The following is a 57671-nucleotide window of genomic DNA, read 5'->3' as shown; positions in this document are numbered from 1 at the left end:
CGGCGGCAACGGGCCCTACTCGCCCGCCGTCTCCCCCTACTACGGGGTTTACGGCCGCAGCACGCCGCCTGGCTTCGGCGCGCCCAGCCCGTACCCCCGCCCCTGAGGCCGGCCCGATAGGGCTCGCTCGCGCCAAGGCGCCTGGCGAGGGGGACGTGCGCGTCGCCGCCCCACGCTCGAAAGGAGCGGGAAGCAGCCGGTGGGTTTCTGACGGGCCTACGAGGAAGGGCGCGGCGCGCTACAGGCGTCGCCGTGCCCGGCCGCGATCCGGGATGACCGCGTGGATCTCCGCCTCGCTGAAGCCAGCGGCCCTGTAGAGGCGCTTCAGGTGCACCAGCTCGATGTGCGCGCTCTTCGCCACCGAGGCACGGATGCGGTCGAGCACGCTCAGCCGCTCGAGCGGCAGCCGGGTCGCCTCGACCGTCGAGCGCACCGCCGCCGCCGCCGACTTCACCTCGGCCGCCGCGGCCTGCGCCTTGTCCAGGCTGAGCTTCGGGTGGATCCCGGAGCCGAGGAGCTGCGCGAGCACCTCCAGCCGATCCGGCTGCCCCGTGAGGTCGCCGTCCTCGTTGTCGGCGAAGTAGGCGACGCCGCCCGGGAACAGGATCGACAGCGCGGGATCCGCGGAGGGGCGGCCCACGGCGTTCCAGACGTCGTCGGCGACCTTGCCGAGCGCGTCGTCGGCGCGCGCGGACTCGGCCTCGACCTTGGCGAGCAGCGGCTCCGCCTCGGAGCGCGCGGCGTTGCGCTGGGCCTCCACCCCGTCGAAGAGCGTCAGCACGGGCACGAGCCGCTGCTCGGCGAGCTCCCGGAGGGGCCCGCCCTTCGCGGAAGCGCTCTGGAGCGTCGCGCGCACGTCACCGATGATGTCGTCCGCTGGCGCATCCTTGCGAATCACCTCGCCCATGATGTCGATCCTCCTCAGGCTCCAAGGCTGCGGAGTCCAGCGATACACGACCCGCGAACGCCCCCCGTCGACGCTGTCACCTCGGGCACCATAACGGACCGACGCCCACCCGATCAACCGGATCGCAGCCCGGCGCCGTCGGCCCCGGCGTGAGCCTCCAGTGCGCCTCCCTGGTACACTCTCGCCGTGCACCTCGGCCCGCTGCTGCTCACGGCCCTGCTCGTCCTCCCGCTCGCCGCGCACGCCGGACAGGCCGGCGATCTGGTCGCCGCCGCGGCGGCGGCGGGGCGTCCGCCCGAGTGCTCGGCGCGGTCCGGCCGGGCCATCGCCCGGGGGCCCACCGTCTGGGAGCGCGCGCGGGCGCCCGAGCTCCCGCGCTACTGCGACCTGCTCGCGCGCGGCCAGGCGCAGCTCGGCGGCGACGCCGAGGCGGCGCGCGAGTCGGCGCGCCTCGCCGACCAGCTCCTCCCGGGGCACGCCGCGCCCCAGGTCCTGCTCGCCCGCGCCGCCCTCGCGCTCGGCTCGCCCGAGGACGCCGCGCGGGCCTTCGAGCGGGCGCGGAGCGTCGATCCCCGCAGCGTCGAGGATCCGCAGACGATGCACGACCTCGCGCGCTCGCTCGCCCGCACCGGCAAGCGCGGCGAGGCGATCGCGATCTACCGCGCGCTCGTCCCGCGGATCGATCTGCTCGGGACCGCGGACCAGCGCGCGCTCGTGCTGCTCGAGGCGGCGCACCTGTCGATGGCCACGGCGGGCGCGGCGTCCGTCGCCGACGCGAGCGCGAGGCCGCCCGCCGGCGCGCACGGAGAGGCGGCCGCCCGCGGGGCCCTCGACGAGGCGATCGCCTACCTGCGCGAGGCCCGCCTGCGCGCGCAGACGCAGCTCGCCCGCGACGTCACGCTGTCGCTCGCGCTCGCGCTGGACCGCGGCGGCGACAAGGCCCAGGCGGACGCCGCGCTCGAAGGCGAGGCGGCCACGCTGGAGGCCCCGCGCGGGCGCGCGGCAGAAGATCGGAGCGCCGGGGCGGCCGCGCGCGAGCGGGCCGCGGACGACCTCGCCAGCGCGGCGGCGCGGCTGCGCACCGTCGAGTACCTCGCGGTCCCGGAGGACAGGCTCGCCCTCGAGGCGCTCGCGCTCGAGCGGACCATGACGGCGGCCGCGATCGCGCGCTGGGAGGCGTACCTGTCGGGCGCCGGCGGCCAGGGGCCGTGGGCCCCGGCGGCGCGCGCGCGCCTCGACGCGCTCCGGCGAGGTGGCGGCGGGGGCCACCGGCCCGCGCGCGCGGCGACGGGCGCGGCCGCGCGCGGCCCGCAGGAGCGGAGCGCGGCGCCGCCGCCGCGGCTGAACCCAGGAGGAGCGCGGTGACGCGGCGCTCGCCCCTGCCCCGGCGCTCGCTCCTGCCCTGGCGCTCGCTCCTGCCGGGCGCCGCGGCGCTCCTTGCGTTCTCGCTCGCGGCGGGATCCCTCCGCGCAGCGCCGACCGTCTGGTCCCGCGCGCTCGATCCGGCGGCCGACGAGCGCGAGGAGCTCATCTCCCAGGCGGACGCGCTCCTCGCGCGGTACGACCAGCTCCGGCGCTCGCCGCTCCTGGAGCGGGTCGAGGAGATCGGACCGCTCTGGCTGCGCGAGGCGCGCGCCCTGTACGAGCGCGCCGGCGCGGCGACCTCGCGCACCCCTTCGGTGCGGCTGCGCTACGCCGACATCCTGGAGCACCTCGGCGACGTGCAGGGCGCCGTCGCGGCGCTCGAGGGGCTCCTGCGGCTCCATCCTCCGGCGCCTTTCCGGGCCGACGCGTGGCACGCGCTGGCGGTCTGCTACGCGCGGCTCGGCAGGTACACGGACGAGATCGAGGCGTACGACGAGGCGCTGGTGCTCGAGCCGCACGCGGCCTCGCGCGCGCTGCTGCTGGCCAACCAGGCCGAGGCTTACATGGCGCTCGGCGACATCACGTCGGCGGTCGAGGGGTACCGCGCCTCGCTCTCGACCCTCGGGTCGCTCGACATGGTCCGTTACGGCGTGACCACGCTCTGGGGGCTCGCGGTGGCGCTCGACAGGTCCGGCGACCTGGAGGGAGGCATCGAGAGCATCCGGCTCGCGAGGACCTACGATCGGGCCGACCAGCAGATCAACGGCGCTGGCTGGTTCTACGTGCCTTCCTACGACGAGGCCTGGTACGCGGCGCTCGGCCACTGGGCCGCGGCGCGGAGCGCCGAGCTCGGCGCCGCGCGCGCGGAGGCCTACCTGCAGGCCGTGACCGCGTGGGAGTCCTACATCGCCCGCGCTCCCGGGAACGATCACTGGCTGCCGCTGGCGAAGGCGCGGCGAGCGCAGTGCGAGAGGGAATGGGAACAGATGTTGAAGCGCCTGCGCAAGCTCGCGGCGCCGCAGCGGCGCTGAGCCGGGGCGGCGACCGCTGCAGCGTCTGGACGGCCGAGCGGCGCTTCCGCCCGCGCGCGGCGTACGGCGCGTCCGGCGAAGGACGGCCGCGCGTGCGCGTGGTGCGCGTGATCACCGATGGTGCTCTGGTCGTACAGCGGCGCGATGGCGAGAGCCCCTTTACGACCCCGGCCGGCGGGTTCACCTTAAGGTGGTCGCCCTCGCGCGCGGGGGCGGCGCCGGCCAGCTCACCCCGAACGGAGGCTCCATCGAGATGCGTGACTCGGTGTTCGATGAGGTCGTGCTCTGGTCCGGACGTCCCAAGGTCGTCGCGACGCCGCTGCTCTACCTCGTGGGCGCGGCGGTGTGCGGCGTGACCTCCGCGATCAGCACCGCGTCCGCCGTGGTCGTGAGCAAGGCCCTCGACGCGTCGCCGAACCAGCTGCTCGCCTTCGCGGCCTGGATGGCGAGCCTCGCGGTGGCGTTCAGCTACCTGCCGCGCTGGTGGCGCTCGGAGCTGGAGTACATGCTCACCGATCGGCACATCGTCGTGCAGCGCGGGAAGCTCCGGCGCTCCATCGAGCGGCGGTCGATCAGCTACGCGCGCATCCACTGGAACCCGAAGCACCCCGGCGTCGGCGACCTCGAGCTCGTCAGGGCGGTGCCGACCGGCGCCCTCCGGCGGCGGCTGTCGATCGTGCTGACGGGCGTCGTGGCCCCGGATCGCGTCTGGGCGATCCTCCGGGGCGTCGTCCCGTCGGCGCCCGCGGGCGACGGTCACCGCCTGCTCTCGCAGCGCCTCGACGAGGGCGAGCGGGTGCTCTGGTCGGCGCACCCGGCCGACGGCTGGCACAAGTGGCTCCCGAACGGCCTGCGCGGCGTCGGCTCGGTGCTGCTCGGCGTGCTCCTCGGCGGCTTCGCGGTGGTCACGGCGGTGCACGCCGTGCGCAGCATCCGCATCGTGACCGCGGCGGGCATGGATCCGGAGAGCGTCTCCTTCGTGGCGCTCGTCGCGTCCCTCTCGCTCACGATCGTGCTGCTCGTCGCCGCGGGCGCGGCGATGCTCTACATGTCGGTGGTGCGCCCGGCGCGGCTCGCGGCGCGGACGCGGTACCTCATCACCGACCGGCGCGTGCTCATCCAGCGCGGCGACGAGGAGCTGCACCTCGATCGCTCGCGCATCGTCGACGTGATCGACGCGCCGGGCGCCGGGGGCCTGCGGGACGTGTTCCTCGTGCTCGACGGCCCGCGCGCCCGCGCCGTCGCCGCGAGCGGCGCCTTCGGCGAGGCCCCGGGCGCCGGGCTCCAGCCGGTGCTGCACCGGGTCGCGGACGTGGACTCGGTGCGGCAGATCCTGCGGCCGGCGTAGTCCACCGTCGCCTGCGCGCGCCGCGCGCCCTGCTCATCGCACGAGCCCGTCCGCGGAGGCATCGTCGCTGCTCCCCGGAGGAGGATCGGCCACGGCGAGGTGCCGTTCAGACTGGATCTCGAGCGCTGCCTCACACCCGAGCCTCGGATCCTGCGCTTCCGAGCTCGGCAGTGTACCCCGCGCACGTTGGATCAGGGTAAGGAGCCCCATGCCGATCGTTCAGATCAACGACCCGCAGCAGTCGGCGCCGACGAGCTGCGGCGTCATCATCTTCCGCGTCGATCTCCAGACGGGTAATGTCGACGGCACCTTCGCCCTCGCCCTCTACGAGGGGGAGCTCGCGCGCGAGATCGGAACCAGAATCAGCCCCCCGACGGGAGATTTCGCGGGCGCGTACTCGGTCACCACCCTGCGCCCCGACGGGACCACCTTCGCCGTGGGCGACATGATCGCCAGGCCGCTCGGCCAGGAGGGCGTCTACCTGGTCCGCTGGGTTCTACGGCCGGTCGAGCTGGCGCTCGAGGAGCTCGGCTATGTCCCGGGAACGCAGCTCATCTACGAGGCGATAGGGATGAAGCTCAACGGCGGCGCGGCGGTCGCTGTCGCCTGGGACAACAATGTCTTCGCGCGGCGCTGGCCCCAGGGAACCGCGCCGCAGCAATAGAGAGCCGCGGCCTCAGCCAGGCAACGCGACGATGAACGTCGCGCCCTCGCCCTCCTGGCCATCGACCCTGATCGTGCCCCGGTGGGCCTGGACGATGTCGTAGCTCAGCGACAGCCCGAGGCCCGTGCCCTGGCCCGTGGGCTTCGTCGTGAAGAACGGGTGGAAGATCTTGGCCCGAAGCGCCTCGGGGACGCCGACCCCGTTGTCGCGCACCCGGATCTCGACCTCGCGCCCGAGCCGCCGCGTGCTCACCACCAGCGTCGGCACGTACGGTCCGGCCGCCGAGCGCTGCTTCTCTCGCAGCGCGTGGAAGGCGTTCGTCAGGAGGTTCACGAACACCCGCCCGATCTCCTGCGGCACCAGCTCGATCGCGCCCACCGCCTCGTCGTAATCGCGCTCGATGATCACGTTCAGATCGAGCTTCTGCGCGCGCATCCCGTGGTAGGCGAGGCTCACGTATTGATCGAGCAGCCCGTTCAGCCCGACGCGCTGGCGCTCCCCCGTGCCGCCGCTCGCGTGCTGCATCATCCCCCGCACGATCCCGTCGGTGCGCCGCCCGTTCTCGGCGATCTTCTCGGCGCTCTGCTTCAGGCTCACCACCAGATCCTCGATCTCGGCGACCTTGAGATCCCGGTTCGACGCGAGCCCGTCCAGGATCTCGGCGGTGATATCGACGTTCGCCTCGGCGAAGTTGTTGATGAAGTTGAGCGGGTTCTTGATCTCGTGCGCGATGCCCGCGGTGAGCTGCCCGAGCGAGGCCATCTTCTCCGATTGCACGAGCTGGAACTGCGTCGCCTTGAGGTGATGCAGCGCCTCCTCGAGGTCGGCGTTCTTCTTCTGCAGCTCCGCCGTCCGCTCGCCGACCCGCTGCTCGAGCTGCCCGTAGAGCACCGCGTTCTCGATGGACACGGCCACCTGGGCCGAGAGCAGCCGCAAGACCTCCAGCCGCTCCTGCGTGAACGCGCCCGTGGCCAGGTTGTTCTCGAGATAGAGCACGCCGATGAGCTTGCCGTGGTTGAGGAGCGGCATGCACAGGACCGACCGCGTCTGGTTCCGCGTGATGTAGGGGCTCTGGGTGAAATCGCCCTCGTGCGCCGCGTCGGCGAGCACCACGCTCTCGCGGGTCCGCTCCACGTACACGGCGATGCTCTCCGCGAACTGCCCCCCCTCCACGGACGACACGAGATCCAGCTCCGTGACCGCGGGGGCGGCCCGCGGGTCGGCCGGATCCACGCGCGCCTCCACGCTGGGGATGAGCTCCTCGCCCTGCGCGAGCAGCAGGACGCCGCGCTCGGCCCCCGCGTTCTCGATGACGATGGTCATCAGCTTGGTGAGCAGCCGCTCCAGCACGAGCTCGCTGGCGATCGCCTGCGACGCCTTGAGCACGCTGCCCAGATCGAGCACCCGCGACGTCTGCTGCCGGGTGCTCGTGGTGGTGAGCGTCGTCCGGTCGAGGGGCGCCTCGGCCAGCGGCTGCGGCGGGTTGAGCTCCGCGTCGAGCAGCGCCACCTTGCGCCGCGCGCCCCAGAGCTCGAAGCCATAGCGGGCGTCGGCAAGGTAATCCCTGCCGAGCCGCTCCTTTCCGCGCCGGAGCCAGAACCTGCCGTAGAGCTCGCTCGCGAGCGCCTCGTCCTGGAGGAACCCGTGGGCCCTCGCCGAGGTGATGGCGCGCTCGTACAGCTCGATGGCCTCCCCGATCTCGCCCGCGAGCCGCGCGAGCTCGGCCCCGACCAGCGCGTGCATGTGCGAGAACGTCTCGGGGCAGACCTCCGCCCACCGCCCCAGCTGATCCCGCCTCGCCGCGGCGGCCTCCTGGAAGTCCCTCCGCTCGTCCGCCCCGGCGCCGTCGGCCAGCGCCGCGAGGCAGAGCGCGTGATGAAACTGGTGCTCCGCCGACGCCACGTTGCCGGTGACCGCCGAGACGAGCGCCTCGGCCCTCGTCGCCGCGGCGCGCGCCCCCGCCAGATCGCCGTGCAGGTACAGCGTCTGCGTCTTCAGGATGTGATGGTAACAGAGCGCCATCACGCTCTGGTTCGCCTCGCACGCGGCCAGGTAGTCGGCCTCGGCGGCGGGATCCGGCGCGGCGCCCCCGGCCCTGCCCGAGAGGTCCGCGAGCGCGAGCTCCAGCCCGCGGATGATGTCGATCGCGATCTGGTTCTTGCTCTTCTGGTTGAAGTGCAGAAACTCCGGCAGATCCGCGAGCACCTGCGCGAGGGGCCTGCCCTCATAGAGCTGGTTGAACAGCTTGTAGATGAGGATATAGCCCGCGTACCGCAGCTCCCCGGCCTCGAGCCCCGCCTTGTATCCAGCGTCGTTGACCGCCTGGGCCGCCGGCAGGTGCTTCACCCATGGTAAAAGGAAGTTGCCGAGGGCGAAGCAGCTGTTGCAGACGTCGCCGGGGCTGTTGAACCGCTCGCCGAGCCGCACCGCGAGCACCCCCATCTCGTAGCCCGCGACCGGCTGGCCACGGAACCCCGAGAGCACGATCCCGAAGAACGCGAAGATCGAGCAGGCGCCGGGGGCGAGCCCGTACTGGAGGCTCAGGCCGACCGACTTCGTGACGGTGAGCCCGTAGAGCTGCCGGTCCACGTAGAACGTCGCCGAGAGCACGTTCGAGAGCAGCTTGAGCGCGGCCTTGCCGGCGGGGTCCTCCACGGCGGGCGCCTCCAGCAGCGACTCGAGCGGGCGATCGCCGAGCCGGCGGTCGACGTCCGCGAGCTCCGCCTCGAGCGCCGCGCCGAGATCCCGCTCGGGCAGGTCGATGCCGAGCAGGGCGAGCCCGCGCCGGGCCTCGTCGATGGCCTCCGCGTACCGCCCGACCATGGTGCAATGGCTGACCAGCGCGTCGTACACGCCGGCCTGCTCGAGCGGCGTCCGCGCCTGATCGAGAAGCACCCGGGCGAGCGCCTCGGCGCGCGCATGGTTGCCGTTGAGCCCCTCGGCCTCCGCGAGCTCGCGGTGGAGATCCGCGGTGAGATCGTGGTGCTCTCCCCAGGAGCCCTCGGGCAGGAGCGCGAGCCCCGCGGCGAGGTACTCCCGCGCCGCGGCGTAGGCGGTGGAGCTCTTCGCCCGCTTCCCGGCCTCCAGGTTCAGCCGGGCGATCTCGAGCCGCTCGACCGGATCCGTGACGAGGCCCCGCCCCTGGTTCAGGTGCGTCGCGAGCTGGAAGATCCGCTCGGCCCGCTCCGGCCCGCTGATCTTCGAGAGGAGCAGCCGCCCGATCCTGAGGTGCACCGCGGGCCGCTCCGCCTCCTCGACGAGCGCATACGCCGCCTGCTGCACCCGGTCGTGCAGGAACCGGTAATGCCGCACGAGCAGCGAGGGATTCGTCGAGTCCTGGACCACCTCGAGCTCGGAGGCCGGCAGCAGGAGCCCCTCCAGCGCCGCCGCGAACAGCGGCTGGGACAGCGCCTCCTCGGATCTGCCCGCCACCAGCGAGAGCGCGCGCAGATCGATCTCGCTGCCCATGCAGGCGCCGAGGCTGAGCGCCTGCTGGGTCGCGGCCGGCAAGCTGCGGATCTTGCCGATCATGAGATCGATGATGCCGTCGGTGACGCCCTTCGCCTCGATCCGGCCGAGATCCCATTGCCACCGCCCCCGCTGCCGGTCGAAGGCGATGAAGCCTTCCTTGTGCACCGCCTTCAGGAGCTCGCTCACGAACAGCGGGTTGCCCTCGGTCTTGCGCAGGATGAGCTCCGCCAGCGGGCGGACCCGCTCCGGCTCCGCGTGCATGGCCTGGCCGAGCAGCTCCTCCACGTGCTCGCGGCCGAGGGGCCCGAGGTGGATCTCGTGCACCGCCGTCCCGTACGCCCGGATGGCCGCGAGCGTCATCGTGAGCGGGTGAGCCGGCCCCACCTCGTTGTCCCGGTAGGCCCCGATCAGGAAGAGGTGCGCCGGTCGATCCTCCCCGAGCACCCGCTCGAGCAGCCGCAGGCTGGCCGCGTCGGCCCACTGCAGGTCGTCGAGGAAGATCACGAGCGGGTGCTCCCGCTTCGCGAAGACCCGCAGGAAGCGCTCCAGCACCAGGTTGAAGCGGTTCTGCGTCTCCGTCGGCCCGAGCTCGGGCGCGGGCGGCTGCGGCCCGAGGATCGCCTCCACCTCGGGGATCACGTCGAGGATGACCTGCCCGTTCTGGCCGAGCGCGCCGCGCAGCGCCTCCTGCCACCCCGCGAGCCGCGCCTGGCTCTCCCCGAGGATCTGCCGCACCAGCGACCGGAACGCCGCCACCACGGCCGCGTAGGGCGTCGCCCGCTGGAGCTGGTCGTATTTCCCGCCGATGAAGTACCCCCGCCGCCGCGTGATCGGCTCGTACAGCTCGCGCACGAGCGCGCTCTTGCCGATGCCCGAGGAGCCCGTGACGAGCAGCAGCTCGGCCGCGCCTCGCGCCCCCTCGACGGCGCTCTTCGCGCCCTGCGCGACCCGCTCGAAGGTCGAGAGCAGCGCCTCCACCTCGCGCTCCCTGCCGTAGAGCCGCTGGGGGATCTGGAACCGCTCCGGCACGTCGCGCGCCCCGAGGTCGATCGCCCCCACCGCGCCCGTGTCGCGGAGCGCCGCGATGCACGCGGCGAGGTCCGCCCTGATGCCGTACGTGCTCTGGTATCTCGCCTCGGGCGCCTTCTCCAGGAGCCGCATCACCACGTCCGACACCGCCCTCGGCACGCCTTTCGTCCGCGCGTGAGGCGGCGCCGGGAGCCTCGCCAGGTGGCAATGCACGAGCTCCATCGCGTCCTGCGCCGGGAAGGGGAGCGCCCCGGTGAAGAGCTCGTAGAGGGTGACGCCGAGCGAGTAAAAGTCGGTGCGGTAATCGATCGCCCGGTTGGTCCGGCCGGTCTGCTCGGGGGCGATGTACATGAGCGTCCCGTCGAGCACGTCCGGGCTCTTGAGGACGGGGTTCTCCCGCGACAGCACGGTGGAGATGCCAAAGTCGATGATGGCGAGCCGCTCCCGCTCCGCGCTCCAGACGATGTTCGAGGGGTTGATGTCCTTGTGGATGATGCGCTGCTCGTGGAGCTGCCCGAGCGCGTCCACGATGCGGACGGCGATGTCCAGCGCCTCGGCGAGCGGCGGCGTCCCCCGGCGCAGCAGCCTGTCCAGCGACTCCCCGCCGAAGTCCTCGATAGCCATGGTCCAGCCCTGCAGCTCGAGCCCGAGGCCATAGGCCCGCGGGACGCAGGGCAGCTCGAGCCCGCGCTGCATATCGTATTCGCGCTGGAACCAGGCGAGCCGCTCGGGAGACGGGCGGAGGGGCTTCAGGATCTTGAGGATGAGGGGCTCCCCGTCCGCCTTGCGCAGGGCGCGGCAGACGCGGGTGTTGGTGCTGTCGTAGACCTGAGCCTGTATCTCGTACCCGGGCAGGACCATGCTGGATCTAGCCTCGATGCGCCGCGGGGCTGCGGGGCGAGTGGCGGAGGGCGGCGCTCATGGGAGCGGATTGGACCACGGTCCGCGGGACAAAGCCATGTCCCCGCCGGGCCGGCGCTCCTTCGACCGAGCACGCACCGAGCACGCACCGAGCACGCACCGAACACGCACCGAACATGCGCGCGCTGCGCCACCTCGCGCCGGAGGTGGCCGCGAGGCGGCCCACGTTGACGCCCGCATTCCGGTGCTGATAACAAGGACCCTCATGCTCCGTTCAATGGGGGGAAAGGTCCTCGTGCCGTGGCTCCTGCTGCTGGGCCTCGGAGGTTGTCCCAAGCCGCCCCCGTGCGCCCCCGTCCAGATCCAGGAGCGGAAGCACCCGTTCATCGCCTTCGATCGCCACGACATCCCCGCCCTGAGGCAGCGGGTCACCCAGGACCCTTACAAGACCTGGATGGACGATGTCCGCCGGGGCCCGCCGGGGCAGGGCCACCCGTGCGCGGCCCCCTCCACGAATACGGACGTAAAAGAATACCAGCTCTCCAACTGCGCGCTGTACGGGGCCCTCTCCTGGGTGGTCGAGCAGCGCAGCGACGCGCTGAAGACGGCGCGCGATACGCTGCTGAAGGCGGGCGACACCAGCACCGGCTGGAACCAGACGCCTGGCGCCTGGTACTGGGGCGGAGCCCTGCTCAACTATGCGTACGCCTACGACCTCGTGCAGCCGGCGCTGAGCGCGGACGACGACGCGGCCATCCGCGACAAGCTGGAGGACGCGCTCGGAAAGACGATGGGGGTGTACGGCGAGTTCAACACAACGTACGTCACCAACTTCCGCTATCGCGTGGGCAGCGGCGCGGCCACGCTGAGCTACGCCCTCGGCGAGCACGACCACGCCTGCACCGTCGAGCGCGATCTCTTCGGCGACGAGCCGCTGGACTCGCTCGTCGCCCTCCGCTCCTACGGCCCCTACATGCAAGCCTGCCTGACCAAGGACGGCACCTACGTCGAGGGCCCGAGCTACCAGGACGACGTGTTCTCGGTGATGCTGCCCTACCTCCAGGCCATGAAGAGGCTCTCCGGCGGGGCTCGCGACGGCCGTGATTACATCAACGCGGTGAACACCCCCGCGGTCTGGGGCGATGACACCCGCATCGCCCGCATGCTCCGCTACGGGGGCGCCCTCTCCATGCCGGACGGCAACGCGGCCACCCTCGAGACCGGCTGGCGCGAGCCCCTGCAGCTGAGCAGCATCGCCGCCAGCGCGCTCAGCGACAAAGAGGGGCGCCGCGACGCGAAGGGCTTCTATGGCTGGCTCAGCGCGAAGGGCAAGGCCGTCGTCAACAACCCGGTCTATAGCATCCTCTATACCGATCCCGACATCGCCAGGGCCGGCTCCGGGGCGCAGGAGCCCAAGGAGCCCGCGTACACATCGATCGTCACCTCGGACATGACCTCGCTGCGCTCCGGCTGGAGCGCGGACGCGGTTCACCTGCTGATGACGACCGAGCACGAGTACCGCCCGTCCTCGCACAGCCAGCCCGATCAGACGAGCTTCCTCCTGCACGCGAAGGGGCAATACCTGCTCATCGATCCGGGCGACGGCCGCAACTACGACCCCGCGGGCAGCTCCCACACCTCGCTGTTCTACTGGGTCAACTTCAGCCCGGAGTCGCACAACCTGGTCACCATCGACAGCTTCAAGGGGATCCGGGATACGTACCAGACGCCCGCGTGGCGCCAGCTCGGCATCTTCAGCGACCTGACCCGGCCCGTGGACGATCCGGCGATCCTGCAGGCCTCCTTCCTGACCGGGGAGCTCGATTCCTCGACGGTCACGATCGACGACTACGTCAACGTGCCCGACGTGTCCACGCGGCGGACGGCGGCGCTCGCGCGGAGGAGCTACGTGGTCGTCTTCGACCACATGATCTCCGCGGGCATCGGCTCGGCCCAGCCGATGCTCCACTATTACGACACCCACCTTCATTACAGCGGTTGGCTGGGCTGCCGGCCGGGCGCGCCCGCCATCTGCACCGACTACGCCACCGCGAGGCCCACCTCGCCCAGCACCCAGGTGGACTGCGGCGACGTCTGCGGCCAGGTCCGGATGGCCAGCGACCTCGCGGCGGAGGCAGCGACCGGGCTCGCCCCGAGCGAGCCGGTGACGCCGGACGCTGCCGGCCGCGCTCCGGCCGCGCCCACAGCGGGCCGGCTGGTGTGGGCGACGCGGACCGACGACGGCAAGCGCGAGCTCGAGCTCGACGTGGCCTACGTCCCCCGCCCTGACGCCTTCTCGGTCGATCGAAGCGGCTTCACCAACTTCTTCCCGAACATGACCTTCCGGCACCCGTTCTCGGTGGCGCGCTACATCGGCTCCAGCACGCAGTGGCTGACCGTGCTCTACCCGCGCGACCTCACCGCCGGCGAGCCGAAGCCGGCGATCGAGGCGCTCAAGGTGAGCGGCGGGAGCGGCTCGGCCGCGCTCGTCTCCATGGCGGAGCAGGACACGCAGGATCTCGCGCTGGTCTCCGACGGCGCGCAGCCGGTGGAGGTGGGCGACGCTTTTCGCGTGCCCGCCGTGCCCGCCGCGAAGCTGCAGGGCCGCAGCGCGCTGCTGCTCCTGCGCCACAGGGCGCTCGAGCGCGCCCAGGTCGACGCCGGCACCTCGCTGAGCCTCGGCGGCCGCGCCCTGCTGCTCGCCGCCTCGCCCGTGTCCGCGTCGCTCCGGCCCGAGGGCCCCGGCCTCGCCGCGGAGCTGGTGCTCTCGAGCGCGGCGCAGGTCGGCCTCGCCGTCTCGCAGAAGGACACGCAGCTCACCCTCGACGGCAAGCCCGCGCCGACGCGCTACGACGCGGCCAGCGGCACGGCCTCGACGAGCGTGCCCCAGGGCCGCCACCGCCTCACGGCGCGCTGAGGCGCGTCGAGCCGGCGCCGGCGCGGCGCGACCTCATCGCATGGTGGTCGTCGAGTGGACGCCGATGGTCGGCTCGCAACCTGCGACGAAATCGGCCGGAGCGCGCTTCACCAGGTTGAAGACGCTCACGGGAGGGGCTCCCGGCAGCAGGCTTCTCGCGCCGACGTCTTCGAAATCGAAGAGCTGCTGCGCGGCCTCGCGGACCGTCGCTTCAACGAGGATCTCCCCTGGCCGCGACGCCCTGGCGAGGTGCGCTGCGGCGTTGACCACCTCGCCGAGCACCGTGTAGTCGAGCCGGCCGTACGCCTGGGATCCGACGCTGCCGGAGAGGACCTGCCCCGTGGAGAGCCCGATGCAGATCCCCTGCGTGTACGGCGAGCCCTCGCCGGCACGGCGCGCCACCGCCGCCATCTGCGCGCGGACGGCCACGCACGCGCTGAGCGCCCGAGACAGGTGATCCGGCCCCTGGAACACCGTCATCACCGCGTCGCCGAGGAACTTGTCCACGACCCCCCCCTTGGCGACGAGCTCCGGGACGATCACCTCGAAGTTCGCTCTGAGCAACCGCATGGCCTCGCCGGGCAGCCTCTCCCGGGTGACGGGCGTGAACTGGAAGATGTCGATGAACGCCACCGTGGCCATGACCGCCTCGCTCGCGAGCGCGATCGCGGGGCCCATCTCCCGGATCCGCTCGATCAACGCCGCGCTCGTGAACTGACGGAGGATCTTGTTCTCCTCGTCCGAGCGGGCGTTCCTCCGCAGCTCCGCGACGTGCTTGATCGTCTTGTCGATGGTCGCCTCGAGATCGCCCCGCTGGATCGGCTTGAGCAGGAAATCGAACGCGCCCTGGTTCATCGCGCTCCGGATGTTCCCCATGTCGCCGTAGGCGGACATCATCACCGTCCTCGCAAAGGGGCTCACCTCGGGGACGCGCCCGAGGAACGTGAGCCCATCCATCACGGGCATGTTGATATCGGTGACGACGACGTCGATGTCGGGGTGGCGCCGGAGCTCGTCGAGGGCGTTCTCACCGTTGTCAGCGAAGATGAACTCGTAGACCCGGTCGCGGATCTTCTGCCGGAAGAGCAGCTTCATCATGAGCGCCACGTCCGGCTCGTCGTCGGCGATGAGGATCTTGGCGGGGCCCCCGCTGGCCTCGATCACCGCCGCGAACGCCGCCACGAAATCGGCCGCGGACTGGAACCGCTGCGCCGGGTCCTTCGCCAGCGCGTGCTCGAAGAAGCCGTCGAAGCCGGGCAGCAGGCCGGGCACGAGGCTCGACGGCGGCGGGAACGGATCGGTGCAGATGCTGATGAGCAGCTCCCCGATCCCGCTCGCCGCGAACGGGAGCCGGCCCGTGAGGGCCCTGTAGGTGATGACGCCGAGCGACCAGAGATCGCTCAGGTGATCCGGCACGACGGCGCGCACCTGCTCGGGGCTTATGTACGATGGCGTACCGACGACCCTGCCGAACGATCCCTGCTGATCCTCGTCCGACTCGAAGACCGTCCACACCACGCCGAAATCGAGGAGCTTCACGCATTCTCCTGGCTCCTTCCGCGCCAGGAAGACATTCGCCGGCTTGAGATCGCGGTGGATGATCCCCGCGGAGCTCGCCACCTGCAGGCCAATGGCGATCTGCCGGAGCAGGGCGAGCGTCGCCGACGGCGAGAGCTGCCGCTCCCGGGTGAGCCTGGCCTCGAGGTCCTCCCCTTCGAGCAGCTCCATGACGATGTAAGGGCAATCTTCGTCGATACCGTAATCGTGTATCTGGATGATGTGCTCGTTGCGGAGCCGCGCGATCGCCGTCGCCTCTCGCTCGAACCGGCGTCGCGCCGGGTCGGAGCTGACATGCTCGGGCGTCATCACCTTGAGCGCCACGGGACGCCGGAGCACCTGATCGAACGCCTCCCAGATGACGCCCATCCCGCCGCGTCCGATCTCTCGTCTCAGCGCGTACTTCCGCGCGATCGTGCGATTGAGCATGGTGAGCGCAGTGTAGCGAGCTCCCAGCGCGCTTGCTCAGGTTCGAGACGCGGGGGCCCGTCGACAGCAGCCCTGCATCAGCGAGGAGAGGGCCGCTTCACACCCAGGACCTTCATGCGGTAGGACAGCGTGCGCACCGGTATCCCCAGCCGCCGCGCGGCCTCGGTGCGGTTCCAGCCCGCGGTTTCGAGCATGTCCTGGAGCAGCTTGGCCTCATACTGCTGCACCTTCCCCCGGACCAGCCCGCCCTCGGGGGGCGCCTCCTTCGGGGCGGACGGCGTGGGGCAGAACACGGCCACGTCGGTCGGAGCGCGGCCGAGCTCCGCGTCCTTCCCGAGGTCCGCGGGGCGCTCGGACTCGCCGCGCGCCGCCGCCGCGCGCACCCGCGGGGGCAGGTCCTCGAGGCCGACGAGCGCGCCGGGCGTCACCACCACCGCGCGCTCGATCACGTTGCGCAGCTCGCGCACGTTGCCAGGCCACGCGTACGCGCAGAGCAGGGCGAGCGCCTCGGGGGTGATGCCCTCGACGCGTCGTCCGTTGGCCGCGCTGGCCGCGCGCAGGAAATGCCGCGCGAGCGGCTCGATCTCGTCCTTTCGATCGCGCAGCGGCGGGATGTCGATGACGACGCCGCCCAGCCGATAATACAGATCGGCCCGGAACGCGCCCGACGCGGCCATCGCCTCGAGATCCCGGTGGGTCGCCGCGACGACGCGCACGTCGACCTCGATCTCGCGGCTCGATCCGACGCGGCTGAACGACCCCGACTCGAGCACGCGGAGCAGCGCGGCCTGGGCCGGCGGCGGCAGCTCGCCGATCTCGTCCAGGAACACCGTGCCGCCGTCGGCCTCCTCGAACACGCCCTTCTGCTGCTGCAGCGCGCCGGTGAACGCCCCGCGCTCGTGGCCGAACAAGGTGCTCTCCACGAGGTCCTTCGGGATCGCCCCGCAGTTGACGCGCACCACGCGCCGCCCCTTGCGCGGGCCGCCCTCGTGGATCATCCGCGCGACGACCTCCTTGCCGGTCCCCGTCTCGCCGTGGAGGATGACCGGGATGCGCGAGGCGCCCACGCGCCTCACCGTCTCGATGACCTCGCGCATCTGCTGGCCGGCGATGATCCCCCCTTCCTCCGGCTCCTCGCGCGCGAGCACCGAGGTCGCGGCCGGGCCGCACGCCACCGGGCGCTCGGGCGAGGCGTGGCGGGCAGCCTCGCGCGCGGCCGCGAAGACCTCGTCCGCGGTGCTTCCGGCGTCCGGGTAGAGGGCGAGGCCGACGAGGAGCCGGGCGTCGCTGCCGACGAAGGAGGCTGCGATGGCCTGCGCGGCGCGGTGCGCCTCCTCGGCACCGGCCTCGGGCAGGAGCACGTGGGCAGCGCAGGTGCCGTAGAGCGCCACGCGATGGACGGGCTGAAGACACGCGCGCACGGCGTTGATCCAGCCCTCCGCCGTCACCGCCGCGCTCATGCGCACGTGGAGCAGGGCGAACGGACGGCGAAAATGTCGGGCGCGCGTCAGCTCGTCCTCCACGCGGCGCAAGAGCTTTTCCTCTCCCTCGAGATCGAGGGACTCGCCCGCGGCGCCGAACGCCTGCACCCGCAGCGCGACGCTGCCGAGCACGACCTCATCCCCTATCGCGATCCCGGCGCGGGAGACGCGGCGGCCGTCGAGGAACGTGCCGTTCTTGGATTCCAGGTCATCGACCCACACCCGCCCGCGCGAGAGGAGGAAGCGGGCGTGCTCCCGCGACAGGGTACGATCGTCGATGCAGAGCGCGGCAGGCGCGGCGCGCCCCACGACAAGCGGCGTGTCGGGCGAGAGCAATCGTCTCTCCGTCTTTCCGGCGTGATGCCAGACGAGCGCGATGCCCAGCGTCGCGGTCTGCTGAATGGCAGAGATCGACCTCCCCGCCAGGGTCCAGGTCTTCGCCGCGTCGTCCTGCACCGACTTGCCTGACCGCATGCATTCCGCCTCGCTGGTCTCTATATCAGGCTCTTTCGGAAGGTCCAAGAGCCACGGACCTCGCCGCTCGTGAGTCTCCGCCGCGCTGCGCGGCGCTGCGCCGCTCTGCTCCTGTTTGTGTCGCCAGGTCGCCGCGGGCGGGCGTTCCACTTCCACTTCCACTTCCATTTCCATTGCGCGCCAACGTTTGCCGGCGCGCCCGGTCATGTCCGGTGGGCCTCGGCCCAATAGCTCAAGCCGGCTCACGTGCCGGGCGGAGCGACGATCTGGACGAAGGCCGCGGGAGCCGGGAGGACACCGCTGTTACGTTCGGCCCATCCTTGCCGGCAAACTCTTGCCGGGCAACTCGCGACGGCGATCTCTTGCGGGCAAGGTCTTGCCGAGGGGGCCATGGGCGGGCGCGCCGCGCCCCCGGAAACGCACGGGTGCCGCTCGCATTCTGCCTGCTGACGTGGAGCGCCGAGCGCTTTCGAGGAGGGCGCGCCCTGGTGGCACGCAGGCTGCAAACAACCGAAATCAGAATCGAACGGGCGGCGAACATCGCGACCCAAGACGTCAACCAGACAGACCACTCCAGGAGCCGACCATGAACACGAAACACATCCTCTCCGCACTCTTCACCTCCAGCGCGTTCGGCATCCTGCTCATCGCGGGTTGCAGCGTGCCGATGGACGAAGGCGGCTCCGAACAGGCGTTCGCCGACGAGGAGATCGTCGAGGAGGCGTCGCAGGCGCTCGGCCCTGCGTGCGTCGCCAAGAACCTCGCGCTGGAGGCCGGCCCGATCTGGAACACCACCGATGCCCAGACCAAGTGCCCGAACGTCTGCAATCCCCAGAACATGAACTGGAACGGGCAGTGGTGGACGACCGTTCCGGGCGCGATGTCGGTATGCGAGTGCAGCCCGCGCCCTGCCGCCGTCGTGCAGGCCGGCCCCATCTGGAGCAACACCCACGCTCAGACGCAGTGTCCGAATACCTGCGCCGCGTTCAGCAGCGCGACGAAGTGGGACGGGCAATGGTGGACGACGGTCCCGGGCCAGATGTCCGTCTGCGAGTGCGCAACCACCCCGCCGGCCACGGTGTCGCTCGAGGCCGGGCCCATCTGGAGCAGCGCCGACGCCCCGAGCAAGTGCCCGGCCGCCTGCGGCACGAGCCGCGCCTGGAATGGGCAGTGGAGCACGACCGTCTCGGGCCAGATGTCTGTCTGCGGCTGCGCTTGCACGCCCTGACGTCACGACGACCCGCTCGTGAGCGCGCCACCGCGCTCACCTCCGGGTCACGCGGGCCTCCAGGTCGCGCACCCGCGCCTCGAGCTCGCGGACCCGCGCCTCGGCGGCGGCGCGGGCGCGCTGCTCGGCGACGCGGGCGCGCTGCTCCAGCGCGCGCGCCTCGCCCTCGGCCCGGAGGGCCTCCTCCTCGGCTGGCACGAGATCCGTCGCGCGGGAGCTCCGCGCGACGCGCAACGTCGGGTGCGGGCCGTCCTTCAACACGACGAGGTGCGCGTCGAGCGCCTCGATCCAGACGGGATCGCCGCTTCCGTGGACCCGCAGGTAGGTGCCGTCCGCGTCTCGCCGGTACAGCTGGAGAGGCACCCGCTCCTCCGCGAGCGGCGCGCGGGCGGCAGCCGCCTCGGGATCGAAGAGCAGGAGCTCGGGACAGCCGAGCTGCCAGTACTTCGCCGGCGCATCCTCGTAGATACGGCGCCAGTCGCCCGAGACCACCTCCAGCGCGAACCGCGGCGGACGATGGCCGGGCAGCCAGGTCTGCCACTGCCGCGGGACGGGCGGCAACGGGCGGTGATCGAGGACGTAGAGGTCCGGCAGGACGCGCACGAGCGGCTCGCCCCGCACCCACGCGAAGAGTTGCCCGGTGCCAGCGTACCAGTCGGCCCAGCCACGCTCGCGCGCAAGCTGGGCGACCACCGACAGCAACAGGCGGACGATCTCGGACCGCTCGACCTTGTCGGGACGCTCCGCGTCATCGGGCAGGTACCAGCCGGACCAGTCGATCGCGGCGCCGGCCTCTTCCGGCGACAGATCGCGGAGCACGAGCGCGCGGGGAGAACGCCGAGGGGTAAGGGGGAACCCGATGCGATTCGGCGATGCCACGCGAGGAAATTAGCACCCCGACAGGCCCCGCGGGGCGCCGAATTTCGACGAGCACTGCCCGGCCTTCGCGCCCGACGACAGGCGGATCGCGTTCAACAGGACGTTTGGTCCGGGGGAGATGTACCATCATCCCGACTCCGGGTTTCACGTCATCCCCGCGGCCGGCGGCGCGCCGACGCGGCTCGCGGCCAACGACCCGCCCGCTTGCCTCGGGTCACGAGCCCTGGAATCCACGACAGCTGCCCTCGAGGGTCGCCCGAGGCCACCACCGTCGACGGCAAGACCTGTTGCTGGGTCATCTTCTCGTCGTCGCGCGACGGCCACGCTCCGATCTCGCGCTGACGGAAACCAACCGTCATACCATCCGTTTGGCACACGTGTGCCAGGCGGCCTGCGGCCAGTGCTTGCATGTCGTGCTCTCCGCAGCGCGGCAGGAGCGGCGCGCGGGCGAAGCGCGGTGAACCAAGCGAGCGGGCGGCTGGCGCGGGCCTTGCGAACGCAGCAGGCACCATGCGAACCCACCGCACCCATTCCTCCCTTTGGCTACTCCTGGCAACAGGCCTCCTCGCCGCCGGATGCGAGACGGCGTCCGCGCCTGTCGACCAGGTCGGCTCTCAGCGCGCGGCGCTCCACCGGGCTCAGTCCTGCGACAACCTCGAAGCGCTGCTGAAGCAGGACGCGCTCGCCAAGATGAACGCCCAGATCGACGCCACGATTGCGAGCTACTCGGCGTACGGCTACCCCCGCGGCGGCGTCGTCGGCGGCGTCGACAACGGCAGCGTCGGCGTCCCCGGAGGGGCCCAGGATCCCACGGACACGCCCGCCCCGGTGCCGCCCACAGCAGACGACGGGGAAACCGGCCAGGAGACCTCGGCAGATGGCAGTGGCAGCGGCGCCGACCCTGCCCACTCCGAGACGAACACCCAGGTCGCCGGCGTCGATGAGGCGGATATCATCAAGACCGACGGCAACAACATCTACGTGCTCCACGGCCAGAGCTTCTACACCCTGACGGCGCGGCCGGCGTCGTCGCTCGCCGTGGGCAGCTCGCTCGCGATCGAGGGGTCACCCCACGAGATGTTCGTGGCAGACGACAAGGTCGTCGTCTATTCGTCGGTCAACGGGGCCGCGATCTACGAGCAGGCGGGCGTCACGCCGCGGCCGGGGTATTACGACTACCTGCTCGTCGACACCATGGTCGGCGGCGGTGGCGTCATGCCGACGCCTGGAGCCCCCAGCGCGCCGAGCAGCAACCCGGGGACCCCCGCCGACGGCGGAGACGCGAAGCCGCTGCCGCCGGACGACGCCGAGCCGCCGCCCGACGGCGGCACGCCTCCGTCCGACGACGGCACGCCTTCGTCCGACGGCGGCACGCCTTCGTCCGACGACGCGCCCCCGGACGCCGAGGCGCCGTCCGGCGGTGACGCGCCGGCGCCCCCGCCGCCGGACGGCGGGGCCGCTGAGCCGCCGCCCGACGTCAGCGACCCCGGCTCGGGCGGCGTCTGGGCCCCCCTCACGAAGGTGACCGTCCTGAGCCTCGCCGGCGGCGCCCCCAGCGTGGTCAAGGAGCTCTACTTCGAGGGTGGCTACACCTCGGCGCGGCGCACCGGCCCGAACGTGCGCACGGTGCTGACCGGCGGCGCCCACGGCCCCGCGCTCCCCTACTGGCCCTCAGGCCTGACCGAGTATCCCGAGACCGCCGAGGCGTGGACCGCGGCGTTCGAGCAGCTCCGCGCCGAGAACGCGGCGATCATCGAGGACGCCCCGCTCTCGACGTGGCTGCCGTACCGCTTCGAGAAGCAGGGAGAGGCCGTGGAGCTGCTCGACGCGAGCTGCTCGGACTTCTATGTTCCGGAGGCCGGCACGACGTCGTACGGCCTGACGCAGATCGAGTCGATCGACCTCGCCGACCTCGCCGCAACGCCGGAGTCGACGTCGATCGTCGGCGCGACCGACACCGTGTACGCGAGCCACGACGCCCTCTACGTCGCCGCGCGGTCCTGGGATCATCAGGCGGCGCCCGGCGAGGTGTTCGTCGGCACGAACGTCACCCATCTGCACAAGTTCGATCTGATCGCCGACCCGAGCCAGCCCGGGTACGTCGCGTCAGGCTCGGTGTCCGGCCACATCATCAACCAGTTCTCGCTCGATGAGCACGACGGCAAGCTCCGCGTCTCGACGACCTCGCAGGTGCCGGCGGAGCCCAGGTGGACGACCAGCAACAACGTGTTCGTCCTCGAGGCGCAAGGGACCGATCTCGCGCAGATCGGCGCCGTCACCGACCTGGCCCCCGGCGAGACCATCCAGTCCACCCGGTTCGTCGGCGATCGCGGCTATGTCGTGACGTTCCGCCGGGTCGATCCGCTGTTCGTGATCGATCTCGCGAACCCGGCGTCCCCCTCCGTCGCGGGTGAGCTCAAGATCCCCGGCTTCAGCGAGTACATGCACCCGCTCGACGACGGACACCTCCTGACGATCGGCAGGGATGGCGAGGAGGACGGCACGGTGACCGGCCTTGCTCTCCAGATCTTCGACGTCACGAACGCGTCGGCGCCCGCGCTGCTGCACAAGGAGGCGCTCGACGGGGCGAAGTACATGCACTCCGAGGCCGAGTACAACCACAAGGCGTTCACGTACTATGGCGAGCTCGGCGTGCTCGCCTTCCCGCTCGTGAGCTTCGACGGGGAGACCGGCGCGATGTCGAGCACGCTCGAGGTGTTCAACGTCGATATCGAGGACGGGTTCAGCCGGCTCGGCGCGGTCGACCACAGCGGCTTCTTCAGCAGCGTGCCGTCGGGGTGCTACTACGGCGGGGCCGCCGTGCAGCGCGGCCTGTTCATCGAGGACTACGTGTACTCGTACTCCCAGGGCGGCGTGCTCGTGAACGCGCTCGACGACCTCGAGACGCCGGTGGCGTCGCTGCCCCTGCCCACCCCGGACTCGGTCGGATACGCGTGCACCGGCGTCGGCGGCGGCGTCACGGAGCCCGCGCCGGCGCCCGAGCCGGCTCCCACCCCCGAGGAGTAGCGCCGAACAAGCAGCGATCGGCCGCAGCGCCGCCGCCCGTCCGGGCCGGCGGCGCTGCGCCGCTCAGGCGCCCGGCCGCGGCGCCTCCCACGGGTGATCCGGGTAGAACTCCTTCATGAGCCGCGCGGTGTACGCGGTGAGGTTCGCGAACCCCTCGGCCCTGCGCCGCAGCGGCGAGTCGAAGAACGGCGTGAGGAGGCCCGCCAGCGCCGCGAAGGCCGTCGCGTCGACGCCCGCCGGGCGCGCTCCGAAGAGGTACGGCTTGTCCCCGAGCAGCGCGGAGAGCGCTGCCAGCGAGCGCGCGCCGAGCTCGACGACCTCGTCGTTCGCGTGGCGCGCGACGCCGACCGCGCGGAGCGTCTCGCGGACGCGCGCGACGAGCTCCTCGCGCAGCTTCGGGCGCGCCTCCTCCGGCGCGCCGTTGACGAAATTCGCCGGGCCCCTCGCGAAGTTCTCCGGGATGAGCCAGCGGGAGTACACCATGGTCGGCGTGAGGCTGTTCTCGATCATGCGCTCGATGGCCCACGCCTCGGCGCGCTGCCGGGCGTCGAGGCCGGCGTCGAGATCCTTGCCGTACTTCTTCTGCAGGTGCTCGCGGATGAAGTGCGAGTCGGCGATACGCGCGCCATCCTCGTCGATGAAGGGAAGCTGCCCCTTCGGCGACTGATCGGGCCGCGCGCGCTCCTTCGTGTAGGGAAGGCCCAGCAGCTTGAGCTGGACCTCGGTCTTGGTCACGTAGGGGCTGGCTTCCGGCAAGCCGAACATGGGGCCGAAGCTGTGGAGGGTGATCATGTGCAATCTCCGAGCTGTTGTGGGTCCGCCGTGGACTGCGCTTGATGTAGCCCTGCCCTGCTGACAACCTGGTGTCAGCATCCCCGTGCGACGCGCCGATCGCCTGTTCCAGATCCTGCAGATCCTGCGCCGGCAGCGGGCGCCGATCACGGCGGCGGCGCTCGCCGAGGAGCTCGAGACGTCGAAGCGCACCGTCTACCGCGACATCGCGGACCTCCTGGCCCAGCGCGTCCCGATCCGCGGCGAGGCCGGCACGGGGTACGTGCTCGATCGCGGCTTCGACATGCCGCCGCTGATGCTGACGCCCGACGAGATCGAGGTCGCGGTCCTCGGCGCGCAGTGGGTCGCCCAGCGCGGGGACGTCGCCCTGCAGCGGGCGGCGCAGGACCTCATCGCGAAGATCGCCGCGGCGGTCCCCGAGCGGCTGCGGCCCTTCGTGTTCGAGCCGGCGACGGGCACGCCGGTCGGGGCGGTCCAGACGCCCGACACGCTCGACCTGGCCCAGGTTCGGGCGTCGATCCGCGCCGGCACGAAGATCGCGCTCCGCTACCGCGACGAGACGGGGTGCGAGAGCGAGCGCGTCGTGTGGCCCGTGATCGTGGGTTATCTCGAGTCGACGCGGCTCCTCGCGGCGTGGTGCGAGCTCCGCCAGGACTTCCGCCACTTCCGCACGGACCGCGTGACCGGCGCCAGGTTCCTCGACGAGCGCTACGCCGAGAAGCCGAGCGCCCTCCGCGCGCGGTGGCGCGCGCACATGCGCGCGCGCAGGGAGCTGCGAGAGCGCGACGGCGCGACGTCGACCAGGGCGCGCTAGCGCCGCGTGTCAGCAATCCCGCCAGAAAGACCGGTCGATCACGAGCGGTCGCCGGAAACAGTAGCGATTTTGATAGCTTCCGCCTGTCTCGCCGCCGAGGGCGGCTCCGGTGTGGCCCAACGGAGCGCCCTCCGCCGCCGCATTGCCCGCGGTGAAGGGCCCGCGGCGTCACCGATCGGGGTCGGCGCCTGGCCTGGCGGCAGAGCGCCGAACGAGTCTCCTTCGCTCGCCGCCCCGTGGGCCGGGCCCGTCGATGCGCTGCCGCCTGTGTCGGGCTCGTGCCTGCGTCCCCGCACTCTGCCGGCCCAACGCTGGAGTTCAGCCGCGTGGGCGCACGGATGGGGCTTCCCCGGTCGCGGAGCGTTGCGCGCCCCGCGATCGGGCTTGTTTTACTTACGCGCCGCCGCGCAGGAGGACTCCGGGGCTGCGTAGCGGACGCGACGACCAACGACCAGGCGCAGGCGTCGAGCCATGGTAATACAGGGCACCAAGTGGGGCGCTCAGGAGGGTCCGGGGCTGCGCAGGAGGGGTCCGGGGCTGCGCAGGAGGGGTCCGGGGCTGCGCAGGAGCCACAAAGACGTGTGACAGGACACCAAATTGGGTACGCGGGAGGGCCGCTGGGACCGCTCAGGAGCCACACGATCGTACGAAAGGACACCAAAGTGGATGCGCAGGAGGGCCGCCGGGGCCGCGCAGCAGGGCGTCAGGGCCGCGCAGAAGGGTCGGCGGGACCGCGCAGAAGGGCCGCCCGGGCCGCGCAGCAGGGCCGGAAGACCGCGCAGTGTACGAGCGGAGCCCTGGTAACACTTCTGACCGGGAGCAGCGGTGACACTTCCTTGAGCTACGGGCCCATGCTCCGGGAGGACTGGAAACAGGGGACCGGATCCTCGTCGACACGATACGCTCGCCGCGATTTCTCGGACCGCCAGGATCTATACATCAACCGCTCCCCGTGGTCGCGGTACACACGAGCCTCTTCTCACGATCCGGCGTGAGTTCGCGCAGGTCACCGCGCCCTGGCCAGCTTCAGCTCCTTTTGTGCAACGCCCCATCCGTCAGCGATCAGGAAGGAGCCCTCGCCACGCCGCTCGTGGGCCGCTCGGCGGCGCGCGCCGCGCTGGAGGAGCTGGGCGCGTAGCCGTACTGGAAGATGGAGGTGCTGCCCTGGATCGTCGTGCCCTGGAGCACCACCACGCTGCTCCCGGTGCCCTGCAGCTGGAGATCGATGTCGCCGCCGTCCGTGTCGCACACGGCCTTGAACTTGATCGAGGTGCCATAGAGGTTGTTCGAGGTGTCCGTCCACATGACGGTGAAGTAGTCGTTGCTGCTGGGCACGAGCGCGGCGCTCCACCCCTGCGTCAGGGTGCTCTGGCCATTCGCGACGTTCTCCCCGATCCAGCACTCGGTCCACGTGGTCTCGCTCGTGGTGTGCGAGAGCCAGACCTGGCCGATCCCGTAGCCGAGGTTGTTGGAGACGTAGATGTTCACGTAGGTATTGTCGGACATGATGTTTCCTCCATGCGCGGTCCAAGAGGGGTCCGCGCGGTCTGTCCGCGAGCGAGCGAGACGCCCCTCGCGAGCCGCCGTGGCGCGGGGTGCACGGGTGGAGCGAGCCGTCGCTCCTGCCCGTCGCCCCGCGGGTACAGAGGAGTCTTAAGCCGCCGCGCCCGACAGCACCATTACACGAGTCTTACGCGCCCACGCCCGCCGCCGGCATCGGCGTGATCACCAGCCGCTCCGTGCCCACGCGGAGCTGCCGGCTGCTGCGGCGCCGCTCGATCACCGCGGCGGCTTTGGCGAGGCCGGCGGCGCTCATCTCCTGCCGCACCCGGTAGATCTCGACGTTGAGCTTGTTCTCGTCCATCGACAGCATCCGGCAGAGATCGTCGACGAAGACCCAGCCGCGCTGCGGGGGGCCGAGCGACCCCGCGTCGCGGTCCCGGAGCCGGGCGCGCGCCAGCGTGAGCAGCATGTAATGGTGCGAGCGGGGCGGGAGCACGCGCGCGTCTCCGCCTCCCGACACGGTGAGCTCGACCGCCTCCTCGTCGCGGCTGACCCGGAAGCGCAGCTCGGTCTCGTCGATGCGGCCGGCGTGCTCGCCCGCGTCGTCAGTGGCGGCGGGGGGCGTGGGCAGGTGCAGCGTGAACGCCTCGCCCCCGAGCTGCAGGACCTCGCCGTCGTGGGCCGGCCGCGATTGCCCGTCGATCTCCACCAGGAAGCTCCCGCCCTCGGCCTCCACCACGCAGGCGCGCAGATCGTCCGCCGAGGGCAGGGCGAGCAGGGCGCCCGCGCCGGCGAGGAGCGCGCCGTCGGAGAGCCGCCGCGCCATGGGCACGGGCGGCGAGGCGTCGGCGAGGGTCCACGTCGCCTCCGGATCGCCGAACGCGAGCTGGTCGCCCCCGGCGAGGGCTCGCGCGCTCCCGGGCGCGAGGCGCTCGCCGTTGACGAAGGTGCCGTTCTTGCTGCCCAGATCGCGCACCGACCAGGCGCCGTCGCGGTACGACAGGCGCGCGTGCTCCGCAGAGGCGAGCCGCACCTCGATCCGCACCGCGCACACCGACGACCGCCCCACCAGCGCGTGCGCCGCGAGCGCCGCCCGGGTGCCGCCGCCGCGTTGCTCCAGGATCGCCACGGTCGCGAGGCTACCACCGTCCCCCGCGCGGAAAGAAGGGGCAGCTGTAAGGTTCGCGTCATGGATGCTGCCCGGCAGGTGCTTTAAAGGTGGGATCGACAAGGAGGACAAGGATGACGAAGCTCGACGAGACCTCCGTGGGATCGAAGCCGCGGCCGTATCAGCTCACCCCGGACATGAAATATTCGCTGTCGATCTCGGGCGTGACCAGCGCGCCATGGGCTGTTTACGTGACGGGCCCGGTGTTGGGTTTCGGTGTGACCGACCCGGCGTCATCCAACAGCTACCCGACGAACACGGAGCTCTGGGAGATCGATCCCACCTTCCTCGATGATCTGAAGAACCCCGTGGCGGGGACGACCCAGATCACGATCGGACCAGGGGAGGAGCTGGGGAATGCCCCTTCAACCCCGCCGCCGGTCGACATGCCCGCGCAGAGCCTGTGGACACCGGTGACGGCATCGGCGTTGCCCCCGGCCGGCCTGTTCCTCGGCACCAACGCCGCCGGGGACCAGGTAGCGCTCGATTTCGCGCTCAAACACAAGACGCCCTGGCGAGGGACCGTGACCTGGTATGTCGGCACGCAGAGTGGAAGTCCACCGCAATATGCCGTCGACAGCAACGGAATCACCCTGACCTACAACATGGTGAGCTCCCCCGGTGGCGTCACGTGGTACAAGATGACGCAATCGCCGCTGTCGTGGGACCAGCCGGCGACCGTCGGCGGCGCCGCGCTCGGCGTGGGGCTCGCGCAGCTGGACGATATGTTCTACCTCGCATTCACGAACGCCAGCGACAACACCGTCTCCTGTTCCACCTCCGGGGACGGCGCGACGTGGTCGGACCCGACCTCGATTGGAATATCGGCCGCTGGCGAGCCGGCGCTGGCCTCGCTGGACGGCACGCTGTACCTCGTCTACCTGAAGAGCGGCTCGTCCTCGGTGAAGATGTGCACGAACGCCGGCGAGGGCTGGTCGAAGAGCACCCACACCGGGGCCAGCGCCTCGAGCGCGCCGGCGCTGAGCGTGTTTTCCGCCGGATCGACCAGCGTGTTGTGCATGGCCTACCTGACCGCGTCAGGGAAGCCCCACGTGCACGTGCGCACATGGAACGGGTCGCGCTGGTCTCCCAACCATGGCAGCCCGGGTGTCGAAGCGGCGGGCGCGCCCGCGCTCATTGGCTATAACGGGCAGCTGCTCCTCGCCCAGCAAGGCGCCGCCTCGCAGACCATTGAGATCTACGCGACACACGACGTCCAGGCCTCGCCCGAATCGTGGTCCTGGCACAAGACGGCGCTCCTCTGGGTGGACGCGCCGACCTTCACGGTCACGAGCGATCCTTCGGCGCCGGAGCCCGCGAGCCCCCTGGTCCTCTCGAACCCGAGCTTCTGCGTCTACCTCAACCGGCTGTACCTCGCGTTCACGGACGCGGACCAGAACGTCTGGATCTGCTCCAGCGACGACGGCAAGAGCTGGTCTGGCTTCGCGCAGCTCCCTGAGCAGATCGCCGGCTGTGAGGCGCTGGCGAACCCGGCTCTCGCAGCGCTCACCCCCAGCGGCGACGTCACCACGCTCGCCCTCGCGGTTGTCACAGGGAGCGGCGTCTCCGTGCTCACCGCGACCTGATCCCGATCAGCCCGGAAAGGAGCGCGCCGGCCGGATGCCCACGAGCGGCCGGCGGATCCCCGGGCGCGCGCCGAAGCGCACGGCGGCGCGCGAGTACGCGATCGAGCTCCCCCAGCTGCCCCCGCGAATGGCGCGGAAATCGTCGTCCTCCGGGTCGGCCGCCTCGAGCCGCAGCCGCCCGCCCTCCACGGGCGGCCCGCCGTGCCGCCACACGTTCGCGCACCAGTCGCGCGCCGTGCCGCCGAGCCCGCGCGCGCCATAAGGGCTCTCGTCGGCGGGCGGCTCGTCCACGGGCCACGGGGTGGGCTCGCCGCGGTGGATCTCCAGCACGCACGCGAACGCCGGCTCCGCGTGATCCCCCCAGGGGAACAGCCGCCCGTCGGCGCCGCGCGCCGCCTTCTCGCGCTCGATCTCGTCCGGCAGCCGCCACGGCTTCCCCGTGCGGATCGCCAGCCAGCGCGCATAGGTCCCGGCGACGTGGCCGTCGACGATCGCGGGCCAGCGCTCCTGGGGCGGCGGATCCGGCGTGTCGCGGCGCAGCGCGAAGCGGCCCGCGGCGTCGCGCGTGATCCCCGGCATCCCGAGCGCCTCCGCGAGGACGCCGGGGTGGGCCGCAGGCAGCCCCAGCGCCGCGTTGTCGAGGCCCTGCCGCGCGAGGTCGTCGAGAAACTCCAGGAACTCGCGGTTGGTCACGGAGAAGCGCCGGAGGACGAAGCCGTCCACCCAGATGCGTCGCCGCGGCAGCGCGTCGGCCGCCTCGGGATCGCCGCCGGTCCAGGCGTACCCGGCGGGCACGTAGACCTCGTTGGGGCCGAGATCGCCCTCGCGCGGGAGCGCGATGGGGACGGGCGCGGACGCGCCGGACGGCGTGCTGTCCCAGTGCTCGCCGCGCTCGACGAGCACCGGATAGCGGACCTCCCGGCGCCCCGGCGCCGAGACGCGGAGGAGATAGCTGCCGTGCGGCAGCGCCGCCGCATGGAGCGGCGTACGGCCCAGCTCGCCCGCCGGCTCCTCGACGAGGCGCCGCCCCCGGAGCACGTAACGGTGCACGGTGACGCGCGCGCCCGGCGGATCGGTGACCAGGGTGACGGCCCCGTCGCCGCGCAGGAACGCCGCGTGCTTGCCGCGATCGTGGGCGCGCAGCAGCACCTCGGCGCGGGCGGTATCGGCGAGGCGGCGCGCGCGCTCGGCGTCGAGCAGCTGATCGCGGTAGTGGTCGGCGAGCGCGCCGTGCGCTTCGGGCAGCTCGGGGTCGATCGCCAGCGCGCCGTGCACGGCCTGGATCCACTCCGCATCCCGAAGCGAGGCCTCGCGCTCCAGCCGCTCGGCCTCGTCCTCGCGCTCCCAGCCCGGCGCCTTGGCCTCGATGGCGTCGGACGGCTTCACGCCCGCGAGCGCGCGCCGCGCCTCGTCGCGCGCCGCCGCGGCCCGCGCCCACAGATCTGCGCGCGCCTCGCCCAGCGCGCGCACGCCCACGAACGCCGCGAGCGCCCGCTCGCGCCGCCGCGCGCCGTCGAGGAACGCCTCGACGTCGCGCGCCAGCGCGCCCGCGTCCGGGTAGCGCGCCTCCACCTCGAGCGCCATGGCGCGCCGGCAGATGGCCGCGAGTTCCGGCGGCACGTCGGACGTCCCGCGCGCCCCGTCGAGCAGCGGCGGATCGTCCGACGCCACCCTCGTTGACGCGGCGGGCGGCGGGCGGCCGACGAGCACGTCGTGCAGCATGGCCCCGAGCGCGTAGGTGTCCGTCGCGGGCCCGTGCCGCCGCACGTCGCCGCGCGCCTGCTCGGGCGCCATGTACGCGGGGGTTCCGATGATGTCGCCCGCACCCGTCAGCCCGGCCGGCGCCGCCGCTCGGCCCGCCCCCGCGCCGGGCCCGGCGACATCTTCCCGCTCTCCGGCGCTCCGGGCGATCCCCCAGTCCATCACCAGCACCTCCGCAAACGCGCCCACCATCACGTTGGCCGGCTTCAGATCGCGGTGGATGACGCCGCGGCTGTGCGCGTAGGCCACGGTCTCGCAGACGCGCGCGAACACATCGAGCAGCCGGCGCCGCGGCACGTGCCCGCCGCCCGCGCGGAACGCCTCGTCGATGACCGACCGCAGCGTCCGCCCCCGCACCTCGGCCATCGTGAACCACAGCTGTCCCCCCTCGAGCTCGCCGTAGTCGTAGACCGCCACGATCCCCGGGTGCGACAGCCCCGCGGTCAGCTCGATCTCGGCGAGGAACCGCGCGCGGCGCGCCGCGGACGGCGCCACGTCGGGCCGGAGGATCTTCATGGCCACGGCGCGCTTGAGCTTGCGATCCCAGACGCGCCGCACCTCCCCGAAGCCGCCGCTGCCGAGCTGGCCCCGATCCTCGTAGCGCTCGGGCAGCTCCAGCGCGCCCGCGAGCGCGCCCGCCGCCCCGGCGCCCGTGGCGGTGCTCTCCGTGTCGTCGCTCGGCGAAAGCGTCGAGGCCATGCGGCGCGGCGATGGTACCGGCAAAGCTCGGCCGGGACAGCCCTCTTCCTCGCGGAGCGTGGCCTGGAGCTCTCGCAGGAGAAGTCCAAGGTCACCGATGTCGAGACCGGCTTTGATTTTCTCGGTGCCACCATTCGCAAGTAGGATGGCAAGCTGCTGACGAAGCCCTCTCGCTAAAAAGCCGGTCGACGGCGAGGGGTCGCCGGGCGAGGCGCGCGACCGCGCGCGGAGGGGCTTCCATCACGTGGGCGCCTGGACGTGGACTCGCCGGACCCCGGGCTGGTTTGCGAGCTGGTCAATCAGCGTCTCCACGCCGATCGTGTTCGGGATCCTCGCGTCGAGCGTCACGTTGACGCGCCGCTTGTCGTCGAGGCGGCGCTCGTAATCCATGTCCGAGACGACGGCCCCGAGCGCTTCGAGCGCCTTCATGATGTCAGCCACGCCGGCCGACTCCTCGCCCAGGACGAGGGCGATCCGTCGCCGGGTGCTGCGGTCGTCCTTGTCCTCGAAGCGGCGGAGCGCCGTGAGCGCGAGCACGCCCAGGAGCGTGACGACGACGGCCTCGACGTACATCGCCGCGCCCGAGCACATGCCGATCGCCGTCACGAGCCACAGGCCCGCCGCGGTCGTGATGCCCTGGACCGTGGTCCCGGTGCGCAGGATGGAGCCGCCGGCGAGGAAGCCGATGCCGGCGACGATCGACGCGGCGATGCGCGAGGAGTCGACGACGACCAGATCCTCCTTTCCGTAATGCTGGAAGTAGACGAACTTCACCGAGATGACCATGAACGTCGCCGCGGCCATCGCGACGAGCAGGTGCGTCCTGAGCCCGACCTGGCGGCCGTGGCGATCGCGCTCGTATCCGATGACGCCCCCGAGCGCCGCGCCCGCGACGATCCGGCTCAACAGGTCGACGTGCATGGTGTCCATGTGTGCTTGCACCTCCCGAGGGTCGCCGAGGCTTGCGCTGCGCTTGCGCCCGCGCGCGCCCTGGCCGGACGCGTAGCGGCGCGTCCCCGTACATAGGGCTCGCCGACGCGCAGGGGAGACAAGGCCGCCGGGCGGCCTCGCCGGCGGTCACCGCCGCTGGCGCCGGGCGCCCGACGCGGCCGCGCGCGGCTGCGACACGGAATCGTTCGCCGGCGACGCCGGCTCGTCCCCGCCTCCGGGCCGCGACGCGGCGGGGAGGGGATCCCCGATGTCGTCGAGCTCGCGGTCGAGCTCTCCCTTCTCCGTGCGGAACGCGTCGCGCTGATCGGCGGGGAGCTCCCGCAGGCGCATCGCGAGCAGCGTCTCCGCGTCGAAGTAGACGCCGTTGCGGCTCGCGCTGAAGTGCAGGTGCGGCCCCGTCGAGCGCCCGGTCGACCCCACGTAGCCGACCAGCTGATGGGTCGCCACGTGGTCCCCGCACTTCAGGCCCGCCGCGAACCTCGAGAGGTGCGCGTAGCCTGTCTCGACTCCGTTGTCGTGCTGGATCGCGACCCAGTTGCCGTGACCACCATGCGGCCCCACCCAGGAGACGCTGCCCTCGAGCGCGGCATAGACCGGGGTTCCCGACGGCGCGCCGTAGTCCGTGCCCTCGTGCGGCCTCACGCGGTGCAGGATGGGGTGCATCCGCTTGGGGTTGAACGGCGACGTCCGACGCAGCGTGGCGAGCGGCGCCTGCCACGGGTTCGGCACGAGCTCGCGTCCGTCTTCGTCGACCAGCCGCCCCGTGGCGTTGTCGTCGAACCGGTAGAAGCGGGCTTCCGGCTGCCCCGCCGCCCGCACGTCGAGCGCCAGAACACGAGGCTCTTTCGGCGCCCTGGCGGCCTCGGCCACGGCGCGGATCACCGCCCCGCGACGGAGCCCGTGAGGGAGGCGCCGCGCGAGCAGCTCCTCGGCTGCCCGCCGCACGCTCGCCAGCGGCTCCGTCGGCTCGTCCGGGGCTCCCACGGTCCAGGCCAGCGCGAGGTGCGGTTCAGCGCCCGCGTCGGGAGCCGGCGCGGGCGGCGGCGCGTCCGGAGGCCCGGCGCTCGCGAGCTGCCGGCTCGCGGCGTCGAGCGACCTGTCGATCTCGATGGCGCGCACCGCGAACCACGCGACCCCGACGCCGAGCAGCCCGAGCCCGAGCCACACCGAGGCCTCGGTGCGGGGCGACCAGCCGTCGGAAGGGGGCTCGGGTCGCTTGAGGCTTCCACCGGGCATCAGAGATCACCCTGCGCCATGGCACCGGCGGGCCTTGGCGGCAGTGACAGGGGCACGAGACATGCGGACGCTATGCGCGAGCGCCGTTCCCGTCAACCCCGGCCGCCCGGCGGGCCCCTTCGAGGACGCATCGCTGCCGCGACAGGTCTCCTCGGGCACGCAGGCATCGAGCGCGCTCAGCTCTCCTACCGCGCAGCTGGATCAGCGCGCCCCTCATCATCCGCTGTCGGCCCCGCACAGCGCCGCGAGGCGGCGCTCGTCCTCGGGTCCGCCCGCCGCGCGCGCCGTGTAGTAGACGAGCTGCTGGCGGCTCGACGTCGTCGAGGCGAGCGTGTGCCACTCGAGGACGAGCGGCCCGGCGCCGTCGGCGTCGCGGCCCCCCGCGGCCTGGACCTCGACGCGGAAGGCCTTCGCGCCGCTCACCTTGGCGCGGACCTCGTGGCGCGCCCAGATCGCCCGGAGCGCCTCGCTCGTCTCGAGCAGCTCGGCGACGAGCGCGTCGAACTCCGGATCTCCGACGTACGAGCTCGCGCTGAAGCGGAAGGCGGCCACGACCTCTCGCTCGATCACGCCGATCTCCGCGTAGCGCGCGCGGTAGGCCGCATGGTGGAAGGTCATCCAGAGCAGGTTGCGCCTTCGCGGGGGGACGTCGCCGAAGTCCACGAGCAGGCGGCGCGCCGCGCCGTTCCACGCGAGCACGTCGAAACGGGGGCTGAAGACGAGCGCCGGGACGCGCATCGCCTCGAGCGCGCGCGCCATCGCCGGCTCGGCCCTCTCCTGGCGCGCCGCGGCCCGCGCGGGCTCGGGCCGCGCCAGGTAGAACAGGTGACCTCGCTCGTCGTCGTCGAGCTTCAGCACGCGCGCGATCGCCTCGAGCGTCTCGCGCGACGGGTTCACGTCACGCCCTTGCTCGAGCCGCGTGTACCAGTCGACGCTGAGCCCGGCGAGCTGCGCGATCTCCTCGCGCCTGAGGCCCGGCGTGCGCCGCCGCTTCCCCGCGAACGCGCCGCCCGCGATCGGCGCCGCGCGCATCCGCCTCCCTCGGAGGAAATCCGCCAGCTCGCTCCGCCTGTCGCTCACCATCGCGCGCGCCCCGGGCACGCACCGAAAGATGCCCTGTTCGCGCTCCCCTATCCAGGGATTGCGGATCCTAGGTTCGCGGCACGTCTGCCTAGCCTCGACGCGGAGCTCCAGATTGCGGGCACCCCCGATCGGGGACCCAACCAGGAGCTGGCACCATGTCTCAGTCTCAGCATCTTCCTCTCGCAGGTCGCATCGCCGTCGTCACCGGGGCCTCCAGCGGCATCGGTGAGGCCACCGCGCGCAAGCTCGCAGCGCAGGGCGCCGCCGTCGCGCTCCTCGCGCGTCGCAAAGACCGCCTCGATTCGCTGGCCGAGGGCATCCGCGCCGCGGGCGGGCGCGCGCTCGCGCTCGCCTTCGACGCCAAGGACAGGGCCGCCGTCGCCGACGCCGCGCGGTCGATCGCAGCCGAGCTCGGACCCGTCGACCTCGTGATCAACAACGCCGGCGTCATGTTGCCGTCCGGCGTCGAGGAGCATCGGATCGCCGATTTCGAGCAGATGATCGAGGTCAACCTCACCGGCGCGATGCGGGTCGTCGACGCGTTCGTCGATCCGCTGGTCGCGGCAGCGAAGCGGGGCGGCCCGTCGGACCTCATCAACATCTCGTCGATCGGCGCGCACGGCGTCTTTCCGACGTTCGCCGTGTATTGCGCCACCAAGGCCGCTGTCACCCACCTCTCGCGCAACCTGCGCGCCGAGCTCGGACCGAAGCACGTCCGCGTCTCGGTCATCGAGCCTGGGTTCGTCAACACGGAGCTCCAGAGCCACATGACCGACGAGGCCGCAAAAGCGTGGATCGCCGAGGCGAGGCAGCAGATCACGTGGCTCACGGCGGACGACCTGGCGAGCACCATCGCCTTCACGGCCGGCCTCCCGCGGCACGTCAACCTGGCGCACGTCACCATCATGCCGACCCAGCAGGTCTGACCGGCGCCTCCTCGCGACCGGAACCGCTCGCGGCGCCGTGACGCGCGCTGCGCGCTACCCGTGCTCCAGCTGCTCCAGCTCGCGCACGCGCGCCTCCAGCTCGCGCACGCGCGCCTCGGCCGCCTCCCGCGCGCGGGCCTCGATCGCCGCGGCTTCCTCCTGGGTGGGCACGAGCTCGCCCTTGCCGCCGGGGCGCGTGAGGCGGAGCCGGGCCTCGGCCCCGGCGCCGATCACGCAGAGCCAGCTGTCGAGCGCGGGGCTCCACACGCGCCCGGCGCCGGCATACACGCGGACATATGCGCCGTCGGGGTCGCGCCGGTAGGCCTGGAGCGCCACGCGCCCCGCCGGCGGCCGGTGCGTGGCGGCCAGCGGATCGAAGATCGCGAGCTCTGGGCAGCCGAGCTGGCAGTACTTGAGCGGGACGTCCTCGTAGGCCTTCTGCCAGTCGCTCGCCACGATCTCCAGGGCGAAGCGCGGCGGCCGGTGGCCGGGCAGCCAGGTCTGCCACTGCTTGGGCAGCGGCGGCGCGGGCCGGTGATCGAGGAGGTAGACGTCCGGCGAGACGCGCACGAGCGGCTCCTCGCGCACCCAGGCGAAGAACCGATCGGCGCCGGCGTGGTGGTCGGTCCAGCCGCGCTCGCGCGCGAGCTGCGCGATCGAGGAGAGGAGCAGGCGGGAGATCTCGTCGTGCTCGCCCCACGCGCCGATGCCGTCCGCGTCGTCCAGGTACCAGTCCGACCAGTCGATGGTCGCGCGGAGCTCCTCGGGATCCGGGTCGCGGACGACGAGCGCTCGCGGCAGGCGCGTCGCAGGGGGAGCGGCTCCGGAACGGGCAGGCAGCACGAGCCCGCACGGTAGCACCCCGAGCGGAGCGGCGGGAGCCACAGGCGGGCGCGATCGCCCGCGGCGGGCGGCCGTGGCGCGCCGCCGGACGGAGCCGGAGGAGGCGCGATACGGCGCCGCGCGCGGCTGTCGCCGGCGCGCTCCAGCGCGCTGTGCGCGGCGTCGTCGAGGCGCCGCGGGGCTCCCGATCCGTCGCGCCGGCGCCATGTCAGCGGCATGCGTCCTCTCGGGGGAGTCCTCTTCGACGTCGATGGGGTGGTTGTCGACTCGCCGCATGAGCGCGCCTGGCAGGAGGCGCTGGAGGCGCTGATGGCGACCGAGTGGCGCGCCATCGCGCCCGAGACGCGCTACGCGCCGGAGCGGTTCACGACGGCCGTCTACCAGAGCGAGGTCGCCGGCAAGGCGCGCGAGAGCGGCGCGCGCGCGGCGCTCGACTACTTCGGCGTGCCCGACGCGGCGGAGCGCGCCGGGGTCTACGCCGAGCGCAAGCAGGAGGTGCTGCTCCGGAAGATCGCGGCGGGGAAGTTCGTCGTGTTCTCTGACGCGACGCGGCTGATCCTGGAGCTCAAGGCGCGCGGCGTGCTCCTCGCGGCGGCGTCGTCGTCCAGGAATGCCAGCGAGCTCCTCCGCAGGATCCGCGTCGACGCCTTCGTCGAGCACCAGAACCCCCGCCGCGCGCCGGTCGCGCTGGGCGCGACGCTGCTCGACCTGTTCGACGCCGACCTCTGCGGCGCCGCCGTGGCGCGCGGAAAGCCGGCGCCGGACCTGTTCCTGGCCGCCGCGCGCGCGCTCGGCGTCCCGCCGCCGCGCTGCCTCGTCATCGAGGACGCCCCCTCCGGGGTGCAGGCCGCGAAGGCGGCCGGGATGACCTCGATCGGCGTGGCGCGGCTCGCCGACGAGGCGCTGCTGGCCGCGGCGGGGGCGGATCGCGTCGTGACGACGCTCGACCAGCTCGATCCGGACGCGCTGGTCGAGGGGCAGATCGCGGCGCGCGCGGCGTGAGCCGCGGCGCCCCCTCAGCCGCCCTGCTTGCGGACGATCGCCAGGCTCCAGATCTCCCCGGCGCTCGTCCCGACCCACAGGGTCGGCGACCCCTTGCCGGCGACCGCGAGCACGGCGGGCTCGCCGCGGGCGCCGAGCGTGACGCTCGCCGTCGGCGCGATGGGCGCGCCGGAGGCGGCCTCGATGGCGGCGCCGTCGAACAGCGCGACGCGGCCGTCCGCGAAGGCCACGAAGAGGCTCGACTCGAGGACGGCGACGTCGGCGACGGGATCGGCGAACGCGAGCATCTTGGCCGCGAGCTTGCCCGACGACCTCACGACCGCGCAGGCCGCGCTCGCGCCGCGCTTGTACACAGCCGTCAGCTTCGGGCCGCCGCGGACGCGATCGAGGTTCTGGGCCGCGCGCGGCAGCGAGGCGCGGAGCGTCGGGCCCGGCTCGGGCGTCGCGCCGGGGTGGACGCGGAGCTCTCCGCCCTCCCCCGCGCCGTCCATCACCACATGCGCCTCGGTCTCGGTCAGATCGAACGCCCGCGCGGAGCCGCGCACCGCGAACGTGCGGCCGTTCACCTCGGTCTTGTCGAGCTTGAGCTCCGTCGCGCTGCCGTCCCAGCCGAGCGCGAGCGCCGTCTCGCCCGACGGCCGCGTGGCGAGCTGCCGCGCGTCCCGGCCGACCTGATCGAGCTTCGGGCCGTGCGTGATGCCGAGCAGCGCCCACACCGCGTCGTCACCGCTCCGCACCACGGCGACGTCCTTCGACAGGAGCGCCACGTCGTGCGCCGAGGGCAACGACAGGTTCGTCGTCTTCGCGCCGGAGCCGCCGATCGGGCAGACGCCGAGGCGCACCGGATCGGTCGAGATCATCGCGACGAGCCCGGGGCTCGCGAGGACCGCGGCGCCTCGGATCTCCGCGTCCAGGCCGTGCACCTTGCGGGGGGAGCTCAGATTGCTGAAGGGCATGGCCCGCGAGGATACCGGTTCTCGCGCGGCGCGGTCAGCCCTTGATGAGCGAGCGGACGTCGATGTCGAGGTTCTCGGACTCCGCGACCGCATCCATCGCCTTGCGGAGCTGGGTAACGGTCACCCCGGCGGGGACGTCGACGCGGGCCTCCATCCGGAAGAGCTGCGAGCCGGTGACAGGCGCCTCGTAAGCCGAGGTCTCGAGCGAGACGATGTTGACGCCGACGCCGTGGAGCGCGCGCGACACCGCGCGCACGATGCCCTCGTGATCGAGCGCGTCGACGGAGATGACGCAAGGGATGGTCGCCGCGCGCCGGTGCGACTCGGGGCTCTTGGTCCTGCGGCTCTGCACCGTGAGCCCCGTCGCGCGGGTGAGCGACTCCGTGTCGCGCTCGACCGCCTCGATCGCGCCGGGGGGCCCCGACGCGAGCAGGAGGATGCCGAACTCGCCGCCGAGCACCGCCATCCGGCTGTCCTCCACGTTGGCGCCGCGCTCCGTCAGGTAGTGGGTCACCTCCGCGACGATGCCCGTCCGGTCAGGACCGAGGCAGGAGAGGACCAGGAAGACTTCAGGCTCGGGCGTCGTCGTCATGCGGCGCATCTTAGTCCGATCCGCGCAGCCCGCGCACCTCGCCGCGGGCCGCGCGGGTCGCACGACGAGCGCCCGGGCAACGCCGTCCGTGCCCTCCGGCCGAGCTCCCGCCGAGGGCGGCCGGGATCGAGCGCCGCGCGCGCCTCACGCCGACGACGAGGCGCTTGTCTCCGGCGAGCCAGTGGGCGAGAGACGGCCATCCCCATGCTGTACGAACGCGACAACATCCATCGCCTCACGCCCTACACGCCCGGTGAGCAGCCGCAGCGGGCCGACGTGGTCAAGCTCAACACGAACGAGAACCCGTACCCGCCGCCGGCCGCCGTGCTCGAGGCGATCCGGGACGTCTCGGCCGATCAGCTCCGCCGGTACCCGCCGCCCCGGGCGCAGCAGTTCCGCGAGACCGCGGCGCGGCTCCATGGCCTGTCGCCCGAGCAGGTGATCGCCACGAACGGCGGCGACGAGCTGCTCCGCATGGCCGTGACGGTGTTCTGCGAGCCCGGCGGCCGCGGCATCGGGGAGACGTACCCGACCTACTCGCTTTACGACGTGCTCGCGGAGATCCACGGCACGACGATCACCCAGGTCCCCCTCGCGGAGGACTGGTCGGTCCCGGAGGATTTCGCGCAGCGCCTGAACGAGCAGGGCTGCCGGCTCGCGCTCCTCGTCAACCCGCACGCGCCGTCGGGGCGGCAGGAGCCGCTCGACAAGCTCGAGCGCGTCGCGCGGGCGTTCCGCGGCGTGCTCCTCATCGACGAGGCGTACGTCGACTTCGCGGAGTTCGACGCGACGCCGCTGCTCGACCCGGCGCGGGGGCTCGACAACGTGCTTCTGCTGCGGACCCTGAGCAAGGGCTACTCCCTCGCGGGGCTCAGGTTCGGGTACGGGCTCGGTCACCCGCGGCTCATCGAGACGCTCGACAAGGCCCGCGACAGCTACAACACGGATATCCTCTCGCAGGCCGCGGCCACCGCGGCGCTGTCCGCGCGGGGCGAGGCGAGGAAGAGCTGGGAGAAGGTGATCGCCGAGCGCGCCCGGCTCACGGGGGCGCTCCGGCAGAAGGGGTTCACTGTGGCGCCGAGCCAGAGCAACTTCGTCCTGGCGGCGCCGCCGGCAGGAGGGCTGTCGGCGCAGGCGATGTACCGGGCGCTCTACGACCGCGCGATCTTCGTGCGCTACTGGGACGCGCCGCGCATCCAGGACAAGCTGCGGATCACGGTGGGCACGCCGGAGCAGAGCGACGCGCTGCTCGGGGCGATCGACGAGCTGTCGCGCGCCGCCGGGGCCGCGGGCGCATCATGAGCTGAGCCGCTCGATTCAAAGACGAAAAAGAAGAGCTCTTTTGCGTCACCAGAGCAGCCCGCGCGACGGTCTGTCGTCACCCGCTCCCTCGGGATTGCCATGGGATCCGCGGGCTGCTAGCTTCGGGTGCACCTCGCCAGCCCAGACCCGGCTGGCGTTTCTGTTTCCAGAGCGGTGATCGACCGCGCCTGCATAAGAAAACCGCCAAGACACCAGGGACGCCAGGAGAAACCTGAATTTCTCTCCTTGGCGCATTGGTGGTCGTACTCTCGTCGTCGTCGTTGTTGGGGGCTCCAGATCGCTCGGCGGCGTGTACCTCATCGGCCGCCCGCGCGGGCCGTGCGCTTGCGTCCCAGGGTCCCTGCGCGGTGCGCTGTCATCGAGCGGCGCTGGTCGACACCACAGCAGAGGAGAAGCACAGATGAGCCAAGAATCCGAGCGAGCCCAGATGATGAAGAAGACGGCGGTCCTCGAGATCCCCGGAATGGATGCCGTCATCCTCCGCAGGGATATCGAGTACCAGGCGACCGATGCAGGCGCCTTGACCTTCGACCTCTACGCTCCACCAACATCGGCAGCCGTGGCACGGGCGCCTGCCGTCGTCTTCGTGTCCGGATATCCGGATCCGGGGTTCGAGTCGGTGTTCGGCTGCAAACGCAAGGAGATAGGGCAGTCCACGTCGTGGGGACGGCTGGTGGCCGCTTCCGGGCTCGTGGGCATCAATTACACGAACCGGGAGCCGTCCGATCTCCACGCGCTGCTCGAGCACCTGCGGCAGAACGCCGCCTCGCTCGGGATCGACGAGCGCCGGATCGGCCTGTGGGCCTGCTCCGGCAACGTCCCCATGGCCCTGTCGGCGCTGATGCGGGGAGCGAGCGGCTCGCTCCGGTGCGCCGCCCTCTGCTACGGCTTCATGCTCGATCTCGGCGCGTCCACCCGCGTCGCGGAGGCGGCGGCGCAGTTCCGGTTCGTCAACCCGTGCGCCGGGAAGTCGATCGACGACCTCCCTCCGGAACTGCCCCTGTTCATCGCCAGGGCAGGGCAGGACAGGATGCCTCACCTGAACGAGACGATCGATGACTTCGTCGCCGGAGCGCTGGCCCGCAACCTGCCAGTGACGCTCGTGAACCACGCCGCCGCGCCGCACGCGTTCGATCTGCTCGACGACAGCGAGGCTTCGCGAGAGACGATCAGGAGCATCCTGGGGTTCCTGCGGCTCCATCTCCTGGGGTAGGGCGATCGGGCCTGCGCGCTGGGAGGTCGTCGTGGCGAGCTACCGGACAGGCAAAGCGAAATCCCACATGATGAGCTTCGGTTGGGTCATCCGGCCGCCCGCGCGTTTGAAGAACGCGCCCGGTGTGAGCCCGACGAGTTGACGGAAATCGGCGATGAGGTGGGCCTGGTCATAATAGCCCGCGTCTGCGGCGATACGCGCCCAGTCGCACGAGGTCGCTGCCATTCGCACCGCGCGTTGCAGGCGGACGGTCCGCGCGAACTCCTTCGGGCCGATGCCGACGTTCTCGATGAAAGCGCGGCGAAGATGCCGCGCCGTGACGCCGAGCCGATCGGCGACACGCTCCACCCGGACCTCGCCCCCTTCGAGCAAGCGAACCGCACGACGGGCGAGCTGCCCCGATGCCGTTTCGAAGGGTTGGCCGGCGCGGAGGGCGAGGGCCCGGGCGACGCGGTCCATCAGGTCCGCGCGGCTCCTCGCGGCGAGCAGCTCACCGCAGAGCTCGCACGCCGCGCGGCCCCACACGTCCTCCAGCGGAACGATCTGGTCCGTGAGCTCGCTCGCTGCCACGCCGAGCAGCGGAACCGACCAGCCAGGCTTGAACCGAAGGGTGACCGTCCGCGCGATGCCGGTCTTGCTCTTGAATACCGCGCGCGTCCGGGGGCCCGCGACCCACACGTCCCCCTCGCGCCCACCCTCGAGCGCTCGAAAAAAGAGGCCCGTTCTGCCGTCGGGAAGCCACTCGACATCGAACACCTGACCGGGGGGTGCCGCGACCTCACGGACGTCCTCGACGAAGCGCGGGAGCGTGAGGGTGGGGAGATCCATCGCTGCGGCCACGTTCATCACTCTTACGCCTCTCGTGCGGCCGTTCAAGCCGACGCGGGTGGCCGCATCGATCGGCTACCGCTCGCTGTCGAGAACCTTCATGTGCTGGGCGGGGTAGCGCGTGCCGCCGATCGCGCCCGCTGGCACGAGGCTCTCGAGCGCCGCGACGTCGCCCGCCGACAGCGGCTTGTCGAGGGCCACGAGGGCGTCGTCGAGCTGGGCTCGCGTGCGGGCCCCGACGATCGGCACCAGCGTGGGCTGCTTCGCCAGCACCCACGCGAGCGCGACCTGAGCCGGCGTCATCCCTCGCTCGCCGGCGAAGGCGTGGAGCTTCTCGACGACGCTCGCGTTCTTTGCGCCCTGTTCGCCTGCGAAGCGTGGCATGTGCTGCCGGAAGTCCCCCTTTCCCGAGGGCTTGCTGCCGGTGAGCAGCCCCCGCGAAAAGACCCCGTAGAGCGTCGCGCTCATCCCGAGCTCCGCGAGGACAGGAAAGATGGACGCCTCGGGCCCGCGCGTCGCGATCGCGTACTCGATCTGCAGGTCCACGATCGGGTGCACCTCGCTCGCGCGCCGGATCGTCTCGACCCCCACCTCGGACAGCCCGATATGCCGGACGAAGCCCGCCTTGATGAGATCGGCGATGGCCCCGACGGTGTCCTCGATGGGCACCTGCGGGTCGAGACGCGCGGGGCGGTACACATCGATGACCTCCACGCCCAGCCGATGCAGGCTGTAAGCCGCGAAGTTCTTCACGGCCGCCGGGCGGGTGTCGATGCCCAGCGCGGCGCCGTCCGGGCCGCGCATCGCGCCGAACTTCACCGACAGCTGGACCTTGTCGCGCACCCCCTCGATCGCGCGCCGGATGAGGAACTCGTTGTGCCCGTTGCCGTAGAAGTCTCCGGTGTCGATCAGGGTGATCCCTCGCTCGATGGCGTGGCGGATCGTCGCCACGCCCTCGGCGTCCTCGGCCGGGCCGTAGGCGCCGGACATCGCCATGCAGCCGAGGCCGACGGGAAAGACGCTGGGCCCTGTCTTGCCCAGCGGAGTCGATCGGATCGGGGAGCGTCTCATCGTGGCGTCGAGGTGGGTCATGGGGTGTTCATGCCACGCGCTCGCGGCCTCCGATTGGAAGAACCGGACATTCGGGGACCCCGGCATCTCGCTCCGACTGGGCGCCAGGCCCGCGGATCGGGTCCGCGGCCGACGGCCACCTCGATCATGGAGCGGCCCCCAGCAACGGCGTCATGTCCGGATCCGCCTTCTGCATCGCGCGCCGATACGCGGGGCGCGCGCCGATCCGCTGCAGATAAGCCAGGATGTTCGGCCACGGCGAGAGATCGTACGGCTTGAACAGCCGCATGGTGGTCAGCGAGAACACCGTCATGATGTCCGCCGCCGTCAGCTCCGGACCGGCGAGATAAGGCGCCTCGCCCAGGCGCTGCTCCACCGTGGAGAAGATCAGGTTGAACCGATCCTTCGCCGCCTGCAGCGCCGCATTCTTCTCCGACGCATCGACGCGCTCCAGGTACCACACCCGCAAGACGGCCGGCTGCAAGGTCCCGTTGGCGAAGTGGAACCAGTAAAGATAGTCGGCGAATCCGGGCTGGCCGCGCTGTACGGCGAGCCGCCCCTCGCCATGGGTCGCGATCAGATAGTCGGCGATCGCCCCGGATTCGCCGAGCACCAGCTGCCCGTCGGTGAGGATCGGCGCCGTCCCCATCGGGTGCAGCGCCTTGTATTCCGGCGGCGCCATCCTGTTGTCCTTCCGCCGCTCATACCGTTTCAGCTCATAGTCGAGCCCGAGCTCCTCGCAAAGCCAGACAATCCGCTCCGACTGGGAACGCCCGAGGTGATGCACGGTCAGCATGTTGTTCGCCATGACCTCAATGTACGACCCCACGTCGCGAGATGCTTGCCGGTAGCTCTCTGCTTCTTGCTCGATCCTCTCGCCGGAGACACAAACGCGCCATGGTGCTACGCTCGACGCATGAACCTCGCGGCGCTCGCCGAGCTCGCTGCGCGCCAGCTCCCTCGTCCGAAGGACCGCGCTAGCCAGTACGTGCGACCGCTGAAGAACCTCGGCATCCTCCGGCACCACCAGCCGACCTCGTTCGAAGCCGCGGTCTACGAGCCGGTCATGGGCCTTGTCCTCCAGGGGCGAAAAGAAACAGTACTGGGAGCCGATTCGTTTCCGATGAGCGTTGGCGAGTGTCTGCTCATCAGCCACGACCTTCCGGTGATCGCGCGCGTCACGAAGGCCCCTTACCTCGTGCTGCTCTTCGACATCGAGCTGGATACGCTGCGCGACCTGTACCAGGCAATGGATGACTTGCCTCCTTCCGCCGCGCAGTCTCGCTCGCTCGCGGTCCACACCTGCGATGCCAGGCTCGTCGACGCGCTCCATCGCTATCTCGCGCTCGCGGACGCGCAAATGGATGCAGCGGTGCTCGGTCCGCTCGTCTCGCGCGAGATCCACTACCGGCTCGCGACGGCGCCGTTCGGCGGCATGCTGCGCGACCTGATCCGCCATGACAGCCACGCCAGCGCGATCGCCCGCGCGATCGCACAGCTGCGGCGTGACTTCCGATCGCCCGTCGAGATCCCCGAGCTCGCGCGCAGCGTGGGGATGAGCGCGTCTTCGTTTCACAAGCACTTCAAGGCGATCACGGCGTCGTCACCGCTCCAGTATCGAAAGGGCCTGCAGCTCCTCGAGGCCCGCCGCCTGCTCCGCGCCGGCGCGACCTCGGTCTCCGCGGCGGCATTCGACGTGGGCTACGAGAGCGCGGCGCAGTTCAGCCGCGATTACACGCGCAAGTTCGGCGTATCGCCGAAGCACGACCTCCCGGCAGGATGACCCGCGGTGCTAGCCGGTGAGCGACGCCTCCAGCCGGTTGCCGGCCGCGCGGTGGGCGAGCACCGCCGATACCCTCTCGACGATCACGCCCCCCGCCTCCGCGGCGGGCAGCCCGCCAGCGTGGATGTTGGAGATCACCGTGTACTCGAAGCCGATCATGGGATTGCCGCTGAAGGCGGCGGCTGCCTCCTGGTCCGCGCCGGGCGTGAGGCGGTAGGCGAGGTAGGCTGAGAGGCTGCTCGACGCCAGCTCGCCGCTGCCCGGACGCTCCCCGAGCAGCACGATGACCAGCCGCGCCCCGAGCCGCTCTGCGACGGCCTCCGCGAGCTTCACCCGGCCGTAACGCGCAAGCAGCGGCTGGCCGACGGTCACGCCGCGCGCCCCGAGGCCGTCCAGCAGGACGGGGAGCAGGTCAGGGAGGTTGCGGTGGACGGCCTCGGCGCTCAGCCCGTCCGACACGACGATCTGCACCTCGGCCTCCTCCGGCGCGAGCCGGGCGGCGCTCTCCGTGGAGAGGCGTGCCCCCGCGTCGGCGGAGCCGAGGTGCTCTCCCTTGCTGGCCGCCGTCGTGGAGATGAGGCGGAACGCGGCGACGCGGGCCAGCTCGTCCTCGCGCAGCTCGGTGGCGAGCGCCGCCCGCGCGATGGCCTCGTCACGGCGACCGCGGCGGCTCACCGCGTTGGCCGGGCGCGGACCGGCGGTGGCGAAGCCGTGGGCGGCGGGCGTGGCCGCGAGCAGCTCGGCGAGCTCGGCCTCGTCCGGGCAGAACTGCCGCACGTCGCCGAAGCGCGGCCCGCGGGTGATCGCGCCCGCCTCGCCCTGCCCCTCCCCCGCGCGCGCCAGGATGCCCCGCGCGAGGGCCCACTCCAGGAACTCGCCGCCGGGCGCGCGGCCGTGGAGCTCCCGCAAGGTCTGCACGTCGTGCCCGCTCGTGTCGAAATAAGCGAGCATGCGATCGGTGTTGAGACAGACATCCATGTAGTAATTGGCGCCCGCCGCGGTGAGGAGCTGCGTCGCCATCTGCTGGCCCTCCAGCGTGACGTGGGCGTGGAGGGTGTAACAAGGGGCCATGCCCATGGGCACGCCGAGGAGCTTGCCCATGAAATGGTCCTGCAGGTTCGCGAGGATCATCTCGCGGTCGTCGAGGTGCGTCTCCGGGCCGATGAACCCGGTGACGTTGTTGAGCATGAACGGGTCCCAGCGGCGGGCGAGGCCATAACAGAGCGCCTCGGCCGTGGCCATGTCGATGCCCTCGTGCTTGCCGTACGTGAGCTCGCTGCCCTGGCCGGTCTCGAAATACATGAACTGCTCGGCCTGGCCCGCGAGCGGGCCGCGCGCGGCCATGCGGCGATAGCCCTCGTCGATGAGATCCACGGTGACGTCGAACTCGGTGACACAGCACGACTCGGTGCCTGCCAGGCTCTGAAAGAGGATCTCCACGGGCGCGCCCTGGTCGAGCGCGGCGAGCTGCACCTTGAGGTGCGACAGGCAGCATATCTGCGTGGGGACGCCGGCCGCCCGGCGGATGCGGTCGAGGTGGCGGAGGATCGCGGCGGTGGTCTCCACCGTGCCGGCCGCGGGGTTGACGCCGAGCAGCGCGTCGCCGGCGCCGATGGAAAGGCCCCAGTAGAGCAGCAGGGTGATGCCCCGGAGATCGTCGGTGGGGTGGTTCGGCTGGAGGCGCGAGGCGAGCGTGCCGGGGGCGCCGAGGAGCGTGCGGGCGCGGGTCGGGCGGCTGATCTTGCGGGCGAGGTACACGAGCTCGTGCACGTCGCAGAGCTTGGCGAGCGCCGCGGCCATGACCCCGGTCAGGGCGCGGCCGAGGCGCGCCACCTCCGGGCCGGGGGCGCTGAGCAGGTGGTCCTTGAGCTCGCCGAGGCGCAGCGAGGCGATCGGGGCGAAGGCGTCTCGGTCGATGTCGTAATTGACGCGCATCACCGCGTCGATCTCGCCCCGCGCGTCGGTGAGCGGATGATCGTGGAGGTGCTCCAGGGTCAGCTCGCCGAGCAGCTCCCGCGCGGCTTCCCGTTCCGCGTCGTCGCTCGCCGCGAGGCCTGCGTGTCGATCGCCGGCCTTGCTGCAGTCGGCGGCGCCGAGGAGCCGCTTCAGGCCGCGGAACGAGCCGCCGGGGCCGGGCAGGCGGGCCGCATAGACGACGTCGGTCCGGGGGCGAGGGACCTCGATCCGATCGAGCGGGGTCGGTTCCTTCACGTCGCGCTCCTCCCTTCACGGAAGGTTCGCCGAGCGACGTCATGGCGTCATCCCGTAGAACGAGACTGGCAGGATCTGATCGCACAGGCGGCCGACCTGGACGAACCGGGCGCCGTGCGCCTGCACCTCGTCGATGACGAGGAGGTCGATCGGCAGCGCGCCCCAGCCGGTCACGTAGCCCCCGAGCGTCTTGCCCGCGTTCTTCGCGGTGAGCAGCACGAGGGGGTGCTCCGGGATCGGTCCGGCCCGGCGCAGCGCGCCGGCGATGCGCGCGCCGAGGCGCTTGAGGGTGGCCGCCGAGACGTCGTCGACGGCGATCTCCAGGCAGCCGCCGCGGGTGCTCCGGCGGAAGAGGTCCACGGCGTGATCGAGCTCGGCGTCGGAAGAGACCGGCGAGAGGCGCGCCAGGATGGGCAGGTCGCGCAGGGGCAAGCGCTCGGGGCGCGGGAGGAACAGCGTCGCGCCGGAGAGCTGGGTGGCGTGGCGCAGCAGGCCATACGCCGTCGCCCGGCCCATGCTGGCCGGCGTCGCCACCCGCGCGCTCAGCCGAGGTGAAGCGAGGATCGCGCGAGCGAGATCCACGCCGAGATCGCCGTGGTGAGCCGGCTCGAGCAGGGGGCACCCGGCCAGACCGGCGTAGATCAGCTCGCCAACGCCGCCGGAGAACGTGAGGGTGGGCGCCGCGATCCCCTCTGGCAGCGCGAAGGGCACCTGCACGTGGCGCGCTGCCGCGGGCGCGTCGAAGGCGTCGGCGCGCCCCGTGATCGCCGCCTCGAGCAGATCCACATAGAAGGCGACGACGGCCTCGGCCTCGGCCTGCGGGAGCACCTCGCCCGGGCCGCGGCGGAGCCCGAGGTGGTCGAAGGCGGCGAGGGCCTCGGGCGAGAGCGCGCGGAGGCGGCGCGAGCGCGGGTCGAGCGCGACGTGGCGCGCGCCCACGAGGAGGCAGCCGGTGCGCTGGACCTCGCCGGCCAGGCCGAGCGCGATGTTCGTGGTGCCGCCGCCGATGTCCAGGTTGACGAGGGGCTCGCCGGGGCGCGCGCGCGACAGGGGAGCGGCGCTGCCCATGAAAGCCACCCAGGACTCGAGGCAAGGGTCCTCGGCGACGGCGAGCAGCGCCTCGCCGACGCGCGCGCGGATCAGCGCCGCGAGCGCGTCGGCGTTCCTCCGGCGCGCGGCGAGGCCGGTGACGATCGCCCCGCCGCCGAAGAGGGCCCCGGGCGCCACGCCGGCCTCGGCGAGCCAGCGATCGAGGAGCGCCGCCGCGGCGTCGAGATCGAGCGCGTCGCCGGCGAAGGGCGTGAGCGCCATCTCCGATCGGTACCGCTCCTCCAGCGCGCCGAGCTCCACCCGGCCGCTGCCCGCGGCGCGCGTGAGCGTCGCCGAGGCGGCCACGGCGCAGCTCGTCGTGGAGCCGAAATCCAGGCCGAGCAGGGTGACCTGGGCGCCCATCACCGGACGGTCCTGATCTTCATGGCCAGGCCACCGTCCTACCGCACCGGCGCTCGGGCGTCGCTCCACGCCGGGGACGTCAGAGCACCCGCTCGGGCGCTGCTCGACGTCAGGGACGTCAGGGCACCCGCTCGGGCGCTGCTCGACGTCAGGGACGTCAGAGCACCCGCTCGAACGCGCCCTGCAGCGCGGCCCGGCCGCCGCGCTCGACGACGTCGCCGTGCGCCACCACGATGCGCTCCGGCTCCCACGCGAGCATCCGCTCCACCGACGCGCGCACCGCCGCGCGATCGCGCATCATCGAGCGCGCGATGCGCGACGGGCCGAACCTCCCGTAGGCGCCGTTGAGGCGCATGAAGAGGCGCGTCGGGAGGTGATCGCTCTGCGCGATGTGAAAGCAGAGATCCCAGACGAAGAGGGTCCTGCTCGGCCGGTGGAAGAAGACCACCTCCTCGAGCTTCGGCATCCCGCCGACCGCCGCCTGGTCGAGTTCCGTGGACCAGAGCGGGTCCGGCGCGCCGTCGAGCACGCCGGTGAACGTCACGTCAGGGCGCTTCTCGCGGAGCCCCCGTGCACCGTACAGCCGCGCCCCCGGGAACTGCCGCGCCGCCGGCGAAAGGCCGAGGTGGTGCAGCAGGTTCGGCGCCACGATCGCCCGCACCTCGCCGAGCGCGCGGATCTCGTCCGCCTCCCGCTCCACGCTCGGGAGCGGCGAGAAGAGCAGCAGCCCGCCGTCCTCGAGGCGCACGACCGGAGATCGCACGGGAAAACGGAGAAACCCCACCTTCAACGAGTCTTCCGCAACCCAGAGGGATTGATCGAGCCGTCGCAGCATGCTCCAATTGGTAAACCTGCTTGACCATTTAGTCAAGTAGCTTGACCATCATGAGCCAACACGACCTCGATCCCTGCGACGTCGCCGAGCTCGCGCGGCGCAAGCGCGCGAGCCTCGGGCAGCTCCTGCTCCGCTCGGCGCGGCTGCTCGACGAGCGTGCGGTGGCGCGCGTCGCCCGGCGCGGCGCGCCCGGGGTGCGCCGGGCGCACACGGCGCTCATGCCGTACATCGATCTCGAGGGCACGCGGCTGACGGACCTGGCGGAGCGCGCCGGCGTGACGAAGCAGGCGGTGGGTCAGGTCGTGGAAGAGCTCGAGGCGGCGGGCGTCGTGGAGCGGACGCCCGATCCGGACGACCGGCGGGCGAAGCGGGTGCGGTTCACGCCGCAGGGGCTGAAGACGCTCCTCCACGGGCTCGGGGTGCTGCACGAGCTGGAGGAGGAGCTCACGCGAGCCATGGGCCAGAAGCAGATGGCCTCGCTGAAGAAGGGGCTCACCGCGCTGCTCGCGGCGCTGGAAGCGCCGGAGGTCCCGGAGACGCCGCCTGAGGGCCGGTGAGCGCCGGCCCGGCGGGGCTCCGGGGAGCGTCGGCAGGGTGGGGCTCGAGGCCCAGCGCGTGCGGCAGGAGCCGCGCGATGTTGCGCGCGTCGTCGATGGCGCGGTGCTGCGTCCCCTGAAACGAGAGGCCGACCCGGCGCAGGGCCTGCCCCACGCCGAGCTCGCGCTCGGCGCCGAGGCGGCGGGCAAAGGCCCGCTTGAGGTTGAGGTGATCGCCGCCGAAGGGCAGCGCCACCCCGTGGCGGCGGGCGTCGCGCTCGATCTGGCGTTTGTCGTAGCCGCCCCAGGAGCAGAAGAGCGCCTGTTTTCCGCGCACCAGCTCTCTCAGCCGCGCCGCCGCCGCGGGGAATCGCGGCGCGGCGTCGACGTCGGCCTGACGGATGCTCGTCAGCCGCATGCAGAACGCCGAGAGGCGCGGGTGTCGGATCGGACGCACGAAGCACTGCAGCTCCGCGGCGGGCCGCAGGGTGCCGGCATCGACGAGCACGGCGCCGACCTCGATGATCTCCATCTCGTCGCGGGGGAAGGCGGGGTCGTCGCTGCAGGTCGCCTCGAGATCGATGACCAGGTAGTGAGTGAGGGAAGACATCGGCTCTCTCCTTGAATTCGTTGCGGGGAGTCTGCGGCCGAGATGGCCCGAGGACCCGGACACGATTCCGGACACGCCGCCCCCACGGGCTCGCCTACGGGCTTTTCCTGGGGGGATGAAGGGCTCTCCGGCGAGGAGCGGGCTTGCCTGCACGCACGCTGGATCGATCATCGCGCGCTCGAACGGACCATGGTTCAACCACGTAAGTCGCCGCGTCGCTCCACACGCAGCCGCTCAACCGAGCTCGCAACGAGGGCTTCCCCTGGCGGCGCCGCCGCGATAGGACAGCCCCGTGACACGCACCATCGCACGGTGGATACCCCTCCTCGCAGCGCTCTCCGCCGGGTGTGCCCCGGCGCCGACCCCCGCAGCCCCGACGGCCGAAGAGGTCACCGCGAAGAAGGCCGCCAGCATGGCGCTCACCGCGCTGCTGAACCGCAAGTTCGACGTCCAGGGCTGCGACGCCTCCGAGGCGCGCGTCGTCCAGGAGGCCGAGGCGCGCGCGGGCGCGCCCCAGGGCGAGCGCTGCGCCATCCTCGTCGCGCGCAGGAGCGACCGGACATGGCTCGTCGCCGTCCGCTCCTCGCTCTCGTCAGGCTCCGTCGGAGCGCAGGCGCTCGTGACCGTGCTCCCCGAGGCCGAAGGCGTCGGCGCCATCGAGTACACGCGCTGATCCGCGCGGCGGCCGCGCTCACCGCGCCGTGGCGACGAGGAACAACCTCCGGAACGGAAACGGCGTCTTCCCGTCCGCCGCCTTCGGATACGCCGCCGCCACCCGCCCGCCGTACTCCTCCAGGAACTCGGCCCGCTCCTGCGCATCGAGCGCCGCGAGCAGCGGCCGCAGCGCCGTCCCCTTGGTCCACTCGACGACCGGATTCGCGCCCTCGAGGACGTGCAGATACTCCGTCTCCCAGATCTCGATTCGCGCCGCGTGCGGCGCCAGCATCCCGTAATACGCCGTCGGCGCCGCGACAGGGCTCTCCCTCACCACCGCCGCCAGCTTGTCGCGGAAGCGAGGCAGCCGGCTCGCCTCCACCATCGCCGTGTGCGACGGCGCGCCGTGGTTCCTCGGCATCTGCACCGCCAGCACCCCGCCGGCCGTGAGCCGCCGGAGCAGCGCCGGGAACAGCGCCTGGTGGTCGTCAAGCCAGTGCAGCGCGGCGTTGCTGAAGATCAGCGCCGGCGGCGCAGACGGCGCGAAGCGCGCGATGTCGCCCTCGACGAACCGCGCCCCGGGCAGCGCGGCGCGCGCCTGCGCCAGCATGTCCGGAGAGCTGTCGACCCCGAGGATCCCCCGGCCAGGGAAGCGCTGCGCCGCGAGGCGGGTGATGTTGCCGGCCCCGCACCCGAGATCGACGATGTCGCCCGGCGCGGTGAGGTCGACCCGGCCGAGCAGGTCCATCGCAGGGCGCGCCCTCTGGTCCTCGAACTTCAGGTACTGCGCAGGATCCCAGTCCGCCATCGCGCCCTCCACCGGTCCAGCGCCGCAGAGCGTGAGCTCTCCGCCGCCGTTTCCTTCCCCTACTTCCAGCAGATCCGGGTGCGCCTGTCGATGCAGAAACCGAGGACGTTCCCGTCCTGCGCATCGTGCACGCGGTGATCAGCCTCCGCCCGGACCTGCGCGCGCCCTTCGTCGAGCAGCTCGGTCCGCGCGGCGGCCGCCTTCGTAAACGCTCCTCCTCAAGCGGCCCCGGCCGCTACCGCTCGCCGCGCGCGATGTGCGCGAGCAGCACGTCGGGAGCGATCGGCTTGACCAGGTGGGCGTCGCATCCGGCCTCCCTCGATCTGCGCAGATCGTCCAGCTGGCCGTAACCGGTGAACGCGATGATCTTCAGCTCCCTCGCGCCTGGCCAGCGCCGCATCCTCCGGGCGACCTCGTAGCCGTCCATCTCCGGCAGGCCGATGTCGAGCAGGACCACGTCGGGCGCGAAGCTGCGCGCCATCTCCAGGGCCGAGGCCCCGTCGTGCGCCAGCCCGATCGCGTGGCCAGCCTGCTCCAGGAGCAGCGCCAGGGCGAACGCGTGGTCGCGGTTGTCGTCCACGACGAGGACCCGCCGCGGACGCGCGCTCGGGGCCGGCTCGACGGCCTCCCCGGGCTCGGCCGCCGCCTCGACGGCCGGCAGGCGGACCGTGAACTCGCTGCCGCGGCCGTCGCCGTCGCTCACGGCCGAGACCGAGCCCCGGTGCATCTCGACGAGCCGCTTCACGAGCGTGAGCCCGAGCCCGAGCCCGCCGCGCGCGCGGTCGAGCGTCGGGTGCGCCTGCTCGAACAGGTCGAAGATCCGCGGCAGCATCTCCGCCGGGATGCCGACCCCGGTGTCCTTCACCCGGACCACGATCTCCGCCCCCTCCTGGCCCGCGGAGAGCCAGATGCGCCCGCCCTCGTGGGTGTACTTCGCGGCGTTCGTGAGGAGGTTGACGATCACCTGCTCCAGGCGCGCGGTGTCTCCGAACACCGGGAGCGGCCGCGGACCGACGTCGAGCGAGAGCTCGTGCTTCGAGGCGTCGATCAGCGGCGCGGCCGCCGCCACCGCCTGGCGGACGACGTCGCGGAGATCGAGCGGCGCCTGCTGCAGCGCGATCTTGCCGCGCGTGATCCGCGAGACGTCGAGCAGATCGTCGACCATGCGGCCGAGCTGGCACAGCTGCCGCTGCATGACCGACCGCGCCCACGCCCGCCGCGGCTCGGGGACCGAGGGCATCTGCGAGACGCTGAGCGAGAACTGGATGGCCGAGAGCGGGTTCCGGAGCTCGTGCGCCAGCATCGCGAGGAACTCGTCCTTGCGGCGATCAGCCTCCAGGAGCGCCTGCTCGGCCTGCTTGCGCGCGGTGATGTCATGGCAGGAGACGGCCACGCCGTCGCCGACCCTCACGGCCATGTTGCGCACCCACACGCGGTGCCCGCCGGCCGTGAGCTCGACCTCCGCGTCGTGCGGCTCGCCGGTCTCGACGGCGCGCGCGTAGCGCGGGAACATCGCCGCCCGCTGGTCGGGCATCACGTCGAGGAGCCTCCGCCCGACGAGCGCCTCCAGGGGTACGCAGTGGAGCCGCCCGGCCGCCGGGTTCGCGAAATCGAACAGGAAATCGACGATCTGGCCCCCGGCGTCGCGCACCGCCCGGAGCACGACGAACGCGTCGAGCGAGAGCTCCTGGGCCGCGCGGAAGCGCTCCTCGGTCCGGCGCCGGTCGGTGATATCGACGTTCATCCCGACCCACTCGCGCACGCGCCCCTCCGCATCGAGCAGCGGCACCGCCCGGACCTGCGTGCGCCGGTAGCTGCCGTCGGCGGCCCGGATCCGGTACTCCGTCTCGTAACGCGACTTCGTCTCGACCGCGTGTGTCCAGATCTGCCTCGTCCGCTCCCGGTCGTCCGGGTGAACGACGGCCAGCCACCCGTGGCCGAGCATGTCCGCGGGGCTCTGACCGGTGACGGAGCACCAGTGCGGCGAGTGCTGCTGCATGAGCCCGTCCGGGCTCGTCGTCCAGACGAACTCCGCGGCGGCCTCGATGAGGCCGCGGTAGCGGTCCTCGCTCCAGCGCCGCGCCTCTTCAGCCTGCTTGCGCTCGGTGATGTCCTTGACCACGCCGATCGTCCGCACCGGCTTGCCGCGCTCGTCCCTGATCACCGTGCCGCGCACCACCGCCCAGCGGACGCGGCCGTCCTTGCGGACGTAGCGCTTCTCGCTGCGCCACTCGAGGTGCCCGCCGTTCAGGGCCTGCACGCAGGTGGCGGTGTCCCGCGGGCGATCGTCAGGGTGCGTGAGGTCGGCGAAGGGGCGATCGAGGAGCTCGGCCTCGGAGTAGCCCGTCAGCTCGCAGAACGCCCGGTTGCACCCCACGATCCGCGCCGTCACCGGATCTCCCATGACGAGGGGCACGCCGGCGAGCTCGATCGCCTGGAGCAGGTCGCGCACGCTCACGAGGTCCGCGCAGATCCCGCTCGCGCCCGGGCGCATCCCCCCCAACCCGGCGCTCGCCCCCTCGGAGAGCGCTGCGCTCGCCGCGCCCTCCAGCTCTTCTTGAGTCGATATCACCCGCCCCCCGCGACGCCTCCCCCGAGACCGCCGGCCTGCGTGCCGGCCACCGGGCACGCGGCGTCGCAGCAAACGTAGGGCAACGGCGCGCCCCCGGCAGCTCGCGAATCGAGCCGGCTCGGCCCTTCACAGCGGCTCCGGCGCGACAGCGCCCTATGAACAGGAGTCGCCTCCCGCGCCCCCTCGATACGAGGCCTCTCACCGCGGCGCCTCTCGCGGAGCGGCGCGGGGCCGAGGGTCGCCCGCACCGACGAACCCCTCGACCGGCCGCGCGAGCGCGGGGTAGCATCGCGCCGCAATCCACCGATCACCGAGGAGCGCCGCGCGATCCGTCGCCGGCCGCACGCAAGACCCTATGAAGCTCGCCGTCATCTCAGGCAGTCACCGCAACGGCTCCGAATCGGGGAAGATCGCCCGCCACGTGCAGCAACAGCTGGCGTCGTCGGCCGACGTCTCCTCCACATACACGCTCGATCTCGCCGACAACCCGCTTCCGCTCTGGGACCCGGAGGTGTGGCAGCCGTCCGAGAAATGGGAGCGCGTCTGGTCCCCCATCTCCGCCGAGCTCAGAACGTCCGACGCCTTCGTGATCATCGCGCCGGAGTGGGGCGGAATGGTCCCCGCCGGACTGAAGAACTTCTTCCTCCTCTGCTCCCGGGGCGAGCTCGCGCACAAGCCCGCGCTCATCGTCGGGGTCTCCGCGAGCATGGGCGGCTCCTACCCGATCGCGGAGCTGCGCATGAGCAGCTACAAGAACACGTACCTCTGCTACATCCCCGACCACGTGATCGTGCGCAACGTCCGCAGCCTCCTGAACGACCCGGAGGCGCCGCAGTCCCCCGACGACGAGCGCATCCGCGAGCGGCTCCGCTACGCGCTGGGCATCCTCCTCCAGTACGGGAAAGCCCTGCAGCACGTCCGCGCCAGCGGCCTGGTCGATCTGGCCAAATACCCCTACGGGATGTGACGAGCGCCGGCGGCGAACACGCTAGTCTCGCCGGGTGCCGAAGATCCTCGTCATCGACGACCAGCCCGCCGTCTGCGTCGCGCTGACGACGCTGTTCGAGCTGCACGGGCACGAGGTCCGCGTCGCCGCCACGCCCGACGAGGCGATGGCGGCGGTGCTCGGCGACGAGCTCGGCGCCGTGGTCCAGGACATGAACTTCCGGCAGAGCGCCACCTCGGGCGAAGAGGGGATGGAGCTGCTCCGCCGGATCAAGGCCGTCGACCCCGAGCTGCCCGTCGTGGCCATGACGGCGTTCACGTCGATCGCGGGCGCTGTCGAGCTGATCAAGGCCGGGGCGAGCGACTACGTGCCCAAGCCGTGGGACGACCAGAAGCTCGTCGCCACCGTGGGCAACCTCGCGCGGCTGCGGGCGCTCGAGCAGGAGAACGCGCGCCTCCTCGCCCAGCGCGGGCGCGCGCGGCACCGGCTCGCCGAGCGCCACGACCTGGCCGGGCTCGTGTACGCGAGCGACGCGATGCACGAGGTCGTGAGCCTCGCCGTCAAGGTCGCGCCCGCCGACGTGCCCGTCCTCATCACCGGGCCGAACGGGACCGGGAAGGAGCTCCTCGCCACCATCGTCCAGGCCAACTCGCGGCGGCGGGACCGGCCGTTCGTCAAGGTGAACGCCGGGGCCCTCCCCGACGAGCTCGTCGAGGCGGAGCTGTTCGGCGCCGAGCCAGGGGCGTTCACCGGCGCGACCCGCCTCCGCGCCGGCCGCTTCGAGGAGGCCGACGGCGGCACCCTCTTCCTCGACGAGATCGGCACGCTGTCGCTGAACGGCCAGAAGAAGCTGCTGCGCGTCCTCCAGACCGGCGAGTACCAGCGGCTCGGGAGCAGCGTCACCCGCAAGGCCGACGTGCGCGTGCTGAGCGCGACCAACCGCGATCTCCCGCGGGCCATCGCCGAGGGGTCCTTCCGCGAGGACCTGTACTTCAGGCTCAACGTCATCGAATTGACCATCCCTGCGCTGCGCGATCGCCCCGAGGACATCGTGTCGATCGCGAGCCACCTGCTCGATCGCCTCGCCGCGCGCGCGGCGGGCGGCGAGCGGGTGACGCTCGGCCCGCGCGCGCGCCACGCCCTCGTCGAGCACGACTGGCCGGGCAACGTCCGCGAGCTCGAGAACCGGCTCACGCGCGCGGCGCTGGTGCGCAAGGGCGAGACGATCGAGCCGCACGATCTGGGGCTCGACGCGGCCGCGCGCCTCTCGCATGCCCCTGGGGCCGCGCCCGCTGCGCATGCCGCGCACGCCGCGTCCTCCGCGCCTTCCGCCCCCTCCGCCGAGCGCCTCGAGATCGAGCGCGCGCTCGTCGAGGCGCGCGGCGTCGTCGCCAAGGCCGCGGCGTCGCTCGGCCTGAGCCGGCAGGGGCTCTACCGGCGCATGGACCGGCTCGGGATCCATATCGAGCGGAAGCTCAAGTAGCGCGCTCGTCCGGCGGCGGCGGCAGGCGGCACTCCGCCTCGGCCCCGCCCCCCTCGCGGCGCCGCAGGGCGAGCGCGCCGCCGTGCGCTGTCGCGATCTCGCGGCAGAGCGCGAGGCCGAGCCCGCGGCCCTGCTGCTTCGTCGAGTAGAAGGGCAGGAGCGCCCTGCCCGGGGCGTCGTCGGGGAGCCCGTGGCCGCGGTCGGCCACCGTGAGCGCGAGCTCGCCGGTCGAGAGCCGCCGCACCGAGACCTCGATCTCGTCGGGCGGGCTCCCGGCCTCGACGGCGTTCTTGAGCAGGTTCAGGAGGAGCTGCTGGATCTGCGCTGGGTCGAAGAAGCCGGGCTCGTCCGGCGCGCCGCCGAGCGTGAAGGGCGCGAGCCCGCGCAGCCGCTCGAGGAAGGGGCGCCACGGGACCCGCTCGGGGGCGGGCGGCGGGAGGCGCGCGAGCTCGGCGTATGCGGCGAGGAAGCGGGCGAGGTGCGCGCTCCGCTCCTCGATGGTGTCGAAGACCACGCCGAGGCGCTCCCGCTGCTCCGGGCGATCGAGCAGGAGGCGGCCCGAGTGGAGGAGCGAGGAGATCGGCGCGAGGGAGTTGTTGAGCTCGTGGCTGATCAACCGGATCGCGTTCCTGTGGAGCTCCGCCTCCCGGCGCGAGATCTCGCGCGTGAGCGACCGGACCGAGACGAGGACGTGCGCCTGGGTGTTCAGGCGGAAGGCGCGGCGGGCGACGTACAGCGTCTCGAGCTCGCCCCGGCGCTCGACGGA

General features: G+C 72.1%; 44 protein-coding genes (2 of these 44 cut by a window edge). 19 read left to right on the top strand and 25 right to left on the bottom strand.

What is annotated here, in order from left to right; all coding sequences use genetic code 11:
• Positions 1-106, top strand: partial view of a DUF4142 domain-containing protein gene (locus WMF14_RS47630; RefSeq protein WP_437797481.1) — the 3' portion only. It extends 740 nt beyond the left edge of the window; only the last 106 of its 846 coding nucleotides appear in the window; its start codon lies beyond the left edge, outside the window; its stop codon occupies positions 104-106.
• Positions 107-238: 132 nt separating this feature from the next.
• On the opposite strand, the gene WMF14_RS47625 is transcribed toward WMF14_RS47630, so the two are convergent.
• A complete protein-coding gene (locus tag WMF14_RS47625) occupies positions 239-907 on the bottom strand; it encodes a hypothetical protein (protein ID WP_272096606.1) in 669 nt (222 codons plus the stop codon).
• 186 nt (positions 908-1093) lie between these two features.
• Here WMF14_RS47625 and WMF14_RS47620 point away from each other — a divergent pair, with 186 nt between their 5' ends.
• The 4 genes from WMF14_RS47620 (at position 1094) to WMF14_RS47605 (ending at position 5315) form a co-directional block, all read left to right on the top strand.
• Positions 1094-2272 carry a hypothetical protein gene (locus tag WMF14_RS47620; protein WP_437797479.1) on the top strand — a complete coding sequence of 393 codons (1179 nt, stop codon included), beginning with the start codon at positions 1094-1096 and terminating at the stop codon, positions 2270-2272.
• Positions 2269-3303, top strand: a complete 1035-nt coding sequence (locus tag WMF14_RS47615; RefSeq protein ID WP_437797477.1) for a tetratricopeptide repeat protein — start codon at positions 2269-2271, stop codon at positions 3301-3303. The genes WMF14_RS47620 and WMF14_RS47615 overlap by 4 nt, the downstream gene beginning before the upstream one ends.
• A gap of 253 nt (positions 3304-3556) precedes the next feature.
• Positions 3557-4651: a hypothetical protein gene (locus tag WMF14_RS47610; protein ID WP_437797476.1), complete on the top strand. Its 1095-nt coding sequence runs from the start codon at positions 3557-3559 to the stop codon at positions 4649-4651.
• Positions 4652-4859: 208 nt separating this feature from the next.
• Complete coding sequence (locus WMF14_RS47605) at positions 4860-5315, top strand: hypothetical protein (RefSeq protein ID WP_437797474.1); 456 nt, start codon at positions 4860-4862, stop codon at positions 5313-5315.
• A gap of 12 nt (positions 5316-5327) precedes the next feature.
• On the opposite strand, the gene WMF14_RS47600 is transcribed toward WMF14_RS47605, so the two are convergent.
• Positions 5328-10676 (bottom strand): AAA family ATPase, encoded by a 5349-nt coding sequence (locus tag WMF14_RS47600; RefSeq protein ID WP_437797472.1) that lies wholly within the window; start codon positions 10674-10676, stop codon positions 5328-5330.
• Between the two features lie 265 nt (positions 10677-10941).
• Between WMF14_RS47600 and WMF14_RS47595 the strand changes: the two genes are divergently transcribed.
• Positions 10942-13593 carry a hypothetical protein gene (locus tag WMF14_RS47595; protein WP_437797470.1) on the top strand — a complete coding sequence of 884 codons (2652 nt, stop codon included), beginning with the start codon at positions 10942-10944 and terminating at the stop codon, positions 13591-13593.
• Positions 13594-13626: 33 nt separating this feature from the next.
• Here the strand turns inward: WMF14_RS47595 and WMF14_RS47590 are convergent, their stop codons facing one another.
• Together WMF14_RS47590 and WMF14_RS47585 are read right to left on the bottom strand one after the other, a co-directional pair.
• Complete coding sequence (locus WMF14_RS47590) at positions 13627-15579, bottom strand: protein kinase domain-containing protein (protein WP_437797468.1); 1953 nt, start codon at positions 15577-15579, stop codon at positions 13627-13629.
• Positions 15580-15656: 77 nt separating this feature from the next.
• Positions 15657-17534, bottom strand: a complete 1878-nt coding sequence (locus tag WMF14_RS47585) for a sigma 54-interacting transcriptional regulator (RefSeq protein WP_437797466.1) — start codon at positions 17532-17534, stop codon at positions 15657-15659.
• A gap of 586 nt (positions 17535-18120) precedes the next feature.
• Between WMF14_RS47585 and WMF14_RS47580 the strand changes: the two genes are divergently transcribed.
• Positions 18121-18762, top strand: coding sequence for a mannan-binding lectin (locus WMF14_RS47580; RefSeq protein ID WP_272096595.1), 642 nt, complete (start codon positions 18121-18123; stop codon positions 18760-18762).
• A 36-nt stretch (positions 18763-18798) separates the two neighbouring features.
• Here the strand turns inward: WMF14_RS47580 and WMF14_RS47575 are convergent, their stop codons facing one another.
• On the bottom strand, positions 18799-19641 hold the full coding sequence (locus WMF14_RS47575) for a Uma2 family endonuclease (RefSeq protein ID WP_437326494.1): 843 nt from the start codon (positions 19639-19641) through the stop codon (positions 18799-18801).
• A 510-nt stretch (positions 19642-20151) separates the two neighbouring features.
• On the opposite strand from WMF14_RS47575, the gene WMF14_RS47570 reads away from it, so the two are divergent.
• Complete coding sequence (locus WMF14_RS47570; protein ID WP_437797464.1) at positions 20152-22668, top strand: beta-propeller domain-containing protein; 2517 nt, start codon at positions 20152-20154, stop codon at positions 22666-22668.
• A 63-nt stretch (positions 22669-22731) separates the two neighbouring features.
• On the opposite strand, the gene WMF14_RS47565 is transcribed toward WMF14_RS47570, so the two are convergent.
• On the bottom strand, positions 22732-23460 hold the full coding sequence (locus WMF14_RS47565; protein ID WP_437797462.1) for a glutathione S-transferase family protein: 729 nt from the start codon (positions 23458-23460) through the stop codon (positions 22732-22734).
• Positions 23461-23545: 85 nt separating this feature from the next.
• On the opposite strand from WMF14_RS47565, the gene WMF14_RS47560 reads away from it, so the two are divergent.
• Positions 23546-24274, top strand: a complete 729-nt coding sequence (locus WMF14_RS47560; protein ID WP_437797460.1) for a helix-turn-helix transcriptional regulator — start codon at positions 23546-23548, stop codon at positions 24272-24274.
• A 1062-nt stretch (positions 24275-25336) separates the two neighbouring features.
• Here the strand turns inward: WMF14_RS47560 and WMF14_RS47555 are convergent.
• Both WMF14_RS47555 and WMF14_RS47550 read right to left on the bottom strand, forming a co-directional pair.
• On the bottom strand, positions 25337-25780 hold the full coding sequence (locus WMF14_RS47555; RefSeq protein WP_437797457.1) for a hypothetical protein: 444 nt from the start codon (positions 25778-25780) through the stop codon (positions 25337-25339).
• A gap of 184 nt (positions 25781-25964) precedes the next feature.
• Positions 25965-26906, bottom strand: a complete 942-nt coding sequence (locus tag WMF14_RS47550) for an FHA domain-containing protein (protein WP_437797455.1) — start codon at positions 26904-26906, stop codon at positions 25965-25967.
• Between the two features lie 113 nt (positions 26907-27019).
• On the opposite strand from WMF14_RS47550, the gene WMF14_RS47545 reads away from it, so the two are divergent.
• Positions 27020-28531 (top strand): hypothetical protein, encoded by a 1512-nt coding sequence (locus WMF14_RS47545; RefSeq protein ID WP_437797453.1) that lies wholly within the window; start codon positions 27020-27022, stop codon positions 28529-28531.
• A 6-nt stretch (positions 28532-28537) separates the two neighbouring features.
• Here the strand turns inward: WMF14_RS47545 and WMF14_RS47540 are convergent, their stop codons facing one another.
• The 4 genes from WMF14_RS47540 to WMF14_RS47525 form a co-directional block, all read right to left on the bottom strand.
• On the bottom strand, positions 28538-30991 hold the full coding sequence (locus WMF14_RS47540) for a protein kinase domain-containing protein (RefSeq protein ID WP_437797451.1): 2454 nt from the start codon (positions 30989-30991) through the stop codon (positions 28538-28540).
• Between the two features lie 240 nt (positions 30992-31231).
• Positions 31232-31921 carry an MgtC/SapB family protein gene (locus WMF14_RS47535; protein ID WP_437797449.1) on the bottom strand — a complete coding sequence of 230 codons (690 nt, stop codon included), beginning with the start codon at positions 31919-31921 and terminating at the stop codon, positions 31232-31234.
• A 147-nt stretch (positions 31922-32068) separates the two neighbouring features.
• Entirely contained in the window at positions 32069-33178 is a 1110-nt protein-coding gene (locus WMF14_RS47530) for a M23 family metallopeptidase (protein WP_437797447.1), read from the bottom strand.
• A 216-nt stretch (positions 33179-33394) separates the two neighbouring features.
• The gene (locus tag WMF14_RS47525) at positions 33395-34261 is read right to left on the bottom strand and encodes a helix-turn-helix transcriptional regulator (protein WP_437797445.1); all 867 of its coding nucleotides are present in this window, start codon (positions 34259-34261) and stop codon (positions 33395-33397) included.
• 155 nt (positions 34262-34416) lie between these two features.
• Here WMF14_RS47525 and WMF14_RS47520 point away from each other — a divergent pair, with 155 nt between their 5' ends.
• Positions 34417-35187 carry an SDR family oxidoreductase gene (locus WMF14_RS47520; protein WP_272096587.1) on the top strand — a complete coding sequence of 257 codons (771 nt, stop codon included), beginning with the start codon at positions 34417-34419 and terminating at the stop codon, positions 35185-35187.
• Positions 35188-35241: 54 nt separating this feature from the next.
• On the opposite strand, the gene WMF14_RS47515 is transcribed toward WMF14_RS47520, so the two are convergent.
• Positions 35242-36030, bottom strand: a complete 789-nt coding sequence (locus WMF14_RS47515) for a Uma2 family endonuclease (protein ID WP_272096586.1) — start codon at positions 36028-36030, stop codon at positions 35242-35244.
• A gap of 216 nt (positions 36031-36246) precedes the next feature.
• Here WMF14_RS47515 and WMF14_RS47510 point away from each other — a divergent pair, with 216 nt between their 5' ends.
• Positions 36247-37032: an HAD family hydrolase gene (locus WMF14_RS47510; protein WP_272096585.1), complete on the top strand. Its 786-nt coding sequence runs from the start codon at positions 36247-36249 to the stop codon at positions 37030-37032.
• A gap of 14 nt (positions 37033-37046) precedes the next feature.
• Here WMF14_RS47510 and WMF14_RS47505 read toward each other — a convergent pair whose 3' ends face one another.
• Together WMF14_RS47505 and WMF14_RS47500 are read right to left on the bottom strand one after the other, a co-directional pair.
• Positions 37047-37988 (bottom strand): hypothetical protein, encoded by a 942-nt coding sequence (locus WMF14_RS47505; RefSeq protein ID WP_437797443.1) that lies wholly within the window; start codon positions 37986-37988, stop codon positions 37047-37049.
• Between the two features lie 34 nt (positions 37989-38022).
• Complete coding sequence (locus WMF14_RS47500) at positions 38023-38580, bottom strand: glycine cleavage system protein R (RefSeq protein ID WP_272096583.1); 558 nt, start codon at positions 38578-38580, stop codon at positions 38023-38025.
• A 204-nt stretch (positions 38581-38784) separates the two neighbouring features.
• On the opposite strand from WMF14_RS47500, the gene hisC reads away from it, so the two are divergent.
• Together hisC and WMF14_RS47490 are read left to right on the top strand one after the other, a co-directional pair.
• Positions 38785-39882, top strand: a complete 1098-nt coding sequence (hisC, locus tag WMF14_RS47495; RefSeq protein WP_437797441.1) for a histidinol-phosphate transaminase — start codon at positions 38785-38787, stop codon at positions 39880-39882.
• Positions 39883-40303: 421 nt separating this feature from the next.
• On the top strand, positions 40304-41116 hold the full coding sequence (locus WMF14_RS47490) for an alpha/beta hydrolase (protein WP_272096581.1): 813 nt from the start codon (positions 40304-40306) through the stop codon (positions 41114-41116).
• Positions 41117-41155: 39 nt separating this feature from the next.
• Here the strand turns inward: WMF14_RS47490 and WMF14_RS47485 are convergent, their stop codons facing one another.
• The 3 genes from WMF14_RS47485 to WMF14_RS47475 all read right to left on the bottom strand — a co-directional run bounded on the left by WMF14_RS47485 (position 41156) and on the right by WMF14_RS47475 (position 43811).
• Positions 41156-41992 (bottom strand): helix-turn-helix domain-containing protein, encoded by an 837-nt coding sequence (locus WMF14_RS47485; protein WP_437797439.1) that lies wholly within the window; start codon positions 41990-41992, stop codon positions 41156-41158.
• A 27-nt stretch (positions 41993-42019) separates the two neighbouring features.
• The gene (locus WMF14_RS47480) at positions 42020-43036 is read right to left on the bottom strand and encodes an aldo/keto reductase (protein WP_437797438.1); all 1017 of its coding nucleotides are present in this window, start codon (positions 43034-43036) and stop codon (positions 42020-42022) included.
• 124 nt (positions 43037-43160) lie between these two features.
• Positions 43161-43811, bottom strand: coding sequence for a glutathione S-transferase family protein (locus WMF14_RS47475; protein WP_437804422.1), 651 nt, complete (start codon positions 43809-43811; stop codon positions 43161-43163).
• 120 nt (positions 43812-43931) lie between these two features.
• On the opposite strand from WMF14_RS47475, the gene WMF14_RS47470 reads away from it, so the two are divergent.
• On the top strand, positions 43932-44798 hold the full coding sequence (locus WMF14_RS47470; protein WP_437797436.1) for an AraC family transcriptional regulator: 867 nt from the start codon (positions 43932-43934) through the stop codon (positions 44796-44798).
• A gap of 9 nt (positions 44799-44807) precedes the next feature.
• On the opposite strand, the gene eutB is transcribed toward WMF14_RS47470, so the two are convergent.
• The 3 genes from eutB to WMF14_RS47455 all read right to left on the bottom strand — a co-directional run bounded on the left by eutB (position 44808) and on the right by WMF14_RS47455 (position 49296).
• Positions 44808-47009 carry an ethanolamine ammonia-lyase subunit EutB gene (gene eutB, locus WMF14_RS47465; RefSeq protein ID WP_437797434.1) on the bottom strand — a complete coding sequence of 734 codons (2202 nt, stop codon included), beginning with the start codon at positions 47007-47009 and terminating at the stop codon, positions 44808-44810.
• 39 nt (positions 47010-47048) lie between these two features.
• Positions 47049-48461: an ethanolamine ammonia-lyase reactivating factor EutA gene (locus WMF14_RS47460; protein WP_437797432.1), complete on the bottom strand. Its 1413-nt coding sequence runs from the start codon at positions 48459-48461 to the stop codon at positions 47049-47051.
• Between the two features lie 157 nt (positions 48462-48618).
• Positions 48619-49296 carry a DUF4336 domain-containing protein gene (locus tag WMF14_RS47455; protein WP_437797430.1) on the bottom strand — a complete coding sequence of 226 codons (678 nt, stop codon included), beginning with the start codon at positions 49294-49296 and terminating at the stop codon, positions 48619-48621.
• Between the two features lie 50 nt (positions 49297-49346).
• Between WMF14_RS47455 and WMF14_RS47450 the strand changes: the two genes are divergently transcribed.
• Positions 49347-49853, top strand: coding sequence for a MarR family winged helix-turn-helix transcriptional regulator (locus tag WMF14_RS47450; RefSeq protein WP_437797428.1), 507 nt, complete (start codon positions 49347-49349; stop codon positions 49851-49853).
• On the opposite strand, the gene WMF14_RS47445 is transcribed toward WMF14_RS47450, so the two are convergent.
• Positions 49789-50442: an exonuclease domain-containing protein gene (locus WMF14_RS47445; protein WP_437797426.1), complete on the bottom strand. Its 654-nt coding sequence runs from the start codon at positions 50440-50442 to the stop codon at positions 49789-49791. The two genes, WMF14_RS47450 and WMF14_RS47445, sit on opposite strands and share 65 nt — an antisense overlap.
• A gap of 292 nt (positions 50443-50734) precedes the next feature.
• Here WMF14_RS47445 and WMF14_RS47440 point away from each other — a divergent pair, with 292 nt between their 5' ends.
• Positions 50735-51115 (top strand): hypothetical protein, encoded by a 381-nt coding sequence (locus WMF14_RS47440; RefSeq protein ID WP_437797424.1) that lies wholly within the window; start codon positions 50735-50737, stop codon positions 51113-51115.
• Between the two features lie 18 nt (positions 51116-51133).
• On the opposite strand, the gene tam is transcribed toward WMF14_RS47440, so the two are convergent.
• Positions 51134-51904, bottom strand: a complete 771-nt coding sequence (tam, locus tag WMF14_RS47435) for a trans-aconitate 2-methyltransferase (RefSeq protein ID WP_437797422.1) — start codon at positions 51902-51904, stop codon at positions 51134-51136.
• A 235-nt stretch (positions 51905-52139) separates the two neighbouring features.
• On the bottom strand, positions 52140-54476 hold the full coding sequence (locus WMF14_RS47430; RefSeq protein WP_437797420.1) for a PAS domain S-box protein: 2337 nt from the start codon (positions 54474-54476) through the stop codon (positions 52140-52142).
• Positions 54477-54831: 355 nt separating this feature from the next.
• Here WMF14_RS47430 and WMF14_RS47425 point away from each other — a divergent pair, with 355 nt between their 5' ends.
• Together WMF14_RS47425 and WMF14_RS47420 are read left to right on the top strand one after the other, a co-directional pair.
• Entirely contained in the window at positions 54832-55443 is a 612-nt protein-coding gene (locus tag WMF14_RS47425) for an NADPH-dependent FMN reductase (RefSeq protein ID WP_437797418.1), read from the top strand.
• Positions 55444-55477: 34 nt separating this feature from the next.
• Positions 55478-56905, top strand: a complete 1428-nt coding sequence (locus WMF14_RS47420) for a sigma-54-dependent transcriptional regulator (RefSeq protein ID WP_437797416.1) — start codon at positions 55478-55480, stop codon at positions 56903-56905.
• Here the strand turns inward: WMF14_RS47420 and WMF14_RS47415 are convergent.
• A protein-coding gene (locus tag WMF14_RS47415) for a sensor histidine kinase (protein WP_437797414.1) crosses the window boundary here: on the bottom strand, positions 56898-57671 show its 3' portion. 561 nt of this gene lie beyond the right edge of the window; 774 of the gene's 1335 nt are visible here — the last part of the coding sequence; its start codon lies off the right edge, out of view; the stop codon is at positions 56898-56900. The two genes, WMF14_RS47420 and WMF14_RS47415, sit on opposite strands and share 8 nt — an antisense overlap.

This window comes from Sorangium sp. So ce693, assembly GCF_051521375.1.
Lineage (GTDB): Bacteria > Myxococcota_A > Polyangia > Polyangiales > Polyangiaceae > Sorangium > Sorangium atrum.
Note: the sequence above shows the minus strand (reverse complement) of the source record. Positions and strands in the feature narration are given on the sequence as shown.

Bases quoted from the DNA above. Each gene is read 5' to 3' on its own strand.
- WMF14_RS47425 (WP_437797418.1), top strand. From the start codon at position 54,832: ATGAAGCTCGCCGTCATCTCAGGCAGTCACCGCAACGGCTCCGAATCG.
- WMF14_RS47525 (WP_437797445.1), bottom strand. From the start codon at position 34,261: ATGGTGAGCGACAGGCGGAGCGAGCTGGCGGATTTCCTCCGAGGGAGG.
- WMF14_RS47500 (WP_272096583.1), bottom strand. From the start codon at position 38,580: ATGACGACGACGCCCGAGCCTGAAGTCTTCCTGGTCCTCTCCTGCCTC.
- WMF14_RS47530 (WP_437797447.1), bottom strand. From the start codon at position 33,178: ATGCCCGGTGGAAGCCTCAAGCGACCCGAGCCCCCTTCCGACGGCTGG.
- WMF14_RS47570 (WP_437797464.1), top strand. From the start codon at position 20,152: ATGCGAACCCACCGCACCCATTCCTCCCTTTGGCTACTCCTGGCAACA.
- WMF14_RS47610 (WP_437797476.1), top strand. From the start codon at position 3,557: ATGCGTGACTCGGTGTTCGATGAGGTCGTGCTCTGGTCCGGACGTCCC.
- WMF14_RS47470 (WP_437797436.1), top strand. From the start codon at position 43,932: ATGAACCTCGCGGCGCTCGCCGAGCTCGCTGCGCGCCAGCTCCCTCGT.
- WMF14_RS47445 (WP_437797426.1), bottom strand. From the start codon at position 50,442: ATGTCTTCCCTCACTCACTACCTGGTCATCGATCTCGAGGCGACCTGC.
- WMF14_RS47595 (WP_437797470.1), top strand. From the start codon at position 10,942: ATGCTCCGTTCAATGGGGGGAAAGGTCCTCGTGCCGTGGCTCCTGCTG.
- WMF14_RS47475 (WP_437804422.1), bottom strand. From the start codon at position 43,811: ATGCTGACCGTGCATCACCTCGGGCGTTCCCAGTCGGAGCGGATTGTC.
- hisC (WP_437797441.1), top strand. From the start codon at position 38,785: ATGCTGTACGAACGCGACAACATCCATCGCCTCACGCCCTACACGCCC.
- WMF14_RS47590 (WP_437797468.1), bottom strand. From the start codon at position 15,579: ATGCTCAATCGCACGATCGCGCGGAAGTACGCGCTGAGACGAGAGATC.
- WMF14_RS47565 (WP_437797462.1), bottom strand. From the start codon at position 23,460: ATGATCACCCTCCACAGCTTCGGCCCCATGTTCGGCTTGCCGGAAGCC.
- tam (WP_437797422.1), bottom strand. From the start codon at position 51,904: ATGGCGGACTGGGATCCTGCGCAGTACCTGAAGTTCGAGGACCAGAGG.
- WMF14_RS47450 (WP_437797428.1), top strand. From the start codon at position 49,347: ATGAGCCAACACGACCTCGATCCCTGCGACGTCGCCGAGCTCGCGCGG.
- WMF14_RS47520 (WP_272096587.1), top strand. From the start codon at position 34,417: ATGTCTCAGTCTCAGCATCTTCCTCTCGCAGGTCGCATCGCCGTCGTC.
- WMF14_RS47505 (WP_437797443.1), bottom strand. From the start codon at position 37,988: ATGCCCTTCAGCAATCTGAGCTCCCCCCGCAAGGTGCACGGCCTGGAC.
- WMF14_RS47510 (WP_272096585.1), top strand. From the start codon at position 36,247: ATGCGTCCTCTCGGGGGAGTCCTCTTCGACGTCGATGGGGTGGTTGTC.
- WMF14_RS47625 (WP_272096606.1), bottom strand. From the start codon at position 907: ATGGGCGAGGTGATTCGCAAGGATGCGCCAGCGGACGACATCATCGGT.
- WMF14_RS47600 (WP_437797472.1), bottom strand. From the start codon at position 10,676: ATGGTCCTGCCCGGGTACGAGATACAGGCTCAGGTCTACGACAGCACC.
- WMF14_RS47605 (WP_437797474.1), top strand. From the start codon at position 4,860: ATGCCGATCGTTCAGATCAACGACCCGCAGCAGTCGGCGCCGACGAGC.
- WMF14_RS47545 (WP_437797453.1), top strand. From the start codon at position 27,020: ATGACGAAGCTCGACGAGACCTCCGTGGGATCGAAGCCGCGGCCGTAT.
- WMF14_RS47535 (WP_437797449.1), bottom strand. From the start codon at position 31,921: ATGGACACCATGCACGTCGACCTGTTGAGCCGGATCGTCGCGGGCGCG.
- WMF14_RS47580 (WP_272096595.1), top strand. From the start codon at position 18,121: ATGAACACGAAACACATCCTCTCCGCACTCTTCACCTCCAGCGCGTTC.
- WMF14_RS47540 (WP_437797451.1), bottom strand. From the start codon at position 30,991: ATGGCCTCGACGCTTTCGCCGAGCGACGACACGGAGAGCACCGCCACG.
- WMF14_RS47585 (WP_437797466.1), bottom strand. From the start codon at position 17,534: ATGCGGTCAGGCAAGTCGGTGCAGGACGACGCGGCGAAGACCTGGACC.
- WMF14_RS47460 (WP_437797432.1), bottom strand. From the start codon at position 48,461: ATGGGCGCCCAGGTCACCCTGCTCGGCCTGGATTTCGGCTCCACGACG.
- WMF14_RS47555 (WP_437797457.1), bottom strand. From the start codon at position 25,780: ATGTCCGACAATACCTACGTGAACATCTACGTCTCCAACAACCTCGGC.
- WMF14_RS47455 (WP_437797430.1), bottom strand. From the start codon at position 49,296: ATGCTGCGACGGCTCGATCAATCCCTCTGGGTTGCGGAAGACTCGTTG.
- WMF14_RS47490 (WP_272096581.1), top strand. From the start codon at position 40,304: ATGAGCCAAGAATCCGAGCGAGCCCAGATGATGAAGAAGACGGCGGTC.
- WMF14_RS47480 (WP_437797438.1), bottom strand. From the start codon at position 43,036: ATGACCCACCTCGACGCCACGATGAGACGCTCCCCGATCCGATCGACT.